General features: G+C 46.8%; 57 protein-coding genes, 21 tRNA genes, 2 rRNA genes, 1 riboswitch and 1 other annotated feature (1 of these 82 only partly in view). Of the genes, 19 read left to right on the top strand and 61 right to left on the bottom strand.

Annotated features, from left to right (window positions below; all coding sequences use genetic code 11):
* The 3 genes in view from BXO87_RS11305 to melA are tightly spaced (at most 22 nt apart) and all read left to right on the top strand, a layout consistent with a single transcriptional unit that may run on beyond the window.
* Positions 1–777: the 3' portion of a carbohydrate ABC transporter permease gene (locus BXO87_RS11305; RefSeq protein ID WP_046702248.1), read on the top strand. The gene continues 138 nt to the left of window position 1, outside the view; 777 of the gene's 915 nt are visible here — the last part of the coding sequence; its start codon lies off the left edge, out of view; the stop codon is at positions 775–777.
* Complete coding sequence (locus BXO87_RS11300; RefSeq protein ID WP_007408803.1) at positions 774–1,595, top strand: carbohydrate ABC transporter permease; 822 nt, start codon at positions 774–776, stop codon at positions 1,593–1,595. The genes BXO87_RS11305 and BXO87_RS11300 overlap by 4 nt, the downstream gene beginning before the upstream one ends.
* A 22-nt stretch (positions 1,596–1,617) precedes the next feature.
* Positions 1,618–2,916: an alpha-galactosidase MelA gene (gene melA, locus BXO87_RS11295; protein WP_046702247.1), complete on the top strand. Its 1,299-nt coding sequence runs from the start codon at positions 1,618–1,620 to the stop codon at positions 2,914–2,916.
* A gap of 36 nt (positions 2,917–2,952) precedes the next feature.
* Here melA and BXO87_RS11290 read toward each other — a convergent pair whose 3' ends face one another.
* The 4 genes from BXO87_RS11290 to BXO87_RS11275 all read right to left on the bottom strand — a co-directional run bounded on the left by BXO87_RS11290 (position 2,953) and on the right by BXO87_RS11275 (position 7,117).
* Positions 2,953–3,429, bottom strand: a complete 477-nt coding sequence (locus tag BXO87_RS11290) for a GNAT family N-acetyltransferase (RefSeq protein ID WP_012118234.1) — start codon at positions 3,427–3,429, stop codon at positions 2,953–2,955.
* Between the two features lie 84 nt (positions 3,430–3,513).
* A complete protein-coding gene (locus BXO87_RS11285; RefSeq protein ID WP_038459558.1) occupies positions 3,514–3,825 on the bottom strand; it encodes a rhodanese-like domain-containing protein in 312 nt (103 codons plus the stop codon).
* Positions 3,826–3,941: 116 nt separating this feature from the next.
* Positions 3,942–6,356, bottom strand: coding sequence for a leucine--tRNA ligase (gene leuS, locus BXO87_RS11280; protein ID WP_076851339.1), 2,415 nt, complete (start codon positions 6,354–6,356; stop codon positions 3,942–3,944).
* 109 nt (positions 6,357–6,465) lie between these two features.
* Positions 6,466–6,679 (bottom strand) — a binding site (T-box leader).
* Positions 6,680–6,781: 102 nt separating this feature from the next.
* Positions 6,782–7,117: a DUF4257 domain-containing protein gene (locus BXO87_RS11275; RefSeq protein WP_015418038.1), complete on the bottom strand. Its 336-nt coding sequence runs from the start codon at positions 7,115–7,117 to the stop codon at positions 6,782–6,784.
* Positions 7,118–7,505: 388 nt separating this feature from the next.
* Between BXO87_RS11275 and ytvA the strand changes: the two genes are divergently transcribed.
* Positions 7,506–8,291 carry a YtvA family blue-light photoreceptor gene (gene ytvA, locus BXO87_RS11270; RefSeq protein WP_022553638.1) on the top strand — a complete coding sequence of 262 codons (786 nt, stop codon included), beginning with the start codon at positions 7,506–7,508 and terminating at the stop codon, positions 8,289–8,291.
* Between the two features lie 41 nt (positions 8,292–8,332).
* Here the strand turns inward: ytvA and BXO87_RS11265 are convergent, their stop codons facing one another.
* From BXO87_RS11265 to BXO87_RS11200, 14 genes are all read right to left on the bottom strand, one after another.
* Positions 8,333–9,517, bottom strand: a complete 1,185-nt coding sequence (locus BXO87_RS11265) for an MDR family MFS transporter (RefSeq protein WP_046702246.1) — start codon at positions 9,515–9,517, stop codon at positions 8,333–8,335.
* 195 nt (positions 9,518–9,712) lie between these two features.
* Positions 9,713–10,432, bottom strand: coding sequence for a YwaF family protein (locus BXO87_RS11260; RefSeq protein WP_046702245.1), 720 nt, complete (start codon positions 10,430–10,432; stop codon positions 9,713–9,715).
* Positions 10,433–10,539: 107 nt separating this feature from the next.
* Positions 10,540–12,480, bottom strand: a complete 1,941-nt coding sequence (locus BXO87_RS11255; RefSeq protein WP_032873578.1) for an FtsX-like permease family protein — start codon at positions 12,478–12,480, stop codon at positions 10,540–10,542.
* On the bottom strand, positions 12,477–13,229 hold the full coding sequence (locus BXO87_RS11250; RefSeq protein ID WP_007613227.1) for an ABC transporter ATP-binding protein: 753 nt from the start codon (positions 13,227–13,229) through the stop codon (positions 12,477–12,479). The genes BXO87_RS11255 and BXO87_RS11250 overlap by 4 nt, the downstream gene beginning before the upstream one ends.
* Positions 13,230–13,334: 105 nt before the next feature.
* The gene (locus tag BXO87_RS11245; RefSeq protein ID WP_046702244.1) at positions 13,335–14,339 is read right to left on the bottom strand and encodes a sensor histidine kinase; all 1,005 of its coding nucleotides are present in this window, start codon (positions 14,337–14,339) and stop codon (positions 13,335–13,337) included.
* Positions 14,332–15,027, bottom strand: a complete 696-nt coding sequence (locus tag BXO87_RS11240; RefSeq protein WP_007613229.1) for a response regulator transcription factor — start codon at positions 15,025–15,027, stop codon at positions 14,332–14,334. The genes BXO87_RS11245 and BXO87_RS11240 overlap by 8 nt, the downstream gene beginning before the upstream one ends.
* A gap of 63 nt (positions 15,028–15,090) precedes the next feature.
* Positions 15,091–16,401: an ABC transporter permease gene (locus BXO87_RS11235; protein WP_020956235.1), complete on the bottom strand. Its 1,311-nt coding sequence runs from the start codon at positions 16,399–16,401 to the stop codon at positions 15,091–15,093.
* Positions 16,391–17,086: an ABC transporter ATP-binding protein gene (locus BXO87_RS11230; RefSeq protein WP_007408816.1), complete on the bottom strand. Its 696-nt coding sequence runs from the start codon at positions 17,084–17,086 to the stop codon at positions 16,391–16,393. Before BXO87_RS11230 ends, BXO87_RS11235 begins: the two co-directional genes overlap by 11 nt.
* A 15-nt stretch (positions 17,087–17,101) precedes the next feature.
* A complete protein-coding gene (locus tag BXO87_RS11225; RefSeq protein WP_039063489.1) occupies positions 17,102–18,082 on the bottom strand; it encodes an ABC transporter permease ytrC in 981 nt (326 codons plus the stop codon).
* A 36-nt stretch (positions 18,083–18,118) separates the two neighbouring features.
* Entirely contained in the window at positions 18,119–19,105 is a 987-nt protein-coding gene (locus tag BXO87_RS11220; RefSeq protein ID WP_076851338.1) for an ABC transporter permease, read from the bottom strand.
* 15 nt (positions 19,106–19,120) lie between these two features.
* Positions 19,121–20,107, bottom strand: coding sequence for an ABC transporter permease subunit (locus tag BXO87_RS11215; protein WP_020956238.1), 987 nt, complete (start codon positions 20,105–20,107; stop codon positions 19,121–19,123).
* Positions 20,101–20,979 (bottom strand): ABC transporter ATP-binding protein, encoded by an 879-nt coding sequence (locus BXO87_RS11210; RefSeq protein WP_020956239.1) that lies wholly within the window; start codon positions 20,977–20,979, stop codon positions 20,101–20,103. The genes BXO87_RS11215 and BXO87_RS11210 overlap by 7 nt, the downstream gene beginning before the upstream one ends.
* Positions 20,972–21,364 carry a GntR family transcriptional regulator YtrA gene (gene ytrA / locus BXO87_RS11205; RefSeq protein WP_003152275.1) on the bottom strand — a complete coding sequence of 131 codons (393 nt, stop codon included), beginning with the start codon at positions 21,362–21,364 and terminating at the stop codon, positions 20,972–20,974. Before ytrA ends, BXO87_RS11210 begins: the two co-directional genes overlap by 8 nt.
* 347 nt (positions 21,365–21,711) lie before the next feature.
* Entirely contained in the window at positions 21,712–21,984 is a 273-nt protein-coding gene (locus BXO87_RS11200) for a YtzC family protein (protein WP_003152272.1), read from the bottom strand.
* Between the two features lie 237 nt (positions 21,985–22,221).
* On the opposite strand from BXO87_RS11200, the gene mnmL reads away from it, so the two are divergent.
* The 3 genes from mnmL to BXO87_RS11185 all read left to right on the top strand — a co-directional run bounded on the left by mnmL (position 22,222) and on the right by BXO87_RS11185 (position 24,085).
* On the top strand, positions 22,222–23,190 hold the full coding sequence (gene mnmL, locus BXO87_RS11195) for a tRNA modification radical SAM protein MnmL/YtqA (RefSeq protein WP_038459575.1): 969 nt from the start codon (positions 22,222–22,224) through the stop codon (positions 23,188–23,190).
* The gene (mnmM, locus tag BXO87_RS11190) at positions 23,187–23,768 is read left to right on the top strand and encodes a tRNA 5-(aminomethyl)-2-thiouridylate-methyltransferase MnmM (RefSeq protein ID WP_007408823.1); all 582 of its coding nucleotides are present in this window, start codon (positions 23,187–23,189) and stop codon (positions 23,766–23,768) included. The genes mnmL and mnmM overlap by 4 nt, the downstream gene beginning before the upstream one ends.
* A 122-nt stretch (positions 23,769–23,890) precedes the next feature.
* Positions 23,891–24,085 (top strand): hypothetical protein, encoded by a 195-nt coding sequence (locus tag BXO87_RS11185; protein ID WP_003152265.1) that lies wholly within the window; start codon positions 23,891–23,893, stop codon positions 24,083–24,085.
* A 53-nt stretch (positions 24,086–24,138) separates the two neighbouring features.
* Here the strand turns inward: BXO87_RS11185 and BXO87_RS11180 are convergent, their stop codons facing one another.
* A complete protein-coding gene (locus BXO87_RS11180; protein WP_031378716.1) occupies positions 24,139–25,218 on the bottom strand; it encodes a tetraprenyl-beta-curcumene synthase family protein in 1,080 nt (359 codons plus the stop codon).
* 20 nt (positions 25,219–25,238) lie between these two features.
* On the bottom strand, positions 25,239–26,018 hold the full coding sequence (locus BXO87_RS11175) for an alpha/beta hydrolase (RefSeq protein WP_003152261.1): 780 nt from the start codon (positions 26,016–26,018) through the stop codon (positions 25,239–25,241).
* 46 nt (positions 26,019–26,064) lie between these two features.
* Here BXO87_RS11175 and BXO87_RS11170 point away from each other — a divergent pair, with 46 nt between their 5' ends.
* On the top strand, positions 26,065–26,580 hold the full coding sequence (locus tag BXO87_RS11170; RefSeq protein ID WP_025285156.1) for a gamma carbonic anhydrase: 516 nt from the start codon (positions 26,065–26,067) through the stop codon (positions 26,578–26,580).
* Positions 26,581–26,757: 177 nt separating this feature from the next.
* Here BXO87_RS11170 and alaP read toward each other — a convergent pair whose 3' ends face one another.
* From alaP to metK, 3 genes are all read right to left on the bottom strand, one after another.
* Positions 26,758–28,161, bottom strand: coding sequence for an alanine permease AlaP (alaP, locus tag BXO87_RS11165; protein WP_038459578.1), 1,404 nt, complete (start codon positions 28,159–28,161; stop codon positions 26,758–26,760).
* Positions 28,162–28,364: 203 nt separating this feature from the next.
* Complete coding sequence (gene asnB, locus BXO87_RS11160; protein ID WP_003152255.1) at positions 28,365–30,263, bottom strand: asparagine synthase (glutamine-hydrolyzing); 1,899 nt, start codon at positions 30,261–30,263, stop codon at positions 28,365–28,367.
* Between the two features lie 143 nt (positions 30,264–30,406).
* Positions 30,407–31,609 (bottom strand): methionine adenosyltransferase, encoded by a 1,203-nt coding sequence (metK, locus tag BXO87_RS11155; RefSeq protein WP_003152253.1) that lies wholly within the window; start codon positions 31,607–31,609, stop codon positions 30,407–30,409.
* A 169-nt stretch (positions 31,610–31,778) separates the two neighbouring features.
* Positions 31,779–31,918: riboswitch (SAM riboswitch) on the bottom strand.
* A gap of 197 nt (positions 31,919–32,115) precedes the next feature.
* Here metK and pckA point away from each other — a divergent pair.
* Positions 32,116–33,699: a phosphoenolpyruvate carboxykinase (ATP) gene (pckA, locus tag BXO87_RS11150; RefSeq protein ID WP_007613256.1), complete on the top strand. Its 1,584-nt coding sequence runs from the start codon at positions 32,116–32,118 to the stop codon at positions 33,697–33,699.
* Positions 33,700–33,741: 42 nt separating this feature from the next.
* On the opposite strand, the gene BXO87_RS11145 is transcribed toward pckA, so the two are convergent.
* Together BXO87_RS11145 and BXO87_RS11140 are read right to left on the bottom strand one after the other, a co-directional pair.
* On the bottom strand, positions 33,742–33,984 hold the full coding sequence (locus tag BXO87_RS11145) for a DUF2584 domain-containing protein (RefSeq protein ID WP_003152249.1): 243 nt from the start codon (positions 33,982–33,984) through the stop codon (positions 33,742–33,744).
* 57 nt (positions 33,985–34,041) lie between these two features.
* A complete protein-coding gene (locus tag BXO87_RS11140; RefSeq protein ID WP_038459580.1) occupies positions 34,042–34,815 on the bottom strand; it encodes an alpha/beta hydrolase family protein in 774 nt (257 codons plus the stop codon).
* A gap of 139 nt (positions 34,816–34,954) precedes the next feature.
* Here BXO87_RS11140 and BXO87_RS11135 point away from each other — a divergent pair, with 139 nt between their 5' ends.
* The 3 genes from BXO87_RS11135 to BXO87_RS11125 are packed head-to-tail and all read left to right on the top strand — an operon-like array spanning position 34,955 to position 37,540.
* Positions 34,955–35,959 (top strand): ABC transporter substrate-binding protein, encoded by a 1,005-nt coding sequence (locus BXO87_RS11135; RefSeq protein WP_038459582.1) that lies wholly within the window; start codon positions 34,955–34,957, stop codon positions 35,957–35,959.
* 11 nt (positions 35,960–35,970) lie between these two features.
* Positions 35,971–36,753, top strand: coding sequence for an ABC transporter ATP-binding protein (locus BXO87_RS11130; protein WP_038459584.1), 783 nt, complete (start codon positions 35,971–35,973; stop codon positions 36,751–36,753).
* On the top strand, positions 36,728–37,540 hold the full coding sequence (locus BXO87_RS11125) for an ABC transporter permease (RefSeq protein WP_038459587.1): 813 nt from the start codon (positions 36,728–36,730) through the stop codon (positions 37,538–37,540). Before BXO87_RS11130 ends, BXO87_RS11125 begins: the two co-directional genes overlap by 26 nt.
* A gap of 35 nt (positions 37,541–37,575) precedes the next feature.
* On the opposite strand, the gene ytkD is transcribed toward BXO87_RS11125, so the two are convergent.
* From ytkD to BXO87_RS11110, 3 genes are all read right to left on the bottom strand, one after another.
* On the bottom strand, positions 37,576–38,055 hold the full coding sequence (gene ytkD / locus BXO87_RS11120) for an RNA deprotection pyrophosphohydrolase (protein ID WP_003152244.1): 480 nt from the start codon (positions 38,053–38,055) through the stop codon (positions 37,576–37,578).
* A gap of 132 nt (positions 38,056–38,187) precedes the next feature.
* Complete coding sequence (locus tag BXO87_RS11115; protein ID WP_007408834.1) at positions 38,188–38,592, bottom strand: phage holin family protein; 405 nt, start codon at positions 38,590–38,592, stop codon at positions 38,188–38,190.
* 151 nt (positions 38,593–38,743) lie between these two features.
* Positions 38,744–39,181, bottom strand: a complete 438-nt coding sequence (locus BXO87_RS11110) for a Dps family protein (protein WP_007408835.1) — start codon at positions 39,179–39,181, stop codon at positions 38,744–38,746.
* A gap of 124 nt (positions 39,182–39,305) precedes the next feature.
* On the opposite strand from BXO87_RS11110, the gene ytzI reads away from it, so the two are divergent.
* Positions 39,306–39,455, top strand: coding sequence for a YtzI protein (gene ytzI / locus BXO87_RS11105; protein ID WP_007408836.1), 150 nt, complete (start codon positions 39,306–39,308; stop codon positions 39,453–39,455).
* Here ytzI and BXO87_RS11100 read toward each other — a convergent pair.
* Both BXO87_RS11100 and BXO87_RS11095 read right to left on the bottom strand, forming a co-directional pair.
* Positions 39,452–39,895, bottom strand: a complete 444-nt coding sequence (locus BXO87_RS11100) for a FixH family protein (RefSeq protein WP_038459589.1) — start codon at positions 39,893–39,895, stop codon at positions 39,452–39,454. The genes ytzI and BXO87_RS11100 overlap by 4 nt on opposite strands.
* 114 nt (positions 39,896–40,009) lie before the next feature.
* Complete coding sequence (locus BXO87_RS11095; protein WP_003152237.1) at positions 40,010–40,483, bottom strand: S-ribosylhomocysteine lyase; 474 nt, start codon at positions 40,481–40,483, stop codon at positions 40,010–40,012.
* Positions 40,484–40,607: 124 nt separating this feature from the next.
* Here BXO87_RS11095 and yidD point away from each other — a divergent pair, with 124 nt between their 5' ends.
* On the top strand, positions 40,608–40,835 hold the full coding sequence (gene yidD, locus BXO87_RS11090; RefSeq protein WP_007613292.1) for a membrane protein insertion efficiency factor YidD: 228 nt from the start codon (positions 40,608–40,610) through the stop codon (positions 40,833–40,835).
* Here the strand turns inward: yidD and BXO87_RS11085 are convergent.
* The gene (locus BXO87_RS11085) at positions 40,832–41,401 is read right to left on the bottom strand and encodes a beta-class carbonic anhydrase (RefSeq protein WP_003152233.1); all 570 of its coding nucleotides are present in this window, start codon (positions 41,399–41,401) and stop codon (positions 40,832–40,834) included. The genes yidD and BXO87_RS11085 overlap by 4 nt on opposite strands.
* A gap of 118 nt (positions 41,402–41,519) precedes the next feature.
* Positions 41,520–41,768 (bottom strand): type B 50S ribosomal protein L31, encoded by a 249-nt coding sequence (locus BXO87_RS11080; protein WP_007613295.1) that lies wholly within the window; start codon positions 41,766–41,768, stop codon positions 41,520–41,522.
* 197 nt (positions 41,769–41,965) lie between these two features.
* Between BXO87_RS11080 and BXO87_RS11075 the strand changes: the two genes are divergently transcribed.
* The 3 genes from BXO87_RS11075 to BXO87_RS11065 are packed head-to-tail and all read left to right on the top strand — an operon-like array spanning position 41,966 to position 44,576.
* Positions 41,966–43,297 carry a cytochrome ubiquinol oxidase subunit I gene (locus BXO87_RS11075; protein WP_038464602.1) on the top strand — a complete coding sequence of 444 codons (1,332 nt, stop codon included), beginning with the start codon at positions 41,966–41,968 and terminating at the stop codon, positions 43,295–43,297.
* Between the two features lie 22 nt (positions 43,298–43,319).
* Positions 43,320–44,360 (top strand): cytochrome d ubiquinol oxidase subunit II, encoded by a 1,041-nt coding sequence (locus tag BXO87_RS11070; RefSeq protein WP_038464217.1) that lies wholly within the window; start codon positions 43,320–43,322, stop codon positions 44,358–44,360.
* A 57-nt stretch (positions 44,361–44,417) separates the two neighbouring features.
* Positions 44,418–44,576, top strand: a complete 159-nt coding sequence (locus BXO87_RS11065) for a DUF1540 domain-containing protein (protein WP_007408842.1) — start codon at positions 44,418–44,420, stop codon at positions 44,574–44,576.
* Between the two features lie 388 nt (positions 44,577–44,964).
* On the opposite strand, the gene menC is transcribed toward BXO87_RS11065, so the two are convergent.
* The 6 genes from menC to BXO87_RS11030 all read right to left on the bottom strand — a co-directional run bounded on the left by menC (position 44,965) and on the right by BXO87_RS11030 (position 52,465).
* Entirely contained in the window at positions 44,965–46,080 is a 1,116-nt protein-coding gene (gene menC / locus BXO87_RS11055) for an o-succinylbenzoate synthase (RefSeq protein WP_038464220.1), read from the bottom strand.
* Entirely contained in the window at positions 46,077–47,540 is a 1,464-nt protein-coding gene (locus tag BXO87_RS11050) for an o-succinylbenzoate--CoA ligase (RefSeq protein ID WP_038464223.1), read from the bottom strand. The genes menC and BXO87_RS11050 overlap by 4 nt, the downstream gene beginning before the upstream one ends.
* Before the next feature lie 87 nt (positions 47,541–47,627).
* Positions 47,628–48,446 (bottom strand): 1,4-dihydroxy-2-naphthoyl-CoA synthase, encoded by an 819-nt coding sequence (menB, locus tag BXO87_RS11045; RefSeq protein WP_007408846.1) that lies wholly within the window; start codon positions 48,444–48,446, stop codon positions 47,628–47,630.
* A 58-nt stretch (positions 48,447–48,504) separates the two neighbouring features.
* Positions 48,505–49,329 carry a 2-succinyl-6-hydroxy-2,4-cyclohexadiene-1-carboxylate synthase gene (gene menH / locus BXO87_RS11040; RefSeq protein WP_032873544.1) on the bottom strand — a complete coding sequence of 275 codons (825 nt, stop codon included), beginning with the start codon at positions 49,327–49,329 and terminating at the stop codon, positions 48,505–48,507.
* Positions 49,317–51,053 carry a 2-succinyl-5-enolpyruvyl-6-hydroxy-3-cyclohexene-1-carboxylic-acid synthase gene (gene menD, locus BXO87_RS11035; RefSeq protein ID WP_038464227.1) on the bottom strand — a complete coding sequence of 579 codons (1,737 nt, stop codon included), beginning with the start codon at positions 51,051–51,053 and terminating at the stop codon, positions 49,317–49,319. Before menD ends, menH begins: the two co-directional genes overlap by 13 nt.
* Positions 51,050–52,465, bottom strand: coding sequence for an isochorismate synthase (locus tag BXO87_RS11030; protein WP_032868316.1), 1,416 nt, complete (start codon positions 52,463–52,465; stop codon positions 51,050–51,052). The genes menD and BXO87_RS11030 overlap by 4 nt, the downstream gene beginning before the upstream one ends.
* A 282-nt stretch (positions 52,466–52,747) precedes the next feature.
* Between BXO87_RS11030 and BXO87_RS11025 the strand changes: the two genes are divergently transcribed.
* Together BXO87_RS11025 and BXO87_RS11020 are read left to right on the top strand one after the other, a co-directional pair.
* On the top strand, positions 52,748–53,467 hold the full coding sequence (locus tag BXO87_RS11025) for a TraR/DksA C4-type zinc finger protein (RefSeq protein WP_007408850.1): 720 nt from the start codon (positions 52,748–52,750) through the stop codon (positions 53,465–53,467).
* A gap of 156 nt (positions 53,468–53,623) precedes the next feature.
* The gene (locus BXO87_RS11020) at positions 53,624–54,094 is read left to right on the top strand and encodes a TspO/MBR family protein (protein ID WP_007408851.1); all 471 of its coding nucleotides are present in this window, start codon (positions 53,624–53,626) and stop codon (positions 54,092–54,094) included.
* A 36-nt stretch (positions 54,095–54,130) separates the two neighbouring features.
* Here the strand turns inward: BXO87_RS11020 and BXO87_RS11015 are convergent.
* From BXO87_RS11015 to BXO87_RS10905, 23 genes are all read right to left on the bottom strand, one after another.
* Positions 54,131–54,202, bottom strand: a tRNA-Glu gene (locus tag BXO87_RS11015).
* 3 nt (positions 54,203–54,205) lie between these two features.
* Positions 54,206–54,296: transfer RNA gene (locus BXO87_RS11010), tRNA-Ser, on the bottom strand.
* 3 nt (positions 54,297–54,299) lie between these two features.
* Positions 54,300–54,374 (bottom strand) — tRNA-Asn (locus BXO87_RS11005).
* 9 nt (positions 54,375–54,383) lie between these two features.
* Positions 54,384–54,460: transfer RNA gene (locus BXO87_RS11000), tRNA-Ile, on the bottom strand.
* A 15-nt stretch (positions 54,461–54,475) separates the two neighbouring features.
* Positions 54,476–54,549 (bottom strand) — tRNA-Gly (locus BXO87_RS10995).
* 8 nt (positions 54,550–54,557) lie between these two features.
* Positions 54,558–54,633 (bottom strand) — tRNA-His (locus BXO87_RS10990).
* A 20-nt stretch (positions 54,634–54,653) separates the two neighbouring features.
* Positions 54,654–54,729: transfer RNA gene (locus BXO87_RS10985), tRNA-Phe, on the bottom strand.
* Between the two features lie 10 nt (positions 54,730–54,739).
* Positions 54,740–54,816, bottom strand: a tRNA-Asp gene (locus tag BXO87_RS10980).
* 6 nt (positions 54,817–54,822) lie between these two features.
* Positions 54,823–54,899 (bottom strand) — tRNA-Met (locus BXO87_RS10975).
* Between the two features lie 19 nt (positions 54,900–54,918).
* A tRNA-Ser gene (locus BXO87_RS10970) sits at positions 54,919–55,011 on the bottom strand.
* A 7-nt stretch (positions 55,012–55,018) separates the two neighbouring features.
* Positions 55,019–55,095 (bottom strand) — tRNA-Ile (locus BXO87_RS10965).
* A gap of 2 nt (positions 55,096–55,097) precedes the next feature.
* Positions 55,098–55,174: transfer RNA gene (locus tag BXO87_RS10960), tRNA-Met, on the bottom strand.
* Between the two features lie 20 nt (positions 55,175–55,194).
* A tRNA-Ala gene (locus BXO87_RS10955) sits at positions 55,195–55,267 on the bottom strand.
* A gap of 4 nt (positions 55,268–55,271) precedes the next feature.
* A tRNA-Pro gene (locus BXO87_RS10950) sits at positions 55,272–55,348 on the bottom strand.
* Positions 55,349–55,365: 17 nt separating this feature from the next.
* Positions 55,366–55,442: transfer RNA gene (locus BXO87_RS10945), tRNA-Arg, on the bottom strand.
* A 9-nt stretch (positions 55,443–55,451) separates the two neighbouring features.
* Positions 55,452–55,537: transfer RNA gene (locus BXO87_RS10940), tRNA-Leu, on the bottom strand.
* A gap of 19 nt (positions 55,538–55,556) precedes the next feature.
* Positions 55,557–55,631 (bottom strand) — tRNA-Gly (locus BXO87_RS10935).
* Positions 55,632–55,640: 9 nt separating this feature from the next.
* Positions 55,641–55,724, bottom strand: a tRNA-Leu gene (locus tag BXO87_RS10930).
* Between the two features lie 10 nt (positions 55,725–55,734).
* Positions 55,735–55,810: transfer RNA gene (locus tag BXO87_RS10925), tRNA-Lys, on the bottom strand.
* 37 nt (positions 55,811–55,847) lie between these two features.
* A tRNA-Thr gene (locus tag BXO87_RS10920) sits at positions 55,848–55,923 on the bottom strand.
* Between the two features lie 29 nt (positions 55,924–55,952).
* Positions 55,953–56,028 (bottom strand) — tRNA-Val (locus BXO87_RS10915).
* A 23-nt stretch (positions 56,029–56,051) separates the two neighbouring features.
* A 5S ribosomal RNA gene (rrf, locus tag BXO87_RS10910) occupies positions 56,052–56,167 on the bottom strand.
* A gap of 50 nt (positions 56,168–56,217) precedes the next feature.
* Positions 56,218–56,328, bottom strand: a 23S ribosomal RNA gene (locus BXO87_RS10905); the annotation flags it as partial.

Raw genomic sequence — 56,328 nt, 5'->3', positions numbered from 1 at the left:
ATTACGTTCACAAACTGGAACGGCTTCTCACAAACGTATCAATGGGTGGGAGTCACTCAATATAAAAGGCTTTTTACAGATCCGGACACGTGGCTTGTTGTGAAAAACACTTTGCTTTACGGCATCGGAAGCACTTTTTTTCAGAATATGCTCGGACTTTTATATGCGCTGCTTTTGAATCAAAGCCTAAAAATGAAGGCGCTCACAAGAACGATCGTCTACTTGCCCGTCATTATCAGTCCGCTGATAATGGGATACATTTGGTATTTTATTTTCTCATATGACGGGGGTGCGCTGAATGATGTGCTTGGCGCACTGGGAATCGGTCCTGTCAACGCCTTGGCAAGCCCTGCGGCAAACCCGTGGATTATCGTCATGATTAACACGTATCAATACGCAGGCATTGCGATGATTGTATATTTGGCGGGGCTGCAAAGCATTCCGAAAGATTATTACGAGGCCGCAAAAATAGATGGCGCGGGAGGTCTTCAGCCGTTTTTCACCATCACCCTGCCTTTATTGATGCCGGCTGTCACCATCAACATGGTCATCAATATCATCGGCGGGCTGAAGCTGTTTGATGTCATTTTCGCGCTGACCGCAGGCGGGCCGGGCAATTCCTCTCAATCGATGTCGACGTTTATGTATGATTTATATTTTAAACGGCAGGATGCGGGATATGCCGCCGCCCAAGGCGTGTTTATGTCCGTCATGATTCTTGTCATCAGCTTTTCGGCTCTCGTGTATTTCAAGCGAAAGGAGACGGAAATGTCATGAAAACAGCCCGAATGCGGATTTTTACGCTGTTGGCAGCCGTTATCTCTTGCGTTCATATTGTCCCCTTTTATATTTTGCTGACCACGTCATTAAAAGCAAAAGGTGACTACAGTTCAAAATGGTCGCTGCCATCCGCCTTTTCATTTCAGAATTTTCGTGAAGCATGGGAACGTGCCTCTCTCGGGCAATCCTTTCTGAACACGATCATCATTACAGCCGTTTCCGCCGCTTTATTAATTTTCATGGGTTCGCTTGCCGCATACCCTCTCGCAAGAAGAAATACAAAGCTGAACAAAATCGTCTTCGGCCTTTTGATTTCAATCATGATCATCCCGCCTTTGACTTCCATGGTTCCTTTATACAAGATGGTCGCTGATGCGGGGCTGATCAATACGCATGCCGCAGCCATTCTCATTAATACTGCTGCATATATGCCGCTGACCGTTTTCTTATATTCAGGGTTTATCCGCTCTTCCATTCCGAAAGAGCTTGAGGAAGCCGCCAGGATGGACGGCGCGGGATTGATCAGGACTTTTTATACAATCGTGTTTCCTTTGTTGAAACCGATTACCGCAACGGTCTGCATTATTTCCTGCGTGTTTATCTGGAACGATTACCAATTTGCGATTTTCTTTTTACAAGATCAAAAGGTGCAGACATTGACCGTGGCCATGGCGGGATTCTTCGGCGAAAATGCGAACAATCTTCACTTAGTCGCCGCAGCCGCAATTATGGCGATGCTGCCGATGGTCGTATTGTTTTTGGCGCTTCAAAAATATTTTATCTCAGGGCTGTCCTCCGGAGCGGTCAAAGGCTGAGAAGAAAAGGGAGGAATTTCTATTGAAGAAAATTACGTTTATCGGAGCGGGGAGCACGATTTTCGCAAAAAATGTACTGGGGGACTGCTTACTGACTGAAGCATTAAACGGGTTTGAATTCGCGCTTTATGATATTGACACTGTACGGCTGAAAGAATCCCAGCTCATGCTGGAAAACATGAGAGACCGCTACAATACGAGTATATCCATCATCTCCTACGATGACCGAAAACAGGCGCTGAAACACGCCGGCTATGTGATCAACGCCATTCAGGTCGGCGGCTATAAACCCGCGACGGTCATTGACTTTGACATCCCGAAGCGGTACGGTCTCCGCCAGACGATTGCCGATACCGTCGGAATAGGCGGCATTTTCCGTTCCCTTCGCACCATCCCCGTTTTATTTGACATCGCAAAAGACATGGAAGAGGTCTGCCCGGATGCGTGGCTGTTAAACTATACAAATCCGATGGCCTCTCTGACCGGAGCGATGCTCAGACATACAAATATCAAAACGGTCGGCCTGTGCCACAGCGTCCAGGTATGTACCAAAGATCTGTTTGACTCACTCGGCATGGATCACGAAGGTACGGAAGAACGCATTGCCGGCATCAACCATATGGCTTGGCTTTTGGAGATTAAAAAAGACGGAATTGATTTATATCCTGAAATTAAAAGACGGGCACGCGAAAAGCAAAAGACGAAACATAAGGACATGGTGCGGTTTGAGCTGATGGATAAATTCGGCTGCTACGTAACGGAATCATCTGAGCATAATGCTGAATATCACCCGTATTTTATAAAAAGCCGGTATCCTGAGCTGATAGATGAACTCCAAATTCCGCTTGATGAATATCCGAGGAGATGCGCGGAACAAATCAACAATTGGGAAACGATGAGAGACGGCATCATCAACAACCAAAACCTGACGCATGAACGCTCGAAAGAATACGGTTCGAGAATTATAGAAGCGATGGAGACGGGCCGTCCGTTCATATTCAGCGGCAATGTGCTGAATACCGGGCTGATACCGAACCTGCCGGCGAAAGCGGTCGTTGAAGTGCCTTGCACAGCCGTCAAAAACCACATTATGCCGTGCTATTCCGGCGAACTTCCGGAGCAGCTCGCGGCGCTCAACAGAACAAACATTAACACACAGCTTTTAACCATCGAAGCGGCCGTTACATTAAAAAAGGAAGCCGTATATCAGGCGGCCATGCTTGACCCGCATACAAGCGCCGAGCTTTCCATGAATGACATCATATCTTTGTGCGACGACTTATTTGAAGCGCACAAAGACCGGCTTCCGGCTTATCACTGATCATTCGCGATCCGGCCCCGGAAAGGCTGGATCGCTTTATATGTTCAGCACCAGTTTGACCGTCTGTAAAGTGTGTCCTTTAAAATCTTCTTCAAATTCACATACCCATTGAAACCCTTTCGCTTGATAAAAGGATAAGGCAATACGGTTCTCTTTTTCTGCATGGACATAAAGCTTTTTTACCCCGCCGGACTGCCTGATGCATTCTTTAAGGAGTGCCGTGCCTATCCCGCTTCCCTGGCAATCCGGGTCAATATAGATGGCGGTCAGCTCCGCATTTCCGTCTTTTTGAACCGGGGTGGCATTTGCAAAACCGAGCACTCGCCCCTCTTCTTCTGCCACAAAGAACAGAGAATGCAAGAGCCGGCGTTCCATCATCTCATCCTGATAGGCGGATTCGAGAAACTGATCCTGAATGTGTCTGGGAATAATCCCTTCATACGTATGATGCCAGCTGCGTTCTGCGACTTGCCGGACCTGTTTGATATCGTTTGTTTTCATCGCGCGGATCATCGGTTTCACCTGATTCGCCTCCCGTTTTTTTATAAAAAAAGAAGAAAAAGACGCACGTCCCTTTTCTTCTTTCAATTCAAAGCGTTATTTCTTCGGCTTTGTTTCGCCTTCCCACTCCAGCATGCCGCCTTCAACATTAACCGTACGGAAGCCCTGCTCATGTAAATACATACAAACGTTCATACTTCTTTTTCCGGAACGGCAGATAAATACATATTCCTTGTCCTTGTCTAACGCATCCATCTTCTCAGGGATGTCTCCCATGCGGATGTGAACGGCCTCCGGAATCATTCCTTCGGCAACTTCTTCGTCTTCTCTGACATCAACCAGATACAGCTCTTCTCCCGCTTTTAATTTTTCTTCCAGTGCGGCTGTGCTGATTTCATTTATTTTCAATGTGTGACACTCCCATTCATCTTTATGGTGTTAAGTATACCAAAGCCAGCGGTGCAATTTCTATGATAGAGGCCTGATAAAAAAGCCCCTCTCTATAGGAGAGGGGCTTCGCCCGGTCAGTTTGCCACGATATTGACAAGCTTGCCCGGTACGGCAATGATTTTTCGGATCGTTTTTCCTTCAAGCTGCTCTTTTACTTTTTCGTCAGCTTGTGCGAGCTGTTCTAACGCTGCTTTATCAGCGTCAGCCGGAACCATTAATTTCGCTTTTACTTTTCCGTTCAGCTGGACGACGATTTCAACTTCATCATCCACCAGTTTTGATTCGTCATAAGCAGGCCAAGCCTCGTATGCAATCGAACCTTCGTGGCCGAGTTTTTCCCACAGTTCTTCAGCCAAATGCGGCGCAATAGGAGAAAGCAGCTTCACAAAACCTTCGATATATTCTTTCGGCAGTTCATTCGCTTTGTAAGCTTCATTAATGAAGACCATCAGCTGAGAAATGCCCGTGTTAAAACGAAGGGCTTCGAAGTTTTCTGTCACTTTCATGACCGTTTCATGATAGACGCGCTCAAGAGTTTCGCCTGCGCCTTCTGTCACTTTGCCCGTCAGCTCGCCGTTTTCCTCGATAAACAAACGCCATACGCGGTCAAGGAAGCGGCGCGCTCCGTCAAGGCCTGATTCAGACCAGGCGATAGATGCATCAAGCGGCCCCATAAACATTTCGTACAGGCGGAGCGTATCTGCTCCGTGAGACGCCACAATTTCATCCGGATTGACGACGTTTCCGCGGGATTTACTCATTTTTTCATTGTTTTCCCCGAGAATCATTCCTTGGTTATACAGCTTTTGGAACGGTTCTTTCGTCGGCACGACACCGATATCGTAGAGGAATTTATGCCAGAAACGCGCGTACAGAAGGTGAAGCACGGCATGCTCCGCTCCTCCGATGTAAATATCAACAGGCAGCCATTTATCCAGTTTCTCAGGTGAAGCGAGCTGATCCGGATTTTTCGGGTCGATAAAGCGGAGGAAGTACCAGCAGCTTCCCGCCCATTGCGGCATCGTGTTCGTTTCTCTTCTGCCTTTTTTGCCCGTTTCAGGATCAGTGACTTCCACCCACTCTTTAATGTTGGCAAGCGGTGATTCACCTGTTCCGCTCGGTTTGATTTCATCGGTTTTCGGCAGAATCAGCGGCAGCTCTTCCGCCGGAACGGCTGTTGACGTGCCGTCTTCCCAATGAATAACCGGAATCGGCTCGCCCCAATAGCGCTGGCGGCTGAACAGCCAATCACGCAGACGGTATGTCACTTTTTTCTCACCGTTTTTCGTTTCTTCAAGCCAGGCGATCATTTTTTCAATCGCTTCCGCTTTATTCAGTCCGTTCAGAAAGCCGGAATTGACATGCTCTCCGTCTCCCGTGTACGCTTCTTCTTCCGTGTTTCCGCCTTTTACGACTTCTTTGACAGGCAGGCTGAACACTTTGGCGAATTCAAAATCACGTTCATCATGCGCCGGCACGGCCATTACAGCGCCCGTTCCGTAAGAGGCGAGGACATAATCCGCTATCCAGATCGGCAGCTTTTCCCCGTTTGCAGGGTTTACGGCATATGCGCCCGTGAAGACGCCCGTTTTTGTTTTCGCAAGATCCGTCCGTTCCAGGTCACTTTTCGCCTGAACTTCTTTAACATAAGCGTCTACCGCTTCTTTTTGTTCAGGCGTCGTGATGGTTTCAACAAGCTCATGCTCAGGAGCCAGTACGGCATAAGCCGCGCCGAACAGCGTGTCCGGTCTTGTCGTAAACACGGTAAACGTGTCATCAGTGCCGTCGATCGCGAAATGCACGTTTGCGCCTTCTGAGCGTCCGATCCAGTTGCGCTGCATGTCTTTAATGCTTTCCGGCCAGTCAAGTTCTTCTAAATCTTCAAGAAGCCTGTCCGCATAAGCGGTGATTTTCAGCATCCATTGTCTCATCGGACGGCGTTCAACCGGATGGCCGCCCCGCTCGCTTTTGCCGTCAATGACCTCTTCGTTCGCAAGCACCGTTCCGAGCGCCGGGCACCAGTTGACCGGCACTTCGTCTACGTAAGCGAGCCCTTTTTCGTACAGCTTGGTGAAGATCCACTGCGTCCACTTGTAATAGTCCGGATCAGTCGTATTGATTTCACGATCCCAATCGTAAGAAAATCCGAGTGATTGGATCTGGCGGCGGAAATTATCTATATTTTGTTTTGTGAACTCAGCCGGATCATTCCCCGTGTCAAGCGCGTATTGCTCGGCAGGAAGCCCGAATGCGTCCCATCCCATCGGATGAAGCACGTTGTACCCTTGCATGCGTCTCATGCGCGAAAGGATATCGGTTGCCGTATAGCCTTCCGGATGTCCGACATGAAGGCCGGCTCCTGAAGGATACGGGAACATGTCAAGCGCGTAAAACTTCGGCTTGTCATTCTCTTCACTGACGGCGAACGTTTTATGATCCAACCAGTAATTCTGCCATTTCTTTTCTATTTTTTCGTGCTGAAAACTCAACGTAAAAACCTCCTTCTGATTGAATACGGCGTATGTAGTCCAAGTATTGACGGGATGAGAAAGATTATATTCAGATTATTCTAAAACTAAAAAAAACTCCCTCATCCCAAAAAGGGACGAGAGATTTTTATTTCCCGCGGTACCACCCTCGTTAGCGCGGTTTTAAGCCGCACTCACTTGATACTTTTAACGCAGTTATGCGTCAGCGGTTTTGCCGCTGCAACTCTGAGGCGAGTTCGGAAACAGACTTGATTGACTTGCACCGGCCGTCAACTCTCTGATTGCAAAATCTGCTTCTTACTGCTCCTCTTCACTGTTCTTATCGCTACCGTAATCTTACCTGTATTTTATAGAATTCTGTTCATAAGTGCAAGCAGGTTTGTATACAATGGGAATGTACCCAGAACGGGTCATGAGCGGGGATATTATTTTGATGGAGGATTTTTTTGCTGGTGTGGTTTTGCTTCGGCCGAATCACTGTTTTGTTCTCTGACAAAATCAAAGCTCCTGAGAACAGCTTCTCCGCCGTAGCCTGCGATTATGGATAAGATGACGAGTTGAATTCCTGAATCGGGGTCAGCGGATAAGACAAGTAAGATGGAAGCAGCCATTCCGATAAAACCATCTTCCAAAAAACCGAGATAGATAAACCGCTTTGTCATTCTGGGTTTCTCCAGCCTGCCTCTCTTTTTCACATGACCGAGAACCCCCATGATGCCTCCAATTACACAAGCAATTATTACCTGATGCAGCATCTTCATCACCTTCCTAAAGCCCTTATTTAGTAAAGCGACTTCAGGCCATCCAGCCCCCTTACGAATACGATGATATTCGATATCTACATACCGGCGATTGAGCAGGAAAGTAAAAAGCTTGTTTCTTCCATTATATGTGAACACATGATCGGTAAGCTTGATGCATTAGATTCATTTTTCACCCAGTGACAATGACCTAGTCACTTACTTAGCGATGATGTGCCTTCCCCTTATATATTCAGTGTATATGAGGACAAGCCCGAATGACAAATTGCAAACTTCGGCTGCTTGAATCAGAACATATGTTATGCTACGGTTACTGTAGATTCATTTAAAAAGGGGAGAAACAACGGCTGAAAAAGCGCACAGCTTTACGGCCAAAAGGGGGTTTTACATGGCTGACTCAAATGTATTCGGAAAACTGGAGCAGCTGGAGCTTATCAAAAAGGCGCTTGATCACGCACGCATCGGCGTGGTGATTACAGACCCCTCTCTTGAGGACAATCCCATCATATATACAAATCAGGGATTTATGGATATGACAGGCTACTCTTCCGAAGAGATATTAGGTAAGAACTGCAGATTTCTGCAAAGCAAAGAAACCGACCGTCAACAAGTCGCGAAAATAAGAAAGAGCTTAAACCAGAAAGAAAAGATCACGGTGCGGCTGAAAAACGTCAAAAAAGACGGCACCCCATTTTGGAATGAACTCAACATTGATCCTCTGTATGTTGAAGACAAGCTCTATTTTGTCGGTTTTCAAAAAGACATTACAGAGCAGAAAGAATACGAAAAGCTCCTTGAGGACTCCCTCGCAGAAATCACGACACTGTCAACGCCGATTGTTCCGATCCGAAACGGCATTTCCGCTTTGCCGTTAGTGGGAAACTTAACGGAAGAACGATTTGATTCAATCGTGACAACTTTGACGGACATATTAACCGCATCTAAAGATGATTACTTAATTATAGACTTATCAGGTCTGGCCGAGGTAAACGAACAGACCGCAGACCGGATTTTCAAATTGCACCATCTGCTTAAATTAATCGGCACGGAATTGATTATCACCGGGATCAAGCCTTCCCTCGCCATGAGAATGAATCAGCTTGATGCCAGCTTTTCTTCATTAAAGACATATTTAAACGTTAAGGACGCGGTCAATGTGCTTCCGGTCGTATAAACAAAAAAATCCCGCCGAAACAGCGGGATTCTTTTATGTCGTCATCGCACTTGGACGTTTTGTTTATTAACGGTTTTCAGGCGTTTGTCATACAGCACCGTCGCTGCGATGCTGACAACAAGAAGCACCATCAGGATCAGCAGCAGCACGCTCATGCCGTACGAATCAACCAGCACGCCGCCAAGGAGCGGCCCGATCATTCTGCCGCCCGTCGCCGCACTGTTGACGAATCCTTGGTAAAACCCTTCTTTCCCCTTAGGCGCAAGCTGATTGGCAATGGTAGGCACGGCAGGCCAGACAAGCATTTCTCCGACGGTTAAAATCACCATTGCGGTGAGGTACATCGGAAATTGCTTGGCGCTGAGAAGCACGCCGAACGAGACGATAAAAATACAAAAGCCGATGACCATCTGCGTTTTTAACGCACCGGACCATTTTTTCAGAACAGCTCCTATGAGAGGCTGTCCGGCGACAATTAATATTCCGTTTACGGTCCAGAGCACACTGTATAATGAAAGCGGCATACCGATGCTTTGAGTATGTGACGCAACGGTTGTGGACCACTGCGAATAGGCAATCCACCCGAGAACATACCCGCCGCTCAATATGAGAAGCGCCGTAAATTTCGTTCTGCTGCTGACAGGCTCATAGTCCAGAACAGAGACCTGGCTCGCATTTCCGGTTTTGATATTTCGAAACCCGAAAAATACGATAAGGAAAAACAGCACATACAGCAAAGCATTGGCTAAAAACACGTACGTAAACGAGTACGCCGCAACCATCCCGCCGAGTGCCGAGCCCACGGCGACACCTGCGTTCTGAGCTACATAAATCGCATTAAAAGCTCTCCGCCCGCCTTCTTTCCATACCGCTCCCGCCATGGCATAACTGGCCGGAAACACGATACCGGAACCGAAGCCGACAATGATGAGCAGCCAAATATAAACAGGCCATTGGTGAAACAGAACGAGTCCGAGAAGACTAGCCAATGTGATCATAATGCCCAGCATAATGGATTTGAATCCGCCAATTTTATCAAACAAAAATCCGCCGCATAAATTCCCCGCCACACTGGCACCGGAATTCAGCATCAGAACTATCCCCGCAACAGTCAGCGATTTCCCTAAATGATTATGAATATAGATCGTATTCAGCGGCCACAAAAAAGATGCGCCCGTCACATTGATAAACATTCCGATGATTAATATCTTCAAAGCGCGCGGCATACCGATCCCCCTCTCTCTATAAAAAACCCCATGAAAAAACGGAAACCGCAAGCCGCGGCTCCGTATCGAACACGTTATCATAGCACATTCATTCTATCGCCGGAGACGTCTTTTTTCAACATCAGAATCTTAAAAAAATAATGCCGGAATGTTGAAAAAATTACAAATGATTGGATTCGCAAAAACAGGCCGGCCTCATGCTCTTTTCCTCAGCAGCCAAAACGGAATATACAGAATGAAAAAGCTCAATATCACCGCCGCTTCCATTGATAGAAGATACCACGGCCAAGGTCCGAAAACATTCAGAAGCGAAGCGGTCTTCGGTTTTTTCATTAAATATAGGTAATTTGCATTCAGCACACGATCAATAAAAAAGACACACGCCCCGTACAGATTTACGATCAGCACCGATACCCACAGCCCGCGCGCCGACAGCCTGTACCTTTCTGAAGCAGCCATGAATAGACAGGTGAGAAAAACACAGCCGTGGGAGACGAAAAACACGATGTACCGAAAATGAGGGAAAGAATACGCCCCTAAGTCAGGTGTTGCCATCGCCTGTACGGCGCTGCCCAAACCGGCAAAATAGAGGAAGGCGAACAGTTTTTTGCTTTTTGTCATGACCATCAGCATCGCCAAATAGACGGAAAGGTCGCTCAGCTGCAGCGGCAGAGCTGTTTTCAGCGACCAGGCATGATGACATAGCAGCCATATATGATAGCTGATCTGCGACACGGCTAGAAGAATGAACAGTACATAGCGGAAAACGCAATTCGACCGGCCGTGGTTGAGCTTTTTCCGGAACATGATCACGCCCGCCCCCAGCAATCCGATGATCAACAGCGTGAAAATGTGTTCCTTGGAAAAAAGATGAAAGGCCCCTGTTTCAGATTTCAATTGAAAATACTTCTGCATAAGGCTCCCCCGCGCGAAAAAATGACGTATGTCTATTCTTTTAAAAATCGCTTTCTTCTATTCATACAAAAAAAGCCTCCGCTTATGCGGAGGCTCCTCAACTTGTTTTACAATGCGGATTGAATGACCTTTTTATAGTATAGCACCGACAGCATGCCGAAGATGGAGTACAGCAGCGTATACAGCGCCATGACGATGATCATCGGCGTCCACACTTCCGTTCCGAATAAAAACCATCCTGACTGAACGGCAAAATAGCTGTGGAACAGCCCGAGAACGAGCGGAATCCCGAAATGATACGCCTGCTTCCGGCGGATGCCTTTCAGCAGATCCCCCGTTGTGAAGCCGAGCTTCCGCAATATCGTATAATCAGCCTTCTCATCCTCACACTCGCCCATTTGTTTAAAATAAAGGATACAGCCTGAGGTGATCAGAAAGGTCAATCCCAAAAAGCCGACAATAAACATGATCAGCCCCATATTTTTCTTTTGAGTGTCAGCCGTTTCAAATTGCGAAAGCGCGCCGTCTGAATAGTGCTGCGCCTGAAACAGACCATCAGCTTTTTGGATGTCCTCTTCACGTTTGAGTGTAATGCCGAAAAACCGATTTGATTTTCCCTGAATGGACGGGTCGATATCTTTCTCGATCCGGTCGAATACCTGCTGCGTGACGATAACGGTCGGCAGCCCTCCGCTTGTAAATGTATATGACAGGAGGAAGTCGTTCTTCAAGCCCTTATACGCCAGCGGTATTTTATCCGTTTTGCCGTTTATATCAATGGAACCCGACGTTTTCAGGTCGAGAAATCTTTTCATCATATCATTATATCCGGTAAACACGGCTTCTCCGTCAGAAAGCTCCGTCCCTTCTGCGTCTTTCTCGCTTATAATCGGCAGCGCCAAGCTGGACGGGTCTTGTTGAAAGTTTTTCATATCGCCGTTTATGATGTTCTTCATATTGACACCGGCTTGAATGGTCTTGATTGTTTTCACTTTGTGTTCAATTCCGTCTTTCTTCAATAAAGCGGTAAATGAGTCAGTCTCCTTTTGGTTATCAAACGCAAAGTCCGCGGCTGTATTTTGCTCAGCCGATTTTTCCGCGGAGTAGTACGAGATATAGCTTAAAGACAGCAAACCGATTGCCAGCGCCGAAAGAGTCGTAATAATCGTCAGCAATACGGCGTTTGACTTCATCCGGAACATGATGGATGACAAAGACAGCACTTCACTGACATTCAGATACCCGCCTTTTGATTTCCGGATGAGATTTGCCAGAAAGCTGACCGAACCTTTATAAAACAGATAGGTTCCGATAATGACCGAGCCGAGAATAAACACCATTGCCGAAAACAGTTCATTCATGCTCGTAAAACTGCCTCCGAATAAATGCGCGGACACGGCATAGCCGGCGATAATGGCCGCGATACCGACAACGCCGATCGACATCTGCACCCAAGAAAGCCGTCTTATGCCGCTTTCTGACGATGACGCGGTTTTAAATAAAGACAAAATGCTTTGCCGTTTAATAAATAAGTAATTCATCACCATAATCAGCAGGTAAATTGCCCCGAACACAATTAACGTCTGAACGAGCGCCTTGCTTGAAAAAAACAGTGAGACAGAGGCTTTCACACCGACTGTATGAAACAGCATCATCATACATAATTTCGAGAGAGAAAAGCCGGCAAAAATACCGATCCAAATCGATCCGAAATACAAAATGAAATTTTCTGTGCTGAGTATGCGGAAAATGTGCATTTTCGTCATGCCGATTAATCGGAATAAGCCGATTTCCCGGCCGCGCCGTTTAATAAAAATGGTGTTGGCGTATAAAAGAAATACCGACACGATCGCCACAAGCAGTACAGAGGCGGCCCGGATTGCCGCCGCTCCTTTTATGGAGCTTTTCATTTCATCAAGCGCCGGATCGTATTGCATCGTAACAAATGCGAAATAAAGGGCGGCGCTGAACACCAGCGCAAAAACGTAAAGGTAATAGTTTTTCATATTCTTTTTCAGATTCTGGAAGATCAAATGATGAATACTCATGCCTGAACCCCGCCCAATACACTTTGCGTTTTCATAATATCCTGAAAAAAGTCCGGTCTGTCCTGGCCGCCTTTATTCAGCTGTGTATACACACGGCCGTCTTTAATGAAAACCACACGTCCGGAATAGCTGGCGGCAACCGGATCATGCGTCACCATCACAATGGTGGCGCGGCGTTTTTGATTCAGACGGCTGAGTTTATTCAGTAAATCCATGGCAGCCTTTGAATCGAGCGCTCCGGTCGGCTCATCAGCAAAAATAATGCCCGGTTCGTGAATAACAGCTCTTGCGGCAGACGTCCGCTGTTTTTGCCCGCCGGAAATCTCACTCGGATACTTATGTCGCAAATCATAGATCCCAAGCTCCTCTGCCGTCTCGGCAAATCGCAGGTCCGCCTCTTTCTTAGACATTTTCGTAATGGATAACGGCAGGAGTATGTTTTCCTTCACGGTCAGCGTGTCCAATAAATTATAATCCTGAAAAATAAAGCCGAGATGCCGTTTTCTGAATTCGGCAAGCTGTTTTTCTTTCATGGATGTAATCTCCGTCTCATTCAGTTTAATGGTGCCCGCGCTCACTTTATCAATGGAGGAAAGCACATTCAAAAGGGTCGTTTTCCCTGATCCCGACGGGCCCATAATGCTGACGAATTCCCCTTTGTGAATCTGAAGATCAATTCCTTTCAGCACCTCTTGTTTATTCAGCTTGTTTCCGTAGCTTTTTTGTATATTGCCTGCTTCTAAAATCATCGCGTTATGATTCTCCTTTTACATTGGTTATCTTTATTTTAAAAACAGAAGCCGTTTTTTTCGTTTGATTAAGCGAACAAAAGAGAAAAGCATGTGACACTTTTGTCACATGCTGAACATGCTGACGGCATCGTTCTGTTTCGGAAACACCAAGGTAAAAACCGTGCCGCTTTCCGGCTCAGAGCGCACGCTGATCTGGATGAGAAGCGGAGCCGCGGCTTTTCGAGCCAAATACAGGCCCATCCCCGTTGACGCGTGATCACGCCTCATTCGCGTCGAAGTAAATCCCTTTTCAAAAATGCGCGGAAGATCTTTGGGCTCGATGCCGATGCCGCGGTCTTCAATATCCACATGCACAAGGCCGTTTTGTTCATAGCTTTTTACGGTAATGTCATCCGCTTCACTGTATTTGACGGCATTGCTTAACAGCTGCCTGATGATGAAGGAAAGCCATTTTCCGTCACTGTGAACGTCTGGTGAATCAAGCTGAATGTCAAACCCGATCCCTTTTTGTATACACCATGATTGCAGATTTTTAATTTCTTTGAAAACGAGCGGTCTGAGCTGAACGCGCTGGAATGATAAATCATTTTCAATAAAGGACAATCGTTTCTGATGAAGCTGCTGGTCCAGAAGATGGTGAATCCGCAGCCATTCATACAGCAAAGGGGCTTTCAGCTGCTGTTCATCAAGGCGCTCGATCATGAGATGCATCGCTGTCAGCGGTGTTTTGACCTCGTGAATCCATGACATCAGATCGTCCTTTTCATGCTCTGACGCCGTCTGAAGATGAAGTGAACTTTTTCTTAACTGCTCTGTCTGCCCTTCAATGCTTTCTTCAACGATAGACTCAAACGGACTTTCAGGCGCTTTAAGATAAGACATGTCTAAATTGGCGTCCCACTCTCTTAAGCTTTTATAATAGGCGGTCTCTTTACGATAGCGGAACAAGAGAAATACAAGAAACACAAGAAGCGACAGGTAAACGAAATACAGCACCGAAAAAAACGGAATAGACGGATCAATATATGCCGCAAAAAGGAGCACAGCCTGCTGCAAAAGAAACATCGCGATCCAGCTTTTTCTTTCGAGCAGAAATGATTTAATCATAAAGACCGTCTTCTTCCTTTGCGATGTATCCCTGCCCCACCTTGGTTTCAATCATTTTCCCGATGCCTAATTGTTCGAGTTTTTTCCGCAGCCGGTTGACATTCACCGTCAGCGTATTATCACTGACGAAACGCTCATCATTCCATAGGCTTCTGATGAGTTCTTCCCGACTGACGATTTTATTTTTCTGCTCAGCCAGCAGTTTTAAGATCAGCATTTCGTTTTTGGTCAGCTCGACCGAACCGTTTTTACGGCTGACCGTGTTGGTTTCTGTGTCAATGACCGCCCCGCACCATCTTTTCATCAGCGCCGGTTCTGTGCCGTATTGATGCACACGGCGGAACACCGCCTGTATTTTCGCGATTAACACATCAAAGTGAAAAGGCTTCTGAATAAAATCATCTGCCCCGAGCTGCATCGACATGACCATATCCGCGGGATGATCGCGCGAGGACAAAAAGAGAATCGGTACGTTTGATTGGGAGCGTATCATTCTGCACCAATGAAAGCCGTCAAATTTCGGCAGCTGTACATCAATGATCACCAAATCAGGCTTGATTTCGGAAAACTCCCGGATGACCCGGCTGAAATCTTTTATTCCGTGCACCGCAAATGACCAGCCCGTTAATCTCTCTTTCATCTCGTGAAATAAAGTGTTATCATCTTCTATTAACAAAATGTGAAACATGGTATCCGCCCTTTTCTGATAAATAGAGGAAAAACCGGCTGATGTCCAGCCGGCTTTTTTCCTTTACAGTTCTCTTCTTAATGCGGTCAGAACGTTGGTTTTTGTCGCTTTGCGGGCCGGATTCATACCGGAAATCACCGCGACCCCCGCACAAATGACAACTGCGATCACAACGAGGCTGAGCGGGATATAGGAGAAGGTATAATGAAGATCTTCGGCTCCGGTGTTTCCCCCTACCGCTTTCAAAATAACCGGCACAGCCAGATTGACGGCAAAACTCACTCCGTAAGAAATGATAATCCCGATGACAGAACCTAATATCCCGATATAGGCGCTTTCCATCAGGAACATTCTGCGGATGATGGACGGGCTTGCGCCAATTGCTTTCATAATCCCGATTTCCTGCGTTCGTTCCGTCACCGCCATCGTCATCGTATTGAAAATACCGATGGCAGAAATCACGACGGCGATAAAGCCGACAAAGATCAGGCCGATTTTAAAGACAAGGAAAAAGGTGTTGACGCCCTTCAGCTCGGTAGTGACAGATCTGACATAAAAGCCGTCATTCGTGAGGTCATGGGTAAGCTGATCGACATGATCGAATTTGTCCGCATACACATTGATGCTTTTTTCCGCATTTCCATTCTTCAGATCCAAGAATGTTGAGAAGTCTTTCTTGAATTGATCACTCACAAAAATATTTGTATCCTCCATCCAATCTTGGGACGGTTTTTTTGTAATTCCGACTACTTTAAAGTCGTACGTTTTCGTTTTCTCAACGTCTCCGTCTTTGTTTGTTTTGGAGATGCTCAGCTGTATCGTTTTATTAAGCAGGTCTTTCGTATAGCCTTTTGGTTTTTTCACCTCCGACATGTCGCCTTGGTGATCATTTAACTCTTTGTCGTAAGCGTCAGCCTCTTTTTTCGTCAATAGGTTCTTCGCAAAATCATAGCCGACCACGATTTCATTCTCTGTACGGGCGACTCTTCCCTGATCAAGCTCCATATTGGCTTTGACTTCATCGTTCATGTTTGTCAGCACAATGGCTGAATCTTCATTTGTTCGGTTTCCCAATGACGCTTTGTTCGGTTCATACACTTGTGTTCTTTCAACGACAGACTTGACATTTTTATACTTTTCCAAGTCTGATTTCTTCACGGCTTTTCCGTTCTCTTGGCCGAGCACATTGATTTCCGTAACAATCTGCTGGCTCATCGTAATGTCTGTAATCGTTTTTTGGATGCCGAATCCGACGGAAGCCAGCACCACTAAAAACGCGCACGCCATTGTCGTCGCCAGCACCGTCATGAAAACACGCAGCCGGTTTTTCTTCATATTTCTTCTGATAAAGTGAATCTGATCCTTAAATCTCAACAGTAACGCCCCCTTTTAATACACCGTCATGCAGCTGGAATTTTGAATGCGCGATCGAAGCGACTTCATCGTCATGCGTAATGATGACAAATGTAATCCCGCGCTCCCGGTTCAGCTGCTGAATTAATGCAAGCACCTCAAGTTCCGTTTCTGAATCAAGGCTTCCCGTCGGCTCATCAGCTAAAATAATTGACGGATTTAAAATCAGGGCTCTTGCGATACTGACACGCTGCTGCTGGCCGCCTGACAGCTCATTCGGATAATGATTCGCATGATTCTCAAGTCCGACCCGTTTCAGCATGTCCGCGACTTTCTGCTTGCGTTCAGACGGTTTGACGCCTTTTAAGGCAAGCGGCATTTCAACATTTTCATAGGTTGTCAGACTCGGAATGAGCTGAAAACTTTGAAAAATAAAGCCGAAATGCCCGAGGCGGAACTGCGCCCACTCTTTTTCACTGAAGCCCGTCACATCAGTGCCGTTAATGACGATACGGCCCTTCGTCGGCGCTATGTATCCGGATATTAAATTCAGAAGCGTTGATTTTCCGGAACCGCTCCGACCGACGATACAGGCAATTTCCCCTTTTTCAACGGTCAAAGAGACATCCTTCAATACCGGAACCTCACTCTCTCTGCCTTTCCTGCCGATTTTAAATGAATGATCAATATGCTGTACTTCTATCACGTACACCACTCCCCCTTATATCTGTTTCGTTTTTTTATAGATGAAGTAATAACTGATGAAAAACCCGATAACCGCGCCGATAAGCATGCCGAATATGTAACCGGTATACGAACCGTTATAAGCATATCCGCATACCCCCGCACTTCCCAGCATACTGAGCACCATGACGAGCACTTGAATGGTGCGTTCAATGTGTTTGCTTAGGATAAAATGTCCGCTTCGTTCACTCGGCATTTTCAGGAAATTCACATAGCCGAATAGATAGAAACAAAATCCCATTAATGCGGAGATTAACAATGCGTGTTTCATGTAATACATCCATGATGTATGGAAGTAAGCGGCAGGCATGAAATAGATCAGAAATCCGCTCCAAGGGAAATCAATATCCGGCACAGCCTGCCTGCCAAAAAGGAACTCAGCGTTTAACAGGTAAATCGTCATAACCACGATCGGAAAGACGGAAACCGTGAACGCTGTGATCAGCTGCGCCGCTAAATTGCCCGTTATCGTGCCGGCAGCTGTCACTAATGCATAAATCATCAAGCTGATGACCAGCATCCCTGCGCTGAATGATTGAAAATGATGGACAGCGTCAGGTTTAAGCGCTAGAAACAATATGTCAGATACTCCGTAAGAAACAAATTGCGAGCCGGCTAACACGGCTGCTCCCAAGAAAAACTTCGTATGAAATATCCGGCTTCTTGAATACGGAAGACTCAGTGTAAACATCCTTTCAGCCCGGCCTCCTCTTATCAGAAAAAGCCCCATCATAACCGGAGGAATGAAATGAAGCCCAATCAAATTCCGATTGCTGTAATCAATGCTGAACGTACAAACTGAACCTGAATATTGATGAAGCGCACTCAAACAATCCTTATAGTGAAAATACTCATTTATAATTGCCAAAGGGCCTAAAATAGCTAAGAACCCCGCTGTAAGGAGCAGCAGCGTCTGCCGCTGCTTCCATTCTTTATAAAGCAAACCGCTAATCGGCACCTTGCCTTCCTCCAAACTGCTCATTTTCAAACAGATCTACATATGCTTTGACTTCCTGTAAACCGTAAAATAACTGATGAAAAACCCGATAATCGCGCCGAAGATAATGCCGGCTAAATAGCCGAACATCGTGTCTGTGACCCCATATCCGAAAACGCCGAAACCCATAACGGCAAAGGCAATCACCAAGATTTGCACCGGCCGGTCCAATTTTCTCCAAAGAAAGAATCTGCCGTTCCGTTCATTCGGATGTTTCAGAAAGCTGACGTAACCGATCAGATAAAAGACAAGGCTCATCACCATCGGAATGATTAAAACCAAATCCCTTTCTCTGATCCATTCGTTAAACACATATCCAATAGGGGTTACAAATATAAAAAGACGTGATTCGATATAACTGCTGATAAAAGAAAATTGATCTCCCACACTAAAATCGAAAACGACCTCTAAATTCGCGGCCGGCAGACCGATGAGTAAAAAAGGCAGACTCGTTACGGTAAACGCCGTTAACAGCTGGGCGAATACATATCCCGTTATTGCTCCGGATGCCATTAACAAGGCGTAAGCCATAAAACTGATGACAATCATTCCGATTGAGAAATGATCAAAATCGTACGTATGGCTCGGTTTCAGCAAAGATATCAGCAAAGACGCCGCTCCATAGCCTATCGCCTGGGGAACAACAATGACTGCTGCGCCAAGCCAGAATTTCGTCTGAAAGATTTGGCCTCTGCTGTAAGGCATGCTTAACAAGGCATCCATCGTTCCCTTTGTCCGTTCCAAGCCTAATAAGAAGACGGCAATGATGACACTCACAATCCAGCTGAAGGAAAGAAGCGATCCATTCGTATAATTGACAACGAATTCACAATCTTGAAGAGCTGGGTTATTCAAACATTCTTGATATGTTGAGTAGTTGTTATAAACCAAAAAAGGGTTTGCCGCCATTAAAAGAATGCCGCTGCATAAAAACAACCACTGATTTTTCTTCCATTCTGTGTACAACAATCCCCGCGGTATCATTCCGGTCCTCCTCTCTTACACATGCTTCGTTTTTTTATATATGGCAAAATAACTGACCAAAAATCCGATCGCTCCTCCGACCAGCATCCCGGCCACATACCCTGTCATCGTCTGTCCCGTCGAGTACCCCGCCAGGCCAAAACCGAGAACGGCGATTATAATCACCACAATCTGAATGGGCCGGTCAAGCTGTCTCCAGAGAAAAAAACGGCCGTTCCGTTCCGCCGGCTGTCTGACATAGCAAAAGTACCCGATGGCATAAAATACAATGCTCATCACTGCCGGGATGATTAATATATACTTGCTGGCAGATACCCAATCTGTATCTATGTACATGATCGGAATCAAGTATTGAAAAAGATTGTTTACTTTGAGATAAGCCTCGACTGACGGCATCAGCTCATACATGCTGACTCCGAAGATGACTTCTACATTGGACAGCGGCAGCGTAATAATCAGGTAAGGCGCTATCGACACAGTAAACGCCGTTAACAGCTGGGCGAACGTATTGCCCGTTAAGCAGCCTGCACTCGCGACCAATGCAAAAGCCAAAATACTCACAATAATCTCTCCGACGCTGTAATGGTGGAAGAAATATACGCGCTCAGGCTTTAACAGAAGAATGAGCAGCTCAGCCAGCCCGTAGCCGATCACCTGAGCGCCGGTAATGACCGCCGCCCCGAGCCAAAATTTAGTGTGAAACACCTGAGCGCGGGAATAAGGCAGACTGAAAAGCGCATCAATCGTTCCTTTCGTACGTTCCAGTCCGAATAAGCAAACCGCTAAGATGACAGCGGGCGCCCAGTTCAAGTTCAGCATTCCGCTATCCAAAGAATTCACATAAAACTTACAATATGCTCCGTGGGTGTCCAGACAGCCTTGATAAACCAGATAGGTATTTAACACTTCAAATGGATTGACCGCCGCTAAAAAAATGCCGACCATCACAAGAACAGTTCGATTCTGCACCCATTCCCTGTACAGCAATCCCCTGTCTACCATCTCCGGTTCCCTCCAAACTTCGCGATGAAGACCTCTTCTAAGTTCACAGGAAGTTCATTCCATACTTTCGGCCGCAGCTCTTGCAGAAAGTTCTTTTTCTTCTCATCGTTCTTTTGAATCAGCACCGTATAAAACACACCGGCATGGTCGAGAATCGGTATGTTTTGTTCTCTGATCTTCAAGGCGACGTCCTCTTCAAATGCCATTTGGATTTTCATGTACTCTTCCTTCATATCATCCAAGTCCATCACATTCGTCAGCTGATTTCCTTCCAAAAATCCGATCCGGTTGCACATTCGCTCAATATCTTCTAAACGGTGTGAAGTAATCAGAATACTCGTTTCCCGTTCAGCCACTTCATCCACCATAAGCTGCAGCACGTCATGACGCGTTACGGCGTCAATTCCGTCCGTCGGTTCATCCAAAAGGATAAGAGCCGGGCGTGAAGCAAAGGCAAGGACGAGCGCTAGCTGTTTTTTCAGGCCTGTCGATAATTCACGGTATTTCTTCGTTTCCGGAATGCCGTACCTGTTCATCAGCTCATTGGCGTAAGTCACATCAAAATTCGGATAGATTCTGCTTACAATCGCAACAAGCTGTTTATATGTATACTTGTCATAAAAAGGATTTTCAACAGGCATATAAATGATGTTCTGTTTTACTTTCGGATGCCGCTTTATTTCCACCTGATTAAATAAAACCGTCCCTTGATCCGGCAGCAGAATCTGCTGAATGAGCCGGAGCAGTGTTGTTTTCCCTGATCCATTTCGCCCGAGCAGCCCGAAAATTTCCCCTTTTCCGATGGTGAGCGAAATATCCTTGAGCACTTCTTTACCGTCTATCGTTTTTGAGAGATTCCGCAATTCAATCATGATCCTTGCCTCCTTTCACATCAGCGCTGATTTCCTTTATCCATTCCTGCAGCTTCTCCAGCTCAACTCCCGCGTAATGGGCATCGATGATGAGCTGTTTCAATTGCTCTTTTATCATCGTCATCTTCCCTTCAACCAATGTCGTTTTTGCATTCTCCGATATATACGTTCCTCTTCCCCTCAGCGTTTCAATGACACCATCGCGTTCGAGCTCCTTGTACGCTTTGCTGACTGTGTTCGGATTGGCGATAATGATCGTTGCCAATTCCCTGACAGAAGGAAGTTTATCCCCCGGCTTCATGATCCCTTTTAAACAAAGCTCTTTCAGTTGCTGTATGATCTGCTCATAAATCGGAGTTGAGCTTCTCGGATCGATTTGAATCATTTACTTCCCTTCTTTCTTTTACGAGCTGCTCTCTTTCTTTAAATGTTCTGCCATTGAAAACCGATGACGACAAGAACGACAAACAGACTGCTGGCCAAAACCGAGGCGGCGATAATAAGAGGCACATCTTGTTTTACGGATCTTTTGTTTTTCATGAAAGTTCCCCTTCCCTATGCTTAACATTTATATGTCGATTTCATTTTTTGAGTGTTTTATGTGTATTACATCAAGTAGTACACATAATACAATAAACACACTCAGGCCTATTGTCAATTCTTTTTTTAAAAGAAATACAAAAAACCCGCCGGGATTCCGGCAGGTTTGCTGAACCATTTAAAACGGCGCGGTCAGTAATCAAAATTACGCTGCAAAATCATATTGTTTTGCAAGGTCTGCAGCTGCAATCTCATTCGATAAAGCTGCTCTCTTTGCTGATCATTCGCAGATAATGACAGCTTGTTTAATTCATTCACCGCGTTTTCAAGCATCATTTGCGCTTCACTGTACTCATTATCATTATAATGCTCTTGTTTCGAAGCGGTCATAAATTGCTCATTCGCAAATTCATACGCCTGTTCGCTTCTTTGGAGATGTTCATCTACTGATTGTCTTGTTGCCAACGAAACCCCTCCTCAGTGAATGGGAAATCAAACTTAGTTTGAGCGGACCAAAAATAATAACACCCGAAGGTTGCAGGAAAGAGAACCAAATTTTCCGAGTTTAAGCTAAAGGAATGAGAATCCTGCCCGCAGTCATAATAAACAAAAGAAAGCCGCATCCTGTTTTCAGATTGTGAACCCCCATCATTCATGCTACAATTTTAGGATGCATCTGATGTGAGGGAGGCTTTTTGAACATTGAACGAGAATAACCCTTTTCCTTATTCAAATACGGAAAAACGGTACCATACATTAAATTATCATCTGCGGGAGCATTTCGGGCATAAAGTGTTTAAAGTCGCGCTTGACGGCGGTTTTGACTGCCCGAATCGGGACGGCACGGTTGCACACGGAGGCTGCACATTCTGCAGCGCGGCGGGCTCCGGCGATTTTGCCGGCAATCGGGCCGATGACTTACTCACGCAATTTCACGATATCAAAAACCGCATGCACGAAAAGTGGAAAGACGGCAAATATATCGCATATTTCCAAGCGTTCACGAATACGCATGCCCCGGTAGAGGAGCTGCGTGAAAAATTTGAATCCGTCCTCAAGCTTGACGGCGTTGTCGGCATGTCGATCGCGACCCGTCCGGACTGCCTGCCGGACGATGTCGTGGAATATTTGGCCGAACTGAATGAGCGGACATATTTGTGGGTTGAACTCGGGCTGCAGACCGTGCATGAGCGGACCGCCCTTCTGATCAACCGCGCCCATGATTTTGACTGCTATGTTGAAGGTGTCAATAAACTGAGAAAACACGGCATCCGCGTTTGTTCCCATATCATTAACGGGCTTCCGCTTGAAAACAGGGACATGATGATGGAGACGGCCAAAGCCGTCGCTGATTTGGATGTGCAAGGCATTAAAATTCACCTGCTTCACTTATTAAAAGGCACACCGATGGTGAAGCAATATGAAAAAGGAAAGCTGGAGTTCCTTTCTCAAGAAGAATATGTAAGTCTTGTATGTGATCAGCTCGAAATCATTCCCTCGGAAATGATCGTTCACCGCATTACGGGAGACGGGCCGATCGAATTAATGGTCGGACCGATGTGGAGCGTCAATAAGTGGGAAGTACTGGGCGCCATTCAAAAAGAGCTGGAAACACGGGGAAGCTATCAAGGAAAGCTCTTCAGAAAGATCGGGGAGGAGACCGCCCTATGACCTTGATGCACATCCTCCCTTTCAGTAAAGAATTGCTGAAGTCCGCCGCACAGGAAGGTGATATCACGGTTGACGCGACGATGGGCAACGGACATGATACATATTTCCTGGCCGGCCTTGTCGGTGAGACAGGACATGTCCATGCCTTTGATATTCAAGCGGACGCACTCGCTAAAACGAAGGAGCGGCTCGGTGCCGACTTCAGTCCGCGCGTCACGCTTCACCATAAGAGCCATGATCAAATAAAGGCATCGCTGCCTGAGGATGCGCACGGTCGTGTGGCTTGCGCCGTGTTTAATCTCGGCTATCTGCCCGGCGGCGATAAAAGCATTACGACAAACGGCCACTCAACCATTTCCGCGATCGAACAGCTCCTTGAACTGCTGAAGGAGAACGGGATGATCGTTCTCGTTGTGTACCACGGGCATCCTGAAGGCAAGACGGAAAAAAGTGCATTACTGGAGTACTGCAGCAATCTTGATCAGGAAAAAGCGCGCGTGCTGAGCTACGGCTTTCTCAACCAGCGAAACGACCCGCCGTTTATTATAGCGATTGAAAAGAAATCTGCCGGCAAATAAAGAATCGGCCTGTCATAAGCGGGCCGATTCTTTTTGTGTTTACTTTTTCTGAAAAATCAATTACTATGAAGTAATGGAAAAAAGTTCATCTTTTAAGTGTAACATCTGGGAGGAGCGGCAGTTTGAATATTCTTCGCATCATATTTTCAAGTGTTCCCTATGTGATGTTCGTCATCATTTTATCAAGACATTTAGGATTTGAGTTCGCAAAAACCTATTACTGGTGGTTTGCTGCATTTTTTGTCATCGGGCTGATCGGCAAATTCGCAATGCACCTTGCGGCAAAAAAGAAACCGTTAAAAAAAGAGACAGCGTAAAATGCGCATGTCTCTTTTTCATCAGAAATATTAAGCGTAAGCACTTTCACCCATTACGAACTTTTCGTCCAAGCCATCTTCTGAAATTTGCGGTAGGCTCTTCCGTTGATATAAAAGAAAAATGACGTTTTTCCGCTAGCCCTGATCAGCTTTCGCGCGAGGCGGCCCATTTCTTTTTGGCCGGCGACTTTGTCATCGGATAAATAGACGCCGAGCAGCCCTCTGTTGATCAGCCGGTGAAAATTTTCATGCGGAATGCCTTGCAAATGTTCATCCGCTTTTTCAATAAAATGCTGCAGTCTCTGCATCATTTCTTCATGAGACTGATAATACGTACAGAAATTCAGATCGCCTTCAAGCAGATCCTCTTCCTGGTCAATTAAATAATCAAGCAGTATATGCAGCCCTTGTATGTACGGAAAATAACTGCTGCGGATTTTCTCAGCGGTATGTTCGTTAAAATCAGGCTGGAATGAGTAAGCAACGAGACAGAAAATACCTAACGTCGATCCGGCGCAGGCCGAGAACTCAAACCACTCCATTTCCGGAAGCTGTGACCGGTACTGCTCAAACCAGGCTTTAAGCCTCGGAACGCGTTCATGCTCAACGACATGCTTATGAACCTGAAGGTCGCAATAATAATCACACAGCTCAAGCAAATAAGGTTTAATGATACCGTAATGTTCTATTGACCCGAGCACCCGCTGGCATGTTCTGACCAGCTCATGAAGATAACCGCCGTCATCCCGCTCGTCTCTGTACTGATAGTACGGCCGCACCTCGGCACCGACCGTCAGCGCGTCACGCATGGAGAGATGAAGCATGCGGAAGTCCTCGGGATCAAGCGAGGTGCTGCGGTCGCACAGATTGTCCAGATAATCACTGATTGTCTGATACGCGATGATAAATTGCACGCATTTTTGTTTCTGTTCTCCCGAAAGCAGGGCTAAAATGCCGCCGCCTTCACAATGAAACGACTTATCGCGGATACTTGCGGCCGCCTGCTGCCGCAGTTCGGTATTTTTAATGGAATCTGATTTTTCCCGCCACATGTTCAATTCCTGATGAACGAGCGGAAAAATTTCCCGATACACTTTTGCCATAAGGTTAAAAGGATGTTCCGGTACTGTCAACATATGCACCCCCAGCGAATTCAAATATACTGATCTGTAAAGGCTTTTGCCGCCTTAAACACAGTTTCTCTTTCCGGTTCATTAAAAATTTCATGATAGAGCCCTTCCCATTCCCGGTACGATTTATTATGGGAAGCCACACCGGAAAACCATTTGCGGACCTTCATTTTATCGACGATTTTGTCATCACCGCCCTGCATAAGCAAAAGCGGCACCTTTAAAAACGCATCAGTCGGCACCATAGCGGCATCAATGGTTTTTAAAAGCTCTCTGTACCATCTTACGGATACCTTCGTGACATATAAAGAATCGTTTTGATCCGCTTCAATCATATCCGCATTCCTCGTTGCCATATCAGGTGATAAACCGGAATCCACTCTGAGGGACGGAGCGAGGACGTTCAGTCCTTTAGACGCAAAATCAAGGACTTTATTGACTTTTATTTGCAGACCCAGACAAGGTGATGATAAAATGAGTGCCGTAATGCGGGGATTTCTCTGCTGCTTAAACCATTCTATCGCAATCAGTCCGCCCATGCTGTGGCCCAAAAGGAAAACGGGCGCTTCAAGCGTTCTCGCTTTATCAATCCATATATCTACTTCATCAATGTATTCTTGGAAAGAGCGAATATGCCCTCTGGCGCGGGTCGACGTTCCCTGACCGGGCAAATCGCCCATCACCACGTTATATCCGGAAGATCTCCACATTTCAACGAGCCATTTATAACGTCCGTGGTATTCGCTTGCCCCGTGGATAATGACAATGGTACCGACGGGCCTGTCTGCTTTCCAAGTCCACATGCAGTTCACCTCTTACATAAATTTAGAGAAAGAAGGATGAGACATGATAATCTACCCTTATAAACAATTTACGCCTGACATACATCCTGAAGCGTTCATTGCGGATAACGCCGTCATTACGGGCGACGTCGTGATCGGAGAACAATCAAGCATTTGGTTCTCAGCCGTCATCCGGGGGGATGTTGCGCCGACAAGGATCGGAAAAAGAGTCAGCATACAAGACTTGAGCTGTCTGCATCAAAGTCCGAACCGCCCGCTTCTTATTGAAGATGACGTCACGATCGGCCATCAGGTTACACTGCACAGCGCAATCATCAAAAAGAATGCTTTAATCGGTATGGGCTCCGTCATTCTTGACGGGGCGGAAATCGGAGAAGGCGCATTTATCGGCGCCGGAAGTCTCGTTCCTCCGGGCAAAACCATTCCTCCCGGCTGTCTTGCGTTCGGCCGGCCCGCAAAGGTTATCCGCCGGCTGACAGAAGAAGACATACGGGACATGGAAAGAATCAGAACGGAATATGTTGAAAAAGGCCGATACTATAAAACACTGCAAGAGAAATAAAAATAGATCAGCTTTGTTTTACTACTGTACCATTTTTCAAAATATTATTTAAGTAATAACCATTTGCATTCCGCTGATTGTCAGGAAACAGTAGCAAAATGTTCAGGAATTTGTTTTATTCTTCCCCCGCCGGCCCGATCCTATGAAAAAAAGAGCCCATTTCAGCGGGCTCTTTTTTTACGCTTTTTCGGCGAATGTCTGTCCGTTTTCCAGGTTTATGTGTTTTCTTTTGTGGAAGCCTTTCCCGTAATAGGCTGCTAATAAAATGCCGAACCAGACAGGGCCGATGATGACAGCCACCCTGGTTTCTGCATCAAAAGCCATCAGCACAACGACAAATGCCAGAAATGCCAGCGAGATATATGAGGAAAAGGGGTATAAAGGCATTTTATATTTCAGTTTTTTCCGTTGTTCCGGCTGTAAGCTTTTACGATATTTCATTTGGGAAAGCAAAATAATCGACCATGTCCAAATCGCCCCGAACGTCGCAATGCTCGTCACCCACGTAAACACTTTCGCCGGCACCACGTAGTTCAGCAAAACGCCGATGCACAACGCGCCCGCTGAAACCAATACCGCTTTTCCCGGCACACCGCCTTTTGTGACCGTACCGTATGCTTTAGGCGCTTCATTTTGCTCCGCCAGATTGAACAGCATGCGCCCCGTGCTGAAGATCCCGCTGTTGCAGGAAGAAAGAGCCGCCGTCAATACGACAAAATTAATGATTCCGGCTGCAGCGGGTATTCCGATTTTTTCAAATGTCAAAACAAACGGGCTTCCGCCTGAACCGATTTCCTGCCACGGATAAATTGACATAATGACAAACAAAGCTCCGACGTAAAAAATGAGAATACGCCAAAAAACAGTATCTATGGCCCGCGCCAGTGATTTTTCCGGATTTTTGACCTCACCGGCTGTGACACCGATCAGCTCAATCCCGAGATAGGCAAACATGACCATTTGAAGCGACAGCAGCACCCCTTTAATCCCATTCGGGAAAAAGCCGCCGTGGCTCCATAAATTGCTGATTCCGAGCGCAACGCCTCCGTTTCCGAGACCGAATACGATCATCACCAGACCGATCGCGATCATTGACAGAATCGCCAAGACTTTAATGAGCGCAAACCAGAATTCAAGCTCACCGTACGCTTTGACCGCCAGAAAGTTGACAGCCGTCATAATAACGAGTGCACAAAGCGCCCAGATCCATGACGGCACGTCAGGGAACCAGTAGCCCATATAAATGCCGACCGCGGTGATTTCCGCCATGCATGTAACAACCCATAAAAACCAGTAATTCCATCCTGTTAAAAACCCGGCAAGCGGACCGAGATAATCTCTGGCATACCGGCTGAATGAGCCGGCTACAGGCTTTTGAATCGCCATTTCCCCTAATGCCCGCATAATAAAAAACATAATCAGTCCGCTGCAGGCGTAAGCGGCTAAAATCCCCGGCCCGGCAAGCTTTATGGCAGAAGCCGACCCGAGAAACAGCCCGACTCCAATCGCGGCGCCCAACGACATAAGCGAGATATGCCGCTCTTCCAAGCCGCGGTGAAGCGTTTTTTCTTTGTTTTGCATAACTCTCCCTCCCCCTGATTTTGACAAAGAAACACAAACCGAGACGAAATAGCCAGAAAACACTTTCCGGAATCTACCCGATTAGTCCTATTATAACCTTTTTCTGAATATTGCGTAATACTTTGTCGAAAACAGAGCGGAATAGACGGTTTACAAAAAAACAATAGAAAAAAGGCTTTCGATAACATCGAAAGCCTTTTGGATTAAACGAAAATGACTTCTTTCGGCTGATGATTCAGCTCTTCCGGCACCAGTCTCTTTTCGACATTGATGCTGTGCCAGATCATGAAGATCAGCACGGTCCAGATTTTGCGGCTGTTGTCCGCTCTGTCGGCACAATGATCTTCCAGAAGCTGAAGGACATAATCCTTTTCAATATAAGCATCTGTTTCACTTTCACGAATGATGTTGCGAACCCATTCGTTCATTTCATTTTTCAGCCAGTGGCGGATCGGCACAGGGAAGCCGAGCTTTTTGCGGTTAAGCACATGATCAGGCACTACCCCTTCAGCAGCTTTGCGCAGAAGGTATTTCGTCGTGCCGTTTTTCGTTTTCAGTTCATCCGGAATTTTAGAAGCCACGTCAAACACAACTTTATCAAGGAACGGCACGCGCAGTTCCAATGAGTTGGCCATCGTCATTTTGTCAGCCTTTAACAGGATGTCGCCGCGCATCCACGTATGGATGTCAACATACTGCATTTTATTAATGTCGCTGTATGAACGGCTTTCCGTAAAGTACGGCTTCGTGACATCACGGTATGAAAGCTCTGGATTGTAATGTTTGAGCAGCTGTTTTTTCACGGGCTCTTCAAAAATCTTCGCATTACCGATATAGCGCTCCTCAAGCGGTGTGCAGCCGCGGACTAAGAGGCTTTTCCCTCTCATTCCTTCAGGCATGACGGACGCCACATGAAGAAGCATTTTTTTCAGACCGGACGGAATGCGTTCAAACGGTTTAAGCGAAAGCGGTTCGCGGTAAATATTGTACCCGCCGAACAGCTCGTCCGCGCCTTCCCCGGATAACGCGACCGTTACATGTTTTTTCGCTTCTTTCGCGACAAAGTACAAAGGAATCGCCGCCGGATCTGCAAGCGGGTCATCAAAGTGCCAGACGATTTTCGGAAGCTCGTTCATATACTCCTCAGGAGAAATGACTTTGCTGATGTTTTCAATCCCGAGCGCGGCAGCCGTTTCCTTCGCTACGTCAACCTCACTGAAGCCCTGCTGCTCAAAACCGACGGAAAATGTTTTGAGGCTCGGGTGAAATTCTTTCGCAACTGAGACGATAAAAGAAGAGTCGATACCGCCGGATAGAAACGAACCGACAGGAACGTCACTTCTCATGTGAACTTTGACAGAGTCAAAGATTGCGTCTCTGACTTCTTTCACCAATTTATCTTCATCAGACTGAACAGGCTTAAAGTTCGCTTTGAAATATGTTTTAAACGCGATGTCGCCTTCCGGGCGGATCGTAAACTGGCTGCCCGGCTCGACTTTTTTCACTTCAGCGTCAAGCGTGCTCGGTTCAGGAACGAATTGGAAAGACATATATTGCTGTAAAGAAGCTGTATCAAGATCAATGCCGTTTTGAGCGGCCATTAAACTTTTTCTTTCAGATGCAAAATATACTTTGTCCCCGATGGTTGTGTAATACAGCGGTTTAATTCCGAACGGGTCTCTCGCGCCGTACATGACGCGGTCAGCTTTGTTCCAGATTAAAAACGCAAACATTCCGCGAAGCTTTGAAGCAGCTTCTTCTTTATAATGACGGTATGTCGCAAGGAGAACTTCGGTATCGGAATCTGTATTGAAAGTGTAGCCTTTCGCTTCAAGCTCTTCTCTCAATTCAATGTAGTTATAGATTTCGCCGTTAAAAATGATCCAATATTTTTCGTCTTCATATGATAAAGGCTGTCCGCCGTTTTCTACGTCAATAATACTGAGCCGTCTGAAGCCGAATCCGACGTGCTCGTCATGATAATACCCATCGCTGTCAGGACCGCGGTGAACGATCATTTGGTTCATTTGTTTGATTAGCTCTTCTTGATCTGCGGTTTGAGTTAATGGATGCTTATTAAAAACACCGACAAATCCACACATAGTATAGCCTCCATAAGTGTAATTTTCTAATTGGACCCCCTTTTTATAGACGCTTTGTTACGCCATTGGTTTCACGCTATGTAAAAAATAAGCATGGCAGCATCTACAAAAAGGGAAAGCCGCTTAAGTAAGCGGCTATAAAATTATTCTCCTAGTGCTTCTTTGCGAAGCGCATCCGCCTTGTCAGTACGCTCCCAAGGAAGATCCACATCATGACGTCCGAAGTGGCCGTAAGCAGCTGTCTGCTTATAGATCGGGCGGCGCAGATCAAGCATTTTAATAATGCCGGCAGGTCTCAGGTCGAAGTTATTCCGTACGACTTCGATCAGTTTTTCTTCAGAAGCTTTTCCTGTATCAAATGTATTGATGGAAATAGAAACAGGCTGTGCCACGCCGATTGCGTATGCAAGCTGCACTTCACAAGAATCAGCAAGACCTGCTGCCACGATGTTTTTCGCTACGTATCTCGCAGCGTATGCCGCAGAACGGTCTACCTTCGTCGCATCCTTACCGGAGAATGCGCCGCCGCCGTGGCGTGCATATCCGCCGTATGTGTCAACGATGATTTTACGGCCGGTCAGACCCGCATCACCTTGAGGTCCGCCGATTACGAAACGTCCCGTAGGATTGATGAAGTATTTTGTTTCTTCATCGATCAGTTCCTCAGGCACGACAGGGTTAATGACATGCTCTTTCAGATTGCGCTGAATCTGCTCAAGCGTAATTTCCGGGTGGTGCTGAGTTGAAATAACGATCGCGTCGATGCGGACCGGCTTGTTGTTTTCATCATATTCAACGGTAACTTGCGTTTTGCCGTCAGGGCGAAGGTACGGAAGAATGTCTTCTTTGCGGACTTCGCTCAAACGGCGGGCTAATTTATGCGCCAAAGAGATCGGAAGCGGCATAAGCTCTTTCGTTTCGTTACACGCATAACCGAACATCAGGCCTTGGTCTCCCGCTCCGATTGCTTCGATTTCAGCATCGCTCATTGTGCCTTCACGCGCTTCAAGAGCCTGATCGACACCCATTGCGATATCCGCAGACTGTTCATCAATTGATGTTAAAACAGCGCAAGTCTCCGCATCAAATCCATATTTGGCGCGTGTGTAGCCGATTTCTTTAATCGTTTCACGGACTGTTTTCGGAATGTCAACGTATGTTGATGTAGTAATCTCTCCGCTTACCAGCACAAGTCCTGTCGTTACAGATGTTTCGCAGGCCACGCGCGCGTTCGGGTCATTTTTTAAAATCTCATCTAAGATACTGTCAGAAATTTGGTCACAGATTTTGTCCGGATGACCCTCAGTAACAGATTCAGATGTAAATAGTCGACGGTTTTTACTCATTCACTTTTCCTCCTGAAAAAAGATCTTTTGCAAGACCTTTTCATATGATACGGAACTCGCTCCCTCTTAATACAATGTCATACTATATCAGAGAATGTTAATTGGCATATTTTATGAAATAAAAAAACCTTTTCCACTCGAGGAAAGGGTTTGGTCTGTGTGCCTTTCACTCTTATCGCTCAAGGAAAATATTAAACCTTGCATCAGGTTAGCACCTTGGTTTCCCACAGTGTTTTCACCTGCTTTTTTACAGAGAAACCGGTTGCTGGGCTTCATCGGGCCTGTCCCTCCGCCAGCTCGGGATAAGAGTATCCGCTCAATGAAATATCTTATCGTAAAAGGGCGGAAAGTGTCAATATGAATTAAAGCGATTACGCGCCTTTATTTCGGGAAGCAATGGAAAAACACAAACAAAAAACCGCAAATAGTATAGACTATTTTCAGATATATGTTATACTAATTCCACATTCAGCGAAATACAAATAAACCGGCAAAGGAAGGTTTTTATGAAATTAGTTGATTTAACCGCAGATCTTCAAGCATTACTTGCAAGTCCGAATGTGCATCATAATTTATCGGCTCCAAAACTTACCGAAAAAGTGATCAGCCGAAATGAAGGAACGCTGACATCAACGGGCGCCGTACGCGCCACCACCGGCGCATATACAGGCCGGTCACCTAAAGATAAATTTATCGTCCGTGAACAAAGCACAGAAAATCAAATTGATTGGGGCGCGGTGAATCAGCCCATTTCTGAAGAGGCGTTTGAAAAGCTGTACGCCAAAGTCGTCAGCTACTTAAAACAGCGGGATGAACTGTTTGTGTTTGAAGGATTCGCGGGAGCGGATGAAAAATACAGACTGCCGATTACGGTCGTAAATGAATTTGCGTGGCACAATTTATTCGCGCGCCAGCTGTTTATCAGACCGGAGACGGATGAAAGAGATCCGCAAGCGCAGCCTTTCACCATTCTCTCGGCTCCGCATTTTAAAGCAGATCCGGAGACGGACGGCACGCATTCGGAAACATTTATCATTGTCTCTTTCGAAAAGCGCGTCATTTTAATCGGCGGCACCGAATACGCCGGAGAAATGAAAAAATCAATATTCTCCATTATGAACTTCCTGCTTCCGCAGCAGGATATACTGCCGATGCATTGCTCAGCCAACGTCGGTGAAAAAGGCGATGTCGCCCTGTTTTTCGGCCTTTCCGGCACAGGGAAAACGACGCTTTCAGCCGATGCGGACCGCAAACTGATCGGCGATGACGAGCACGGCTGGTCAGATTCCGGCGTTTTCAACATTGAAGGCGGATGTTACGCTAAATGTATCAATCTGAGCGAGGAAAAAGAACCGCAGATTTTTCGTGCGATCCGCTTCGGGTCTGTTCTTGAGAATGTCGTGCTTGATGAAAAAACGGGTGAAGCGGATTACGACAATTCCTTCTACACGGAAAACACAAGAGCCGCATATCCGATTGAGATGATCGGCAATATCGTGCAGCCAAGCATTGCCGGCCATCCGCAGGCGATCGTCTTTTTAACGGCGGACGCATTCGGCGTGCTTCCTCCGATCAGCAAACTGACGAAGGAACAGGCGATGTATCATTTCTTAAGCGGGTACACCAGTAAACTCGCGGGAACCGAGCGCGGCGTGACATCTCCGCAAACGACTTTCTCGACGTGTTTCGGTTCACCGTTCCTTCCGCTTCCGGCACATGTATATGCCGAAATGCTCGGGCATAAAATCGACGAACACGGCGTTCAAGTCTTCCTGGTCAACACAGGCTGGACCGGCGGAGGGTACGGAGTCGGAGAACGGATGAAACTTTCGTATACAAGAGCGATGGTCAAGGCCGCTATTGAAGGCAGGCTGAACCAGACTGACATGACGGCAGACAGCATTTTCGGCCTGCGCAGTCCCGTTCATGTTCCGGGCGTGCCGGATGAAGTTCTTCAGCCTGAAAACACGTGGAGCGATAAACAAGCATACAACGAAAAAGCGCTGTTTTTAGCCAATGAGTTTAAAGAAAACTTTAAAAAGTTTTCCCATGCAGACTCGATTGCCAAAGCCGGCGGACCTCTCGTGTAATCAAAAAAGCCAAGGGTGTTTATGCCCTCGGCTTTTGTTTTTTCAGTTTGTCGAATGAAGCGACGTGAGTCTGTATGTAATGCTTGTCCGGCCGTTCGCCCATTCGAGCTTTTGGACCTCGCCGGTGCCGGATTTCTCGCCGGTTTTCGTTTTGCGCACGTCCATCGGAATATCAAGAGGATAGACGCGGTAGCCCTCTTTCTCCAATAAAAAGATATTTTCCTCTATCCGTTTTTCATTGCCTTTTGTCACAATCATGGTATTAAATTCAACAGGCATTCCCAAAATGAAAATCCCCTTTCATTCTCTTATTCTTTATTATCATATCATAAATCCGGCATCTTACCGCGTCTTCATCCATTCTGCCAGCCGCCGGACAATGCGTCTGTTTTCCTGCGGCGGAAAATAATGCGTAAAACCGCTGTAATACCAAGTTTCCACCGGTTTCCCCGCCTCTTTCAGCTTGTCCTCGATCAGCCGGGCGTGTTCGATCGAAACATTCTTATCATTCTCTCCATGGATGAGCAGCACAGGGGCCTGAATGCGGTCTGCTTTTTCAAACGGCGAACGCCATCTGTATTCATCCGGCACCTTTTTCGGCGTGCCTCCGATCACCCGCTTCATCATCCGCCGCATATCCTTCCGCTCTTCATAAGTAAGCACCATATCGCTCACACCGCCCCATGATACGAGCGAAGCCGCTTGATGCCCCATTTCAATCGCTGTCAAAAGCCCCATGATTCCGCCCCGGGAAAAACCGAAAATATGCACCCGCCCTTCCCTGACGTTCGGATGCTCCCGAAGCAGGCGAAAAGCGGAAAACGCGTCCTCTCTGTCCTCTCCCGCAAAATCTTCATTTCCCTCGCCGCCCTGATTGCCTCTGTAATAAGGCGCAAACACGACAAAGCCTTGGGAAGCGAATTGAACGATTCTTCCGGGGCGTACCATGCCGACATTTTTTATGCCGCCGCGCAAATATAAAAAACCGTCATATGTGCCCGGCGCCGCAGGCTCGGCAAGGAGCCCCTTTACCTTCAGCCCTTCTGACTCATAGCATACCGCAAAGAGGCGGACATGCGGACTCGGAGACGGGAACCTTTTCTTTTCTACCAGCAAAACAATGCGCCTCCTTATATCATCAGTTTTTTTATTCTTTCCCAACGTGAATATGGGCACTCACACATTTTTTATACCCATCATACGATATGTAAAGCAGAAAAGGTTATTTTAACGCTTAAAACAAGGAGGTTACACCGTGAACAAATGGCTCAAAACGGGCTGCGTTTTTGTCATATGCGCCTTTTTCCTGCTCATTCTTCCGGCCTGCAGACAGGAAGAAAGTCTGACGAAGGTAAAGGTGGCGGAAGTCACACACTCCATCTTCTATACGCCTATGTATGTCGCTGAAGCAAAAGGTTTCTTTAAAAAAGAAGGGCTCCAAGTGTCACTTCAAACAACATGGGGCGGAGACAAAACGATGACATCGCTTTTGTCAAACGGGTCTGATATCGCGCTGGTCGGTTCTGAAACATCCATTTACGTGGAGGCGCAGGGAGCAAAAGATCCGGTCATCAACTTCGCGCAGCTGACACAGACGGACGGCACATTTCTCGTGTCGCGGAAGGATGAGAAATCATTCAAATGGAGCGATTTAAAAGGAAAAACATTTCTCGGCCAGCGAAAAGGCGGCATGCCCCAAATGGCCGGTGAGTACGTCCTGAAAAAGAATCACATAGAGCCGAAAAAAGACATTAACCTCGTTCAAAACATTGATTTCGCCAATATTTCCAACGCATTCGCATCCGGAACGGGTGATTATGTGCAGCTTTTTGAACCGACGGCATCCCAGTTTGAAAAAGAAGGCATCGGCCATATCGTCGCATCCTTCGGAGAAGCTTCCGGCCAAGTGCCATACACAACCTTTATGGCAAAAGAAAGTTATTTGAAAACCAATGAAAAGACGGCGGAAAAATTCACCCGCGCCATCTATCGCGCCCAGCAGTGGGTGGAAAGCCATCCGGCCAAAGACATCGCAAAAACGATTCAGAAGGAATTTGCCGATACCGATCCGGCCATTATCGAAACATCGATAGAGCGCTATAAAAAACAAAAGTCATTCTCTGCAGACCCAGTTCTGCAAAAGGATGAATGGGAACAGCTTCAATCTATTATGGATGAAGCCGGAGAGCTCCCGAAACACATTCCGTACAGCAAACTCGTCAACACAAAAATCGCCAAAAAAGTCACCTCAGAACAATAGGAGGAACATGAATGTCTTTTTTACATGTCGATCATGTAACACATACTTATTTCTCGCTGAAAGAAAGAACAACCGCCGTGAAAGATATACATTTTCAGATTGAAAAAGGAGATTTCATCTCCTTCCTCGGGCCGAGCGGATGCGGAAAAACAACACTCCTGTCCATTCTGGCCGGCCTTATCACCCCTGCGCAAGGCCGGGTTCTGATTGAAGGGAGCGTGCCGAACCATAAAGAACACCAAATCGGTTATATGCTTCAGCAGGATTATTTATTTCCTTGGAAATCAATTGAGGAAAACGTGCTGCTCGGTTTACGCATTTCAAAAACATTAACAGAAGAAAAAAGAGCTGAAGTTCTCAGCCTTCTGCCTAAGCTCGGATTAATCGGCGTTGAAAAGAAATACCCGAAAGAGCTGTCAGGCGGAATGCGGCAGCGGGCGGCACTTGCCAGAACTCTTGCGCCGGACCCGGGACTGCTGCTCCTTGATGAACCGTTTTCCGCGCTGGACTTTCAAACGAAGCTTTCTTTGGAAAACCTTGTCTTCAGAACATTAAAGGATTTTCAAAAAACCGCCGTGCTCGTCACCCACGATATCGGTGAAGCCATCGCCATGAGCGATACGATCTATTTATTTTCGAATCAGCCGGGCACCATCCACCAAATATTCACCGTGCCTAAGGAGCTCGCGGCTTTAGATCCGTTTGACGCGCGTCAGGATCCGGCCTTTCAGCCGCTGTTTCAAACCATATGGAAGGAGCTGAATTCCCTTGAAAAACAGCAGCGGCTCGATTGAACAGCTTCATCAGCAGTTTAAGAAAAGACACCAAAAAGAAAAGCTCCGGATCCGTGCGTATCAGGCCGCCATTTTCATCGTATTTTTTGCCGGTTGGGAAATATCGAGCAGGGCGGGCTGGATCGATCCGTTAATCTTCAGCTCACCCTCCGCCGTTTGCAGGCTTTTAGTTGAAAAGATTGCGGACGCATCCCTTGCGGCGCACATCGGCGTAACCTTAGGAGAAACCGTTCTCGGCTTTTTGCTCGGCACGCTCCTCGGCACATGCCTCGCCGCTCTGTTATGGTGGTCAAACAGGCTCGCCCGGGTTTTAGACCCGTACCTCGTCATTTTAAACGCGATGCCGAAGGTCGCACTCGGACCGATTCTCATCGTGGCACTCGGACCGAATTTCACAAGCATTGTCGCCATGGGAGCAGTCATCAGTGTCATTATCACGACAATCGTCGTCTTTACGGCTTTTCAGGAAGTGGATGAAAACTATATTAAGGTCATGAAAACCTTCGGAGCGAAAAGAAGCATCATGTTTAAAGAAGTCATTCTGCCGGCATGCGCCCCTGCGATTATTTCCGCGCTTAAAGTGAACGTCGGTTTATCCTGGGTCGGTGTCATCGTCGGCGAGTTTCTCGTTTCCGAAAAAGGTCTGGGCTACATGATCATTTACGGATTCCAGGTCTTCAATTTCACTCTTGTGTTCTTAAGCCTTCTGATCATCGCGATTTTTGCGACATTGATGTATCAGGGAGTCGAACTGTTAGAAAGAAAATGGACGAAAGGAAAAATATAAAAAAGACCCGTGCGTAAGCGCCGGGTCTCCGTTTTTTATGATTGAAATACGCCGTCTTCTTTCAGCTTTTTCAGACTGATCGGAAGCACCGAATCTTTCATAATGAAACTGAATTTTTTATTTCGGGGGAGATTCTCCGGCAGTTCGCTGAACAGCACCGGCCCCTTTGTTTCAAAATAGTCAGCCTGTTTTTCAAGCTTTTCAATATCGGCAAAATAAATATTCTTCACGATTACCTTTTCCCTGCCGAGAACTTTATACTGTCCGACGTACTTCAGATGTCTTACCGCGGCACCGGTTTCTTCTTTCACCTCGCGCAGGGCCGCTTCCTCCGCACATTCCATCGGCTCCACTTTTCCGCCCGGAAATTCAAACCCCCGGTCTTCGTGCTCAGTCAAAAGCCACTTATCTCCGTATCGGCATATGACCCATACGTGCTTCGGGCTGTCTGAAAAAGGCTGGTGTTCAAAGGAGAGCTGAACAGTGTTCTGATAATAGTCTTTAAACTCGTACATGTTTATCCCTCTAATCCGTTCCTTCATATCTTCCATACATCATACCACAGTTGCGTTTGTTCGGAAGCCCTTTATCAAAAATTCAGAGGAAAACCATCATACCCGCTAGTATAGCCTCCTTTGAAGCAAATGTTACGGTTTGCGCTTGAATTTATTTTTCAGGGTATCCAATAGATCGACGAGCACCTGCGGGACCGGTATGCCCAGCGAGCTTGCCGTAATCACGATCTGAACAGATTCGTATAAGATATAAAACATGATAGCCAAATTACGGATGGCGCCTTCGGTATGAAGCAGCTGGTCAAAAAAATGGCAAACTGAGACTAATGCCAGGGTCACGATTTTTTTGACCAGCCGCGCAAAAAGCTTTCTTGCGCTCAGCTGCTGCAAAAGAGATTCTTTTAAGCTTGTACTGATAAACTCAATCGCCATGACCGATAGCAAAATCAGAAACGAATACTGAAAACCTCCGAAGAAAAAACCCGCTGCCGACACGATCACTGCAAAAAACGAAAAGATGCCAAAGTCTTTGCCCACTTGATCCAACATCCTTTCACAGAAACGGCCTTACATTATTCTATGAAAAGTGAATGGAACGGACTGGATTTTTCAGAAAAATGGACAACACCTCTCTTCGGCAGCCAAATAAAAGACCGAGTGCTTTATAGCCCCGGTCTTCCCTTGTTGATTATCCCAAATACGCTTTCAGCATCCAGTTATGTTTTTCGATATTCTGGTGAATAGCAAGCAGCATATCACCGGTCGTTTCGTCTCCGACCTCATCTGCGAGGTCCATGCCGCTTTTCAGCTCTTCCGCAATGACAGTGAAATCATCATAAATGTTCTGTACCATTTGTTCTGCGCTCTCATTGCCTTCCGCTTCTTTTACAGAGGCTGTCTTCAATGATTCCGTCATTGTGCCGATCGGCTTGCCGTTTAATGCCAGCAGACGTTCTGCCAGATCATCAATATATGTAGCCGTTTCGTTATACAGCTCCTCGAACTTTTCATGCAATGTGAAAAAGTCCTTCCCTTTGACGTACCAATGATAGTTATGTAATTTCACATACATGACCGTCCAGTTTGCAACTTGCTTATTGACTGCATCCAATAGTTTTTCTGACATGCCTATCTTCCTCCTTCGGTTTACTATTGATATACCCTATATATTGTGTGTTAAAACATAAATTTTTAGCCCTTGATTTTACGGATGGAAAATATGTTATGATTTGTTAAAAAGGAGGGATTTCATGCTGCTTCTTCTGAGCTTCGGCTTTCTTATCGTGCTCGCCGTGCTGCTTTTATCCATCTGGTCGACTGTAAGAGCTTATAATGTAAAGCATACGATTGACCCGCCGGAGGATGCATCAAAAGGTTTGACGGATAAAAAAAATCCTTAATGATGATGCGTCTGTTCCTCATGGCCGGAGGAATCATCGGCAGCTTCAGCATCCCCGACACGCACTTTTACAGTCGGCATATTATGCAGCTGTTTTGCCGTTACGTGGGATTGAACGGTATACACACCCTCTTCATCAAATTCAGTCCGCAGGTGATACGCCCCTTTTTCCTCCTTGGCCTTGCTTGTTTTGCTGCTGCCTTTTTTTCCTTCTTTCCATACTTCAAACATAACTTCATCCGCATCCGTGACACGCTTGCCGCCGTAAAAAACCTCCGCCTTGTATTCAGCTTTTTCATGCGGTGCTGCCGTTTCCGGTCCTGTAAGCTTGACCTCAAGCGCTTTAGGCTCCTCATCCGCGGAGGTTTTATCCGAATTGCCCCCGCAGGAAGATAATAGAAATACCATACCGCACATACCTGCCAATACAGCCCGTTTCATCCCATCACTCCTTTATGTTTGCTTCTATTTTAGCAAACGCTTACACATAAGGTGTGACATTTTTTAGAAAGATGTAAAAAAGCCTTTTTGCATGTCAGCAAAAAGGCCTGTTTTTTATCCGAACACTTTCAGCAAATCTTCTTTATCTTGTGACAGCCAGAAACGCATCAGACGTTTTGCGCCTTCTAAATCATGAAGTTTCGCCTGGCCGCACTGTTTTTCGTTGGCCGCCGGAATCTCCGTAATATCGATGGCTTCTTTCAGCGTAGCGTCAAGCAGGTCTACAATTTCTTCCGCTGTCGGCTCGCCGCTGACAACAAGATAATAGCCTGTCTGGCAGCCCATCGGTGAGATATCTATGATGTCGAAGTGATCGTATTTCTCAGAATGTGTGCGAATCGTAAACGCAAGCAAGTGCTCAAGCGTATGAATCGTATCCGGCTTCATCGCCTGTTTGTTCGGCTGGCAGAAGCGAATGTCAAACTTATTCACGACGCCGTCTGTTCCGACTTTATGCACTCCGCAATGTCTTACATACGGAGCCACAACCGCATTATGGTCAAGCTCAAAACTTTCTACTGAAGGCATAATGGCACTCCCTTTTTTTCAGAATATGCATCCATTATAACACAGTTTTCCGATAAGAATTGTGGCGGAAGCTTTTCAATCTGAAATTTTTTTTCTATACTAGCATCAGAAAGGTGGTATTTTGATGAAAACCATAATGATTGCTTTAATCCGCGGATACCAGAAGTTCATCTCTCCGCTGACGCCGCCGTCATGCCGCTTTTACCCGACGTGTTCGCAGTACGGAATCGAAGCCGTCAAGACTCACGGCGCATTAAAAGGCGGATGGCTGACACTGAAGCGGATTTTAAAGTGCCACCCTTTTCATCCGGGCGGTGTTGATCCCGTACCGGACAAAAAAGAAAAACATTAGTCCATATGCTGGTAGCCGTCGATCACCAGATCAAGTTTACCGGTTTCAGGATCAATCACCAGACCGTGCACCGGCACATTGTCAGGGAATAGCGGATGGTGTTTAATGACGTTTACGCTGTCTGTAACACTCGCTTCTACTGAATCAAAGCTTTTCAGCCATTGATCAAGATCAACTCCTGAGTGCTTCAGCATGTCAATCCGCTCTTTCGGAATACCGCGGTCGATAATTTTATCGAGCATATCCTCGCTGTTGATTTTGCTCATGCCGCAATCATGGTGGCCGATAACGCAGACTTCATCGGCGTTTAATTCGTATACGGCCACTAAAAGGCTGCGCATGATACTTCCGAACGGGTGGGCGACAAGCGCGCCGGCACTTTTAATAATTTTCACATCGCCGTTTCGCATGTTCATCGCATGCGGAAGCAATTCTACAAGACGCGTGTCCATACAAGACAAAATCGCCATCTTTTTATCCGGGAATTTAGATGTTTGGTATTTTTCATAATCTTTGTTTTTAGTGAACTGCTCATTAAATTGCATGATATCGTTTAGAAGACTCATCTTGGTGTTTCCTTTCTGCTTTTTTATTCACAATATAACATAAGACGGGTCAATTCGTCACTCCCCGCACGAGATGACAAAGTGCTCAATAAATAAGACAAACCCCATTGGGCTTGTCTTATTTCCCCATATTGTATTTTTTGTTGAACTGTTCGACTCTCCCGCCTTTTTCGTTGAATTTTTGGCGGCCTGTATAAAACGGATGCGTATCTGAGCTGACCTCTACTTTAATCAGCGGGTATGTCTTTCCGTCTTCCCACTCTGCCGTTTCCTCTGATTTTTTCGTAGAATGGCTTAAAAAGCGATAGCCGCTGTTCACATCTTGAAAAATCACCTGATGGTTATCCGGATGAATATCTTTTTTCATGCTGATCTCCCTTTCTCAAATCGTAATAATTACGTTTTATTTTAAACCTTAAATAACCGCTTGTCAATCATATATGCCCTGATCCCTTGGTTTCTAAACCCTGCACATATATGGAATCGGAAGAATAATCTAATCGCTTCAGCAAATAATATAACCACATTACATAAAACGGTAATTTAGAAAGGCGGTTTATGATCGTGGATGATTTAGTGTTAGCCAGAAGCCTGTTCGGGACAACCATGGGCTTTCATATTATTTTTGCGACGCTTGGTGTCGGCTTGCCTCTGATGATTTTAATGGCTGAATTGATTTATCAAAAAACAAAAGATCCGCATTATTCCATTATGGCGAAAAGGTGGACGAAGGCGCAGGCTGTTCTGCTCGGCGTGGCGATACCGACCGGAACGATCGCGGGTACACAGCTTGCCCTTTTGTGGCCCGGATTCATGGAAGTCATCGGCAGGGTGATGTCCCTCCCGTTTCAGATTGAAATTTATGCTTTCTTTATCGAAGCGCTGTTTATGTCCATTTATGTCTACGCCGCTGACCGGCTGACTCCGGCGATGCGCATCATTGCCGTTATTTTTGTTTTGATCGGCGCCGCGGCATCCGCCGTCTTAATCACAAATGTTCACGCATTTGAAGGAACGCCGGCCGGCTTTAAAATTTTAAACGGCAAAATCACTGACGTCGAACCTTGGGCAGCGTTTTTTAATCCAAGCTTTTTCACCACCGCGGGCCATGTCGTACTGACGGCTTTCATGACCGGTGCATTTATCGTCGCGTCAGTTGCGGCTTATAAAATGCTGAGAACGAGAAAACAGGAGCAGGTATACCGCTTTCACCGAAAAGCGCTGCTGCTCGCCTTAACGATCGGCGGGATATTCTCCATTATTGCCTCTTTAAACGGTCACGAGTCAGCCCAGCTTCTTTACGAATACCAGCCTGAGAAGCTTGCGGGCGCAGAAGGGCTGTTTGAAACTAGATCACACGCTCCGCTTGCGATCGGGGGTTTTACTGATGCAAAAGAAGAAAAAGTAAAATGGGCGATAGAAGTGCCGTGGGCTTTAAGCTTTTTGGCTGCAAACAGCTTTGATACCGTCGTCAAAGGATTGAACGCGTTTCCGAAAGACGAGTGGCCGCCTTTATTCATCCATACACTGTTTAACGGAATGGTCGGCATCGGAATGCTGCTCATTTTGTACTCAATCATCGGCATCGTGTGGAGAAAAATTTTAAAGAAAGACAGCTTTCCGACTTGGCTTTTGATTTTATTTTTAACCGCAGGACCGCTCAGTCTGATCGGAATTGAATTCGGGTGGATATTCGCTTGTACGGGGCGGCAGCCATGGGTGATTTACCATCTCCTGAAAACGTCTGATGTCGTCACGACAACCGGTTCAATTGGTTTGCTGTTCATCCTGTTTACAGTGGTTTACGCCATTTTGGCAGCCGCAGTCATTTATGTGCTGCTTTATTATTTCCGCAAACATCCCGTTGAGGAGGATGTAAAAGCGGCGGAATCCTAACAATAGAAAGGGCTGAATTGAAATGGACATTACCATGGATGCTCTCATTGCGATATCAATCGTATGGGGCTTCGTGTTTATCTACGCGGTCATGGCAACGATGGACTTCGGAGCCGGCTTTTGGTCGATGATTTATTTAAATAGAGAACAAACAAAGGCGACAAACATCGCCAACCGTTATTTGTCCCCGACATGGGAAGTGACCAACGTCTTTATCGTCGCAATCGTTGTCGCCCTATTCAGCTTCTTTCCAGGGGCAACCTTCGTGCTGGGAACCGTTTTATTGATCCCGGGGAGTATTATTTTGCTGCTTTTAGCCATCCGCAGCGGCTTTCTCGTCTTCTCCAATACGGCGAAGGAAAGAAAAATCATGAGATATATCTCCGGAATTTCGGGCTTCATTATTCCCGCTGTGCTGATTTTGGTCCTTCCGGTCACACACGGAGGATTTATTGATAAGACGGGCGGCGTGTATCACCTGAATTTGGCAAATGTCTTTACAAGCCTTAATGCGTATGCGTTTATCGGCTTTGCCATTTTAAGCACTTTATTTTTATCTTCACTGCTTCTGGCCGATTTTTCAAATGTTGCGGAAGAGGAGCATGCGTACCGCATCTACAGACGGAGCTCTTTAATAACAGGGCCGCTGTCGCTTCTTTTTGCCTTCTTCATTATGCTGACATTACGCTCTGAAGCCGGCTGGCTGTATACGGGGATGATGAAAGACAAGACATGGCTCATTCTGTCTGTCATTACATTTATCATTGCCGGCGCGGCTCTGTTTTTGCCGAATAAGCACTTCGGCCGCAACCTCGGCAAACCGAGAATCGCCATGATCGCCATTGCGCTTCAATACTTTCTGGCAAGCTATGCATACGGACGGGCGCATCTTCCTTATATGATTTATCCTGATATTACGGTCATGTCAGGATTTACGGAGCCGGCAACCTTCAGGGCGCTGTTTATGACGTATATCGTCGCTTTCATCATTTTGTTTCCCGGGTTTTATTTCTTCTGGAAGCTCTTTATGAAAGACAGACGTTATATCCGCCAGGAGGAATAACAAAAATCAGGGCGGCTCATACTAATGGCGTACCTTTTATCTTGGAGGGGAGCCAGCATGGACCAAAAAATTCTGTGTGAAGTCAATAACTGTTCATATTGGGGCAGAGGAAACAAATGCACGGCCGACGCTATTTATGTGGTCAGCCATACAGGCGAAACCGCTGAAAAAAGTGAAGAAACGGATTGCAAAACCTTTAAACCGCATGATTTATAAAAGTAAAGAGCTGTTTTATACAGCTCTTTTTCATTTCCGCGCCGCAAGCCTTTTTGAAATCAGCCCCTGAGCCGGAGAAAACCGCGCGGATGAGAAGCATGGCAGAAAGGCGGTTCGTCGGCAAATATAGGCGGCGGCAGACGGTACAATCAGTATCGCATTCATGACAAGCACAGAATTTTTTATCAAGATGTACATCTTTGCCCCAGCCAGAAAGCAACACCTGCGATGTAAAGCCGACACTGTTTGAAGAATAAAAAAATCATCGTATTCGCCTATTAAAAAAACCGGCTGATACAGCCGGTTCAAACGGGGGAAGGGGTGATGATGAACAGTTTCAATATAACAGCAGCATACAGGCAGCTCAACTCGCTGAAATGTCTTTTTATCAGTTGTTTGTCGTAAAAACGTCCATTTGGGTGACGTATTTTCTCATTATTTCCTGATTGACTTCGACACCCAGTCCGGGACCGTCCGGAACAGAGATGAACCCCTCTTCGATACGGATGTCGGGAGTGACAATATCCTCCTCCCAGTATCGGTCTGATGAGGAAATGTCACCCGGTATCGTAAATTGCGGCAGCGAAGCGAGCGCGACTGTCTGCGCTCTCGAAATGCCGGTTTCAAACATTCCGCCGCACCAAACCGGCATGTGATGCTCTCTGCATAAATCATGTATTTTTAAAGCCTCTGTCAGGCCTCCTACACGCGCTGGTTTTATGTTAATGATTTTACAGCTCCCAAGCTCAATCGCCCGCCTTGCGTCATCATATGAGCATATGCTTTCATCGAGGCATACCGCGGTTCTCAAGTGTTTCTGCAGGTGGCGGTGATCGACAATATCATCTGCCTGAAGCGGCTGTTCTATCATCATGAGCTGGAATTCATCCAACTCTTTCAGCCTGCTGATGTCTTTCAGTTCATATGCCGAGTTGGCATCCGCCATCAGCGGTACGTTCGAAAAACGGCTGCGGATGGCTCTGATCAGATCAACGTCATGGCCGGGCTGAATTTTTATTTTTATACGTTGATAACCTTCTTTTACGTATTGCTCAATTTCCCGAAGCATCTCATCAGCCGAAGCCAGCCCCACCGCCACGCCGGCGGGCACTTTATCTCTTTTGCCCCCTAAGGCTTCTGCGAGAGATATCCCCTTTTTCTTGGCATATAGATCCCACACGGCTGATTCAAGCCCCGCTTTTGCCATGCGGTTTCCTTTGAAACGCGCGAGACTGTCAGGCACTTCTGACGGATGGAAAAACTCGCGGCCTACGACATTTGGGATAAAAAAATCTCTCAGCATATGCGCGCATGTATGAATCGTTTCTTCTGTATACCACGGAGAAGAAAACGCCGATACCTCCCCCCAGCCGGTTCTCCCGGTTTCATCGATCGCTTCCACGATCAAAAATTTACGGTCCTGCAGCGTTTCAATACTTGTTTTAAACGGTTTTTTCAGCCTCATACTTACATGATAAAGGGTGATTTTTTCAATCTTAATCATGACAATTCTCCTTTACGAAGCTCATTCAGCCGATGCCTCATCAGTTTATTGGACGCGTTCCGCGGGAGCCCGTCAACCTCGAAAAAAGCAGCCGGTATTTTATATTTTGCAAGCCGCTCACGGCAAAAGGCGGTCAGCTCCTCAGAACTGACAGAAGAAGTCAGCACGAGAAAAGCATGCGGCACTTTCCCCCACTTCGGATCTTCGGCTCCCGAAACACCTGCCTCCGCTACAGCCGGATGGGCAAGCAGCGCCGCTTCCACTTCTGCCGGGTAGATGTTTTCTCCGCCTGAAATAATGAGGTCCGACCGCCTGTCCAGCACGTATAAAAACCCTTCATCATCCAAATAGCCAAGATCGCCCGTTTTAAACCATCCATTATGAAAAGCGGCCTGGTTTGCGTCATCACGATGGTAATACCCTTTCATTACATTCGGGCCTTTCACCGTAATTTCACCGTGTTCAAACGGCGCACAAGGGTTTCCGGCTTTTTCAATTCTAATTTCGCATGAAAACAGCGGTTTACCGGCCGAGCCGAGCTTGTCCATACTGAATTCCGGAGAAAGCGTGACAATCTGTGAGCAGGTTTCAGTCAAGCCGTAAGATTGGAATACCGGAAATTGTTTCCTGCGGCATTCTTCAAGGAGCGGCAGCGGTGCCGGACCCCCGCCAAGCAGAATGCAGCGCAGTGATTCAGGACATTGTTCAGTTTCCGCAAGCAGGCCCGAAAGCATGGTCTGCACCGCTGAAATGATCGTGACCTGATGGGAGCTGATGCTGTCAAGCACATCAGTGACAGAAAATTTTTGATGAAGCACGACAGGCATGCCGTAAATGACCGACTTAAACAGCGCAGACAGACCGCTGATATGAAACAGCGGCAGCGCAATAAGCCAGCGGTCCCGCTCCGTGACCCCCAGATTCAGCGCAGACGATACAGCGCTGGAATAATGATTACCGAACGTCTGCTGCACCCCCTTCGGCCTTCCTGTTGTTCCTGACGTATACATAAGAGTCGCCGTATCATCAAGCGTTACATAAGCTTCCGGCTTCATGTCTTCAGCGGCTTTGGCCTGCAGCTCGTCCACATCTGCGGTGGCGACAGCAGATTCATATTCTTCGCGGCAAAAGCCGTCCTCCGTCAATAAAAGCTTTGCCTGTGAATCTTCGAGCTGAAACAACCGTTCCTGTTTTGAGAGCTTCGTATTCAACAGCACAGCTTCCGCCCCTAATAAGAAGCAGGCGTGAACGGCATAAACCATTTCCGGTCTGTTAGAAAGCAAAATCGCAGCGCGGTCTCCTTTTTTAAGCGAGCAGTATTTGGACAGCCGCGCGGCCATTTGTTTAGAAGCATGATATAATTCTCTGAATGTCATCTGTTTGTTTTCAAATATGAGAGCGATTCTCTCTGGTGTCAGCTGAGCCCTTTGAATGAGCCAATTCGGCTGTTCTGTCAGCATGTTATCATCTCCGAGGTAAAAGTACTTTTTTTGAAAAGAAAACAGCTTGGACCAGAGCGGCTCAAGCTGTTTCGTAGTGTCATCTGATCACGGAAAACGAGGGAACTGACCGAAATCGGGACTGCGTTTCTCTTTAAAGGAATCACGGCCTTCTTTCGCTTCGTCAGTCGTGTAATAAAGAAGCGTTGCATCTCCTGCAAATTGCTGAATTCCGGCGAGGCCGTCTGTATCAGCGTTAAATGCCGCTTTAAGGAAACGAAGGGCTGTAGGGCTTTTCTCAAGCATTTCTTCACACCATTTAATTGTTTCCTCTTCAAGTTTCTCTAATGGGACAACTGTATTGACAAGCCCCATGTCGAGCGCTTCCTGCGCATTGTATTGACGGCATAGGTACCAGATTTCACGGGCTTTCTTATGTCCGACGATACGCGCCAAGTAACCTGAGCCGTAACCGGCATCAAAGCTTCCCACTTTCGGTCCGGTTTGGCCGAAAATCGCGTTATCGGCCGCAATCGTTAAATCACAGACGATATGAAGCACATGGCCTCCGCCGATGGCATAGCCTGATACCATCGCTACGACCGGTTTAGGAATCACGCGGATCAAACGCTGAAGATCAAGCACATTCAGACGAGGGATCTGATCGTCTCCGACATATCCGCCGTGACCGCGGACTTTTTGGTCTCCGCCTGAACAGAATGCTTTATCTCCCGCTCCCGCAAGAACGATGACACCAATATTGGAGTCATCACGCGCACGAGCAAACGCGTCAATCATTTCTGATACCGTCTTAGGAGTAAATGCGTTATGTACCTCCGGGCGGTTAATTGTTATTTTTGCAATACCGTTATACGTCTCGTACAGGATTTCATCGTACTGACGTTCACTTTTCCATTCTGCAGCCATTGATATGACCTCCTTCATTTTTGCCTGAGTCCGGCCGAAAAGCTATTTTCTTTATGCTTTACAAGCCGTATAAAAACTCACTTACTATCTTACCAAAAATTCGCGGCTGTTCCACATGTACCGTGTGCCCCGCCTGTTTGACAACCTCTATTTTACTTGATGGGAGCAGGTTATGCACCTTTTGATTAATAGCGCAAAACTTTTCATCCCATTCACCGCATATGAGCAGGACGGGCGCCTTGATGCGGTGTAATGCCTCCCACCAGGAAGGCTGTGAGCCCGTCCCCATTCCGAGCAGGCTTCCTGCAAGTCCGGACGGATTATTTTTCAGCCTGCCGGCACGGATGGACGCCTTTACGCTGTCCGGCAGAGAAAGCTGCGAGGCAAACAACGGAATGCCCTCCCAATAATCGACAAACGATGTTATACCTTCCCGCAATATAAAGTCAGCAAGCTTCCGGTCTGACTGAATCCGCTTTTTGCGTTCCTGAAGCGTGCTGAGGCCCGGAGTTGTACTTTCCAAAACAAGCGCTGACACCCGATGCGGAAATGCCTGTGCAAAGGAATACGCAAGTCTTCCCCCCATAGAATAACCAATAAGTTTCACTTTGTGAAGTTTTAATTGATCAAAAACGGCGGCAAGGTCCGCAACCTGCCGGCTCGCACTGTACCTTGCCGCTTGCACAGGCGCGTCTGTCTCCCCGTGACCAAGGCAGTCAATCATCACCATTCGTTCGCCGGGAAACATGCCGCGTAAAAACATCCATGATTCTTTGCTGCCCGTAAATCCATGCAGACAAACAATAGCTTCAGATGATTCGTGGCCGCTATCAGCAGCCCGATAGCATACGCCGTCGGCCGTTTTAACCGTTACAGCTTCCATTCTTTTTTCACTTCCCGCACTGCGGCCTGCAGCAGATCGCGATGGAATTGAACTCTTGATGTCCGATCTGTTTTCAGCTCGATTATATGAAGTCCGGGCTTGTCCGCCTGCGGCTGATACGCATCCTTAAATGCTTCCCATGTCTCAGGGCAAGTATACGTCCCGCCGTACAGTGCGGCGGCATGCCGGAAATCAAGGCCCGTCGGCGTACCGAACAGTTCTTCAAAATGAGTCTTATCAGATGCCTGCGGCAAAAACGAGAAAATCCCGCCGCCATCATTGTTTATTAAAATAACCGTAAGCGGAATTCCAAGTTTTTTAGCCGCTAACAGCCCGTTTAAATCATGGTAAAACGATAAATCTCCAATTACAAGCGTGACAGGAGCTTTTGTACCCTCACACAGTCCCATAGCCGAGGAGACAACTCCGTCAATGCCGTTAGCGCCGCGGTTGGCATAAACACGGAAGGAACGATCTTGTTTTTCAAAGAACGTATCCACGTCGCGAATCGGCATGCTGTTGCCGACAAAAATCGAACTGCCTTCAGGGACAAGATGCTGAAGCTGACGATATACATTTCCTTCAAATGATAAATCATCCATGCTCGCGGCCTGTAAATGACTCCGGAACCGCTCATTGACAAACTGCCATTTCTCAAGCCATCCGGACGGCCGTTTTCCGGTTTCAGCTGAACGGACCGCTTCCAAAAACACAGACGGATGGCAATGAATCATATGCGCGCCGGCCTGGGTGGGATCTCTCCATCCTCCGTCTTCATCGACGATAAACTGCTCAATGGCAGGATCATCTCTGAGCCATAAAAAGAGCGGTTTCGAAACCGGCATCGGGCCGAAGCGGATCACAGCGTCCGGGCGCAGCGCCTCTTTTATTTCTTCATCTTTTAAAAACGAGTCATAAGCATCAATAATCAGCGTCTTATCATGCTCCCCGTTTCGGAGGTTTGAAAGCGGGTCAGCTAAAATCGGGAACTGAAGCATCTCGGCAAGCGCGATGATTTGCTGCTTTTCTGCTTCACCGTGAATTTCGCCGCAGACGATCATACCTTTTTCGGTACCCGCAAGACGCTCTGTAATATGATAGAGAGAATCTTGATCAGCGGACTGAATCCCTGTTGTGACTGAGACGTGCCGCCCCTTTCTCATTCTTTCAAAAGGTCCGGCTGATAAATCCGGCATCAAAGGCTCTCTGAGCGGCACATTGATATGGACTGGCCCCATCGGGCGCTTCCCGGCTTCACTTACGGCTCTGCCGGCCAATGTTCTGATATAGCTCAGCATTTGAGGATTTTCCTCAGGCAGAGCCGAGTCTGTGAAAAACTTAACAAAGTTACCGAACAGAAAATGCTGGTTAATCGCCTGAGGCGCCCCCACTTCCCTCAATTCATGCGGCCGGTCAGCAGTCAGGACAATAAGAGGCACTCTTGAATAATGAGCTTCAATCACGGCCGGATAGAAGTTAGCCGCTGCCGTTCCTGACGTACAAATCAGCACCACCGGACGCTGGCGGGCTTTTGCAAGACCGAGTGCGAAAAAACCTGCGGATCGTTCATCAATCTGTATATGGACTTGAATATCCGGGTGGGCCGCCGCCAAAACCGCCAAGGGAGTTGACCTCGACCCCGGGCAAACAACCGCGTCGGTGACACCCGATAGAGCGAATTCATCAATAAAACTTCCGATATAATGTGTAATCGGGTTTGTCAAAGCCTTTCACCTCCTAAAGCAGAGATCATCGGCTTTAGTTTAATTTGTGTTTCTTCATATTCTGATTGCGGATCTGAATCTTCAACAATGCCGCAGCCTGCGAAAAGCCGCGCACTTTTGCCTTCAATCAGCCCTGATCGGATAGCCACGACAAATTCTCCGTTTTCCCTGCCGTCCATCCAGCCGATCGGTGCCGCGTACCATCCGCGTGTCATCGGTTCAATATCAGCGATAACTTCAACAGCTTTCTGCTGGGGAGCTCCGCCCAATGCCGGTGTGGGATGCAGCTTTTCAATTAAATCAAACAGCGAAGCGGACGTTTTAAGATGGCCTGTGATCGGTGTATATAGATGCTGAACACTTTTCGTTTTATATAATTGCGGACCTGCAGGCTTTTTCACATCGCTGCAGCTCGACAAGAAAGAATCGTGTATCATCTGAACCACAAAATCATGTTCCGCGAGATTTTTTTCGTCATGCAGCAGCTCTTTGCCGAGACGCTCATCTTCTTGTTGATTTTCTCCGCGCTTAATTGAACCTGCCAGACAGGTGGACATAACGTCTTTGCCGGATTTTTTGATCAGCCGTTCCGGTGAAGCGCCGACAAAGCATTTATCTCCCTGCTCAATCGCAAAAACATAGCTTGTCGTTTGGTCCGTCAAAAGCTTGCGGACAACGCTCTCCGCCGGAATAGGCCCATCATATGACAAAACGACTTCCCTTGCCAGCACGACTTTATCATATTGATTTGCTTTCATATCATTTGTTGCTGTTTTAATGGCTTCAAGCCAGTTTTCCACATCAAGTTCTTCCGCTTTTGTTAAAACAGGATATTCTTCATACTCGATTGAAGAAACTGAAAAAGCTTCCGAAAAAGATTTCAGACGTTTCAGCGTATCTTCTGCCTGATTACCGTCTGCCGCCCATTGATTGACGGTTAAATAATCACCATCTGCCGTCTTTGTCAGCATGAGTGAGGGGATAAAGAACAGTCCTTCTTCGAACCCGTTCCATTCGTCTCCTCTCTCTTCAGCAGGATTAAATGAAAAACCTCCGAATAAGACAGGGCCGACCGCGGTATGCGCCGCCTCTTCTTCTTCATGAATATGAAAAGCCGTCTTTTTAAAGCGCTCCCATTGTTCAAAAACGTCGTGATAACGCTTTCCATTTTTTTCATTCGATTGGAACAGCGCTTCTGTGCCAAGACCGACTATTGTTAATTCACTACCGGGTTCTGACCAAAAAAATCGTTTGCCTTTATATTTTTTTGCTCCGTCTTTGAAAAATGATAGAGGGTCTAAAGACGCAATACGTCTTGAATAGCTCAATAAGACAGCATGGTTGACTTGTTTGGCTTTATGTAATGCATGATCTGCTTCCTCTCGGAACGTATGCTGCACCGTTGTCACCATGAGACATTCCTCCATAATCCGTTAAATGCTTTTAATACAATACACCTGTGATGACTTTGTGTCAAACACACAGATGTGAGCACGACAAAATGCCTGCATTTCTTATTATAAACCTTTTTGCGCAAATGAATAAAGAAACAAACTTGAATTTTCTTTCCCCACTCTCGGCAATCACTGTATCCTTTTACTTCCTCATGGGAAAATGACTATTTTTATCCACCATTTTTCTGCGCAAAAGCGTTCATACTAACAGTAAGCATCACATAGAAACGAGGGATTGATGTGCTTACAAACGAACAGATCACACACTTAAAAAAAGAATTGGAAGAAGCCAGACATGATATTTTAAGCCGCTTTAAAGAAAATGATCAATTTCAGTTAGCTGATGAATTCCCGTATCAGTCATCCGGCGAATTGTCTTCCTATGACAATCATCCCGGCGATCAGGCGACCGAATTATACGAGCGGGAAAAAGACCTGGCTCTGCTCGACCATGAACGGGAGCACCTTCGCGACATTGATTACTCTCTGAAACAAATTGAAAACGGCACATACGGCACATGTGAAGTCAGCGGCAAGGACATTCCTTATGACAGACTCGAAGCTCTGCCGACGGCTACGACATTGGCGGAATATTCCTCGCAGGATGCCGTTTCCAAAGACAGGCCGATTGAGGAGGAAACACCGTTCGGACAGTTTGAATTTGATGATGATGAATCAATCCGGGCGACTTACGATAGTGAAGATGCTTATCAGGATGTTGAGGAATACGGAAACTCAGAAACGCCTCAGGATTTAGAGGATCCTCCGCTCAGCTATGGGGATATGACAATGAACTCAGAAGAAAACATCGGCTATGCTGAGGATTATGAAAACTTTATCGCGACAGATATTACCGGAAAAAACATTTCCGTGTATCCGAGCAAAGCACACGAAAAATATGAACAGGAACTGGACGAAGAAGGAATTATGACGACCTTTGGCGATCTTCATGCTGATTAAAACCCCGGCCTGCCGGGGTTTTTGAATACAAATAAATGGTTTGCTGCATTTTTACATTGAAAACTCATACACTTAATGGTGCATGAACCTTTTAAAAGGTTTAATATTTCCAAAAAAGGGAACTAACGTATTGACATTGAATGACGGAGGGAACAAATGAAAAAGAAGTATATCGGTGCGATTATTGTATTTATCATTACATATGTCTTGTTTTCTTTAGCGGGGGTTCTCTTTCCCATCGACCGGGAATGGTATGACGCGCTGCAAAAACCTGACTGGACGCCGAGCGGATCAGTGATCGGCATCATATGGGCGGTTTTGTTTGCGCTTATTTCGCTCTCAGCAGCCTTGATATACCCAAAGTTTTCATGTAAAGAATCCAAAGCTTTTTGGGTGATGCTTCTCATCAATTATATCGTGAATCAAGGATTCAGCTATTTTCAATTCACACAGAAAAATTTGCTTGCTGCATCTATCGATTGCCTGCTTGTGGCTGTGACAACACTCATTCTGTTGCTCATTGCCGGTAAATACAGTAAAGCTTCAGCCTGGCTTCTGGTCCCTTATTTATTATGGAGCGCTTTTGCCACATACCTGTCTTTTACCATTTACACTATGAACGCATAATAAAAAAACCTTGCATAGTATGCAAGGTTTTTTTAATGACCCGTACGGGATTCGAACCCGTGTTACCGCCGTGAAAGGGCGGTGTCTTAACCGCTTGACCAACGGGCCTTATGGCGGAGAAGGAGGGATTTGAACCCTCGCGCCGCTTACACGACCTACACCCTTAGCAGGGGCGCCTCTTCAGCCACTTGAGTACTTCTCCGTATGGCTCCACAGGCAGGATTCGAACCTGCGACCGATCGGTTAACAGCCGATAGCTCTACCACTGAGCTACTGTGGAAAATCATCATGGTGGGCCTGAGTGGACTCGAACCACCGACCTCACGCTTATCAGGCGTGCGCTCTAACCAGCTGAGCTACAGGCCCATGACAATATAAAAATGGAGCGGGTGATGGGAATCGAACCCACGACATCAGCTTGGAAGGCTGAGGTTTTACCACTAAACTACACCCGCATGTTGTTTGGGGCGATTGATGGGAATCGAACCCACGAGTGCCAGAGCCACAATCTGGTGCGTTAACCACTTCGCCACAACCGCCAAAACAATATTAAATTAAATGGTGGCTCGGGACGGAATCGAACCGCCGACACACGGATTTTCAGTCCGTTGCTCTACCAACTGAGCTACCGAGCCTTTTTATAAATGGCGGTCCGGACGGGACTCGAACCCGCGACCTCCTGCGTGACAGGCAGGCATTCTAACCAACTGAACTACCGGACCATTTTTTGGTTGCGGGGGCAGGATTTGAACCTGCGACCTTCGGGTTATGAGCCCGACGAGCTACCGAACTGCTCCACCCCGCGATGATAATTAAATTAGATATGGCGGAGGAAGAGGGATTCGAACCCCCGCGGGCTTTGACACCCCTGTCGGTTTTCAAGACCGATCCCTTCAGCCAGACTTGGGTATTCCTCCGTATAAGTGGTGGACCTTGTAGGACTCGAACCTACGACCGGACGGTTATGAGCCGTCTGCTCTAACCAACTGAGCTAAAGGTCCAATGGTAGCGGCGGAGGGGATCGAACCCCCGACCTCACGGGTATGAACCGTACGCTCTAGCCAGCTGAGCTACACCGCCAAAAAACAATTAAAATCAAGTGGAGCCTAGCGGGATCGAACCGCTGACCTCCTGCGTGCAAAGCAGGCGCTCTCCCAGCTGAGCTAAGGCCCCAAAATGGTCGGGAAGACAGGATTCGAACCTGCGACCCCATGGTCCCAAACCATGTGCTCTACCAAGCTGAGCTACTTCCCGTTTTTCAAAAGTATGTATGGCGCGCCCGAGAGGAGTCGAACCCCTAACCTTTTGATCCGTAGTCAAACGCTCTATCCAATTGAGCTACGGGCGCAACAATAAGTGCCGAGGGCCGGACTTGAACCGGCACGGTAGTCACCTACCGCAGGATTTTAAGTCCTGTGTGTCTGCCAATTCCACCACCCCGGCATGGATGGTATAGTATAGTTGGAGCGGAAGACGGGATTCGAACCCGCGACCCCCACCTTGGCAAGGTGATGTTCTACCACTGAACTACTTCCGCGTTTGGCAATGCGGATGAAGGGACTTGAACCCCCACGTCTGTAAAGACACTAGAGCCTGATTCTAGCGCGTCTGCCAATTCCGCCACATCCGCAAGAAAAACATGGTGAGCCATGAAGGACTCGAACCTTCGACCCTCTGATTAAAAGTCAGATGCTCTACCAACTGAGCTAATGGCTCTTATTACAAGAGACTTATATAGTATAACATATAAAGGTGGTGCCGGCAAGAGGACTTGAACCCCCAACCTACTGATTACAAGTCAGTTGCTCTACCAATTGAGCTACACCGGCTTAATACGCCAACTTATGTATGATAGGAATGGTGGAGGATGACGGGCTCGAACCGCCGACCCTCTGCTTGTAAGGCAGATGCTCTCCCAGCTGAGCTAATCCTCCGTATATTACACTTGCGTGTAATGGCTTGGCGGCGTCCTACTCTCACAGGGGGAAACCCCCGACTACCATCGGCGCTGAAGAGCTTAACTTCCGTGTTCGGCATGGGAACGGGTGTGACCTCTTCGCTATCGCCACCAAACCATTGAGAGTGTTCTCTCAAAACTAGATAACAGTAAGCATACATTCAAATTGGTTAAGTCCTCGATCGATTAGTATCTGTCAGCTCCATGTGTCGCCACACTTCCACCTCAGACCTATCAACCTGATCATCTTTCAGGGATCTTACTTCCTTGCGGAATG

The organism is Bacillus sp. GZB, from assembly GCF_001975995.1.
Lineage (GTDB): Bacteria > Bacillota > Bacilli > Bacillales > Bacillaceae > Bacillus > Bacillus velezensis.
This window is presented reverse-complemented; position numbering and strand designations above follow the sequence as displayed.

What these genes read in the sequence shown, in the direction of transcription:
- BXO87_RS11300 (WP_007408803.1), top strand. Translation starts at nt 774, where the DNA reads ATGAAAACAGCCCGAATGCGGATTTTTACGCTGTTGGCAGCCGTTATC.
- BXO87_RS11290 (WP_012118234.1), bottom strand. Translation starts at nt 3,429, where the DNA reads ATGATCCGCGCGATGAAAACAAACGATATCAAACAGGTCCGGCAAGTC.
- BXO87_RS11275 (WP_015418038.1), bottom strand. Translation starts at nt 7,117, where the DNA reads ATGAAGATGCTGCATCAGGTAATAATTGCTTGTGTAATTGGAGGCATC.
- ytvA (WP_022553638.1), top strand. Translation starts at nt 7,506, where the DNA reads ATGGCTGACTCAAATGTATTCGGAAAACTGGAGCAGCTGGAGCTTATC.
- BXO87_RS11265 (WP_046702246.1), bottom strand. Translation starts at nt 9,517, where the DNA reads ATGCCGCGCGCTTTGAAGATATTAATCATCGGAATGTTTATCAATGTG.
- BXO87_RS11260 (WP_046702245.1), bottom strand. Translation starts at nt 10,432, where the DNA reads ATGCAGAAGTATTTTCAATTGAAATCTGAAACAGGGGCCTTTCATCTT.
- BXO87_RS11255 (WP_032873578.1), bottom strand. Translation starts at nt 12,480, where the DNA reads ATGAGTATTCATCATTTGATCTTCCAGAATCTGAAAAAGAATATGAAA.
- BXO87_RS11250 (WP_007613227.1), bottom strand. Translation starts at nt 13,229, where the DNA reads ATGATTTTAGAAGCAGGCAATATACAAAAAAGCTACGGAAACAAGCTG.
- BXO87_RS11245 (WP_046702244.1), bottom strand. Translation starts at nt 14,339, where the DNA reads ATGATTAAATCATTTCTGCTCGAAAGAAAAAGCTGGATCGCGATGTTT.
- BXO87_RS11240 (WP_007613229.1), bottom strand. Translation starts at nt 15,027, where the DNA reads ATGTTTCACATTTTGTTAATAGAAGATGATAACACTTTATTTCACGAG.
- BXO87_RS11220 (WP_076851338.1), bottom strand. Translation starts at nt 19,105, where the DNA reads ATGATACCGCGGGGATTGTTGTACACAGAATGGAAGAAAAATCAGTGG.
- BXO87_RS11215 (WP_020956238.1), bottom strand. Translation starts at nt 20,107, where the DNA reads ATGGTAGACAGGGGATTGCTGTACAGGGAATGGGTGCAGAATCGAACT.
- BXO87_RS11210 (WP_020956239.1), bottom strand. Translation starts at nt 20,979, where the DNA reads ATGATTGAATTGCGGAATCTCTCAAAAACGATAGACGGTAAAGAAGTG.
- ytrA (WP_003152275.1), bottom strand. Translation starts at nt 21,364, where the DNA reads ATGATTCAAATCGATCCGAGAAGCTCAACTCCGATTTATGAGCAGATC.
- mnmM (WP_007408823.1), top strand. Translation starts at nt 23,187, where the DNA reads ATGACCTTGATGCACATCCTCCCTTTCAGTAAAGAATTGCTGAAGTCC.
- BXO87_RS11175 (WP_003152261.1), bottom strand. Translation starts at nt 26,018, where the DNA reads ATGTGGACTTGGAAAGCAGACAGGCCCGTCGGTACCATTGTCATTATC.
- alaP (WP_038459578.1), bottom strand. Translation starts at nt 28,161, where the DNA reads ATGCAAAACAAAGAAAAAACGCTTCACCGCGGCTTGGAAGAGCGGCAT.
- asnB (WP_003152255.1), bottom strand. Translation starts at nt 30,263, where the DNA reads ATGTGTGGATTTGTCGGTGTTTTTAATAAGCATCCATTAACTCAAACC.
- metK (WP_003152253.1), bottom strand. Translation starts at nt 31,609, where the DNA reads ATGAGTAAAAACCGTCGACTATTTACATCTGAATCTGTTACTGAGGGT.
- pckA (WP_007613256.1), top strand. Translation starts at nt 32,116, where the DNA reads ATGAAATTAGTTGATTTAACCGCAGATCTTCAAGCATTACTTGCAAGT.
- BXO87_RS11130 (WP_038459584.1), top strand. Translation starts at nt 35,971, where the DNA reads ATGTCTTTTTTACATGTCGATCATGTAACACATACTTATTTCTCGCTG.
- ytkD (WP_003152244.1), bottom strand. Translation starts at nt 38,055, where the DNA reads ATGTACGAGTTTAAAGACTATTATCAGAACACTGTTCAGCTCTCCTTT.
- BXO87_RS11110 (WP_007408835.1), bottom strand. Translation starts at nt 39,181, where the DNA reads ATGTCAGAAAAACTATTGGATGCAGTCAATAAGCAAGTTGCAAACTGG.
- ytzI (WP_007408836.1), top strand. Translation starts at nt 39,306, where the DNA reads ATGCTGCTTCTTCTGAGCTTCGGCTTTCTTATCGTGCTCGCCGTGCTG.
- BXO87_RS11100 (WP_038459589.1), bottom strand. Translation starts at nt 39,895, where the DNA reads ATGAAACGGGCTGTATTGGCAGGTATGTGCGGTATGGTATTTCTATTA.
- BXO87_RS11095 (WP_003152237.1), bottom strand. Translation starts at nt 40,483, where the DNA reads ATGCCTTCAGTAGAAAGTTTTGAGCTTGACCATAATGCGGTTGTGGCT.
- yidD (WP_007613292.1), top strand. Translation starts at nt 40,608, where the DNA reads ATGAAAACCATAATGATTGCTTTAATCCGCGGATACCAGAAGTTCATC.
- BXO87_RS11085 (WP_003152233.1), bottom strand. Translation starts at nt 41,401, where the DNA reads ATGAGTCTTCTAAACGATATCATGCAATTTAATGAGCAGTTCACTAAA.
- BXO87_RS11080 (WP_007613295.1), bottom strand. Translation starts at nt 41,768, where the DNA reads ATGAAAAAAGATATTCATCCGGATAACCATCAGGTGATTTTTCAAGAT.
- BXO87_RS11070 (WP_038464217.1), top strand. Translation starts at nt 43,320, where the DNA reads ATGGACATTACCATGGATGCTCTCATTGCGATATCAATCGTATGGGGC.
- BXO87_RS11065 (WP_007408842.1), top strand. Translation starts at nt 44,418, where the DNA reads ATGGACCAAAAAATTCTGTGTGAAGTCAATAACTGTTCATATTGGGGC.
- menC (WP_038464220.1), bottom strand. Translation starts at nt 46,080, where the DNA reads ATGATTAAGATTGAAAAAATCACCCTTTATCATGTAAGTATGAGGCTG.
- BXO87_RS11050 (WP_038464223.1), bottom strand. Translation starts at nt 47,540, where the DNA reads ATGCTGACAGAACAGCCGAATTGGCTCATTCAAAGGGCTCAGCTGACA.
- menB (WP_007408846.1), bottom strand. Translation starts at nt 48,446, where the DNA reads ATGGCTGCAGAATGGAAAAGTGAACGTCAGTACGATGAAATCCTGTAC.
- menH (WP_032873544.1), bottom strand. Translation starts at nt 49,329, where the DNA reads ATGGAAGCTGTAACGGTTAAAACGGCCGACGGCGTATGCTATCGGGCT.
- BXO87_RS11030 (WP_032868316.1), bottom strand. Translation starts at nt 52,465, where the DNA reads ATGGTGACAACGGTGCAGCATACGTTCCGAGAGGAAGCAGATCATGCA.
- BXO87_RS11020 (WP_007408851.1), top strand. Translation starts at nt 53,624, where the DNA reads ATGAAAAAGAAGTATATCGGTGCGATTATTGTATTTATCATTACATAT.